Below are 53,131 nucleotides of genomic sequence, written 5' to 3'. Positions count from 1 at the left end.
CGAACTTGCGGCTCAAGTACCTCACCGCGCGCTCGTGCGCCTCGGCGCGGCTGTCCGCCACCGAGACGTTGGTCAGGATGATCGGCGGCCGCGGCGGTTGTCCCACGCCCTGCGCGATCTCCCGGTAGCGCCGGATGTCCTCGGCCGCCTTCGGCCACTCGTTCTGCATGATGACGAGGACGCCGAAGCCCAGCTTGGCCATGATCTCGGCCGACTCCGGGCTGACCGAGGAGGCGTAGATCCGGCGCTCCGGATGAGAGATCGGCCGGGGGCGAATGGACGTCCGCGGGATGGTGAAGAACTCGCCCTGCCACTCGAAGACGTCCTGGCTCAGCGCGCGGACCACGATCTGCGCGGTCTCCACGAAACGGGCGCGGGCTTCCTCCATGGGGATGCGGAACCCGGCGTACTCGACGCTCGCGGCGCCCCGGCCGAAGCCGAGCAGCACGCGGCCGCCCGACAGGATGTCGAGGAGCGCGATCTCCTCGGCGACCCGCACCGGGTCGTGCCACGGTAGCACGATCACCGCGGTGCCGAGGATGACGCGCCGGGTGCGGCCCGCGAAATAGCTGAGGAGCTGGGTCGGCGACGGCGACATGGCGTAGCCGGTGAAGTGGTGCTCCAGCGCGAAGAGCGAATCGAACCCCAGGGGCTCGGCGAGATCGCCCAGCGCGAGATGATCGGCGAGCACCGCGGCGTCCGGCCGCCCTTCCTGGGTCAGCATGTTCAGGGCGACTCCGACCTTCATCGTTTGTGCCTCCGGGGAGCGTCCGCTCAGGCCACGTCGCGCTGGCGCGTGGCCACCGCGTCGCGCTGGTCTGACGAATTGTAGTTGGCGTCGTACCACCAGTCGAGATAGGCCGCGTAGGTGACGGGCGGATAGCGCGCCGGGTTGCCCGGCCCCTGGCACGTGGGCAGGCACGCGATCTCGGTGTCCAGATGCGGTCCCATGAAGTAGGGAATCGCGTAGCGTGGACGGCTTACCGGCGGCAGCGCGCGGTGCGGGGTGGACTTGAACCGGCCGTTCGTCCACCGCTGCATCATGTCGCCCGAGTTCACCGCGAAGGAGCCGGGCACGTACGGCACGTCCACCCACGCGCCGTCCGGCATGCGCACCTGCAGCCCGGGCACCTCGCTCTGGGCCAGGAACGTCATGAAGTTGGAATCGGTGTGGGGCGCGATGCCGAACTGGTTCGGCTCGGCCGACACCGGCGGATAGTGGGTCAGCCGGAAGCTGAACTGAGTCTCCGCGAAGGCGGCGTCGAAGGTCTCGGCGGGCAGATCGAGGGCCAGCCCGCAGAGGGGCAGGAGCGCCCGGCCGAGCGCGTCCACCGCCTCGGTGTAGGCCAGCACCGTCTCCCGAAAGCCGGGCAGCGCCGCGGGCCACTGATTGGGTCCCGCGAAGCGGCGTCCCGCCCGTACCAGCGGATCGTCCGGGGTCCGCTCCCGCTTCACGAAGAACGCCTCGTTCAGGTCCGGCTGGTCGTTGGCGTTGACGTCCGAGGTCCACACCGCGTAGCGCCCGAGCATCATGTAGCCGTTGTTGTGCTCGTTCATGCGCAGCGCGAGCTTGGCCTCCATCGGCTGTGCGTGGAAGCGGCGGGCCTCCGCGAAGGTGGCGTCGATCAGGGCCGGGGGAACGCGGTGGTTCACGATCACGAAGAAGCCGACCTCGTGCAGGGCGCGTCCCAGCTCGGTCGCGGTGGCGGCCCGGGCCCCCGGGCGGCCCGCCAGGTACGGCTCGAGGTCGATGATCGGGATCATGTCGGCTGCGATCAGGTCGTCGATCGGGCGCCGCCGTTCCGCAGCAGCGCGCCTGGCAGCGGGCCGTCCGGGGCCACCGCGTCGCGGCCGGCGCGTCGCACGATGGTGCCGTTGACGATCACCGCCTCGATCCCGCTGGCGTCGGCGACCAGCCGGTCCGCCCCGGCGGGAAGGTCGTGCACGCGGCGCAGCTTGCTGGCACCCACCGTCGCCGGGTCGAAGACCACGACGTCGGCGGCCAGCCCGGTGGCGAGCCGGCCCCGGTCGGTGATGCCGAACACCTCGGCCGGGCGCGAGGTGAGCATGCGAATCGCCTCGGGCAGCGCGATGGCCTGCTTCTCCCGCACCCAGCGGCTCAGCAGGTAGGTCGAGAAGCACGCGTCGCAGAGCTGGCTGGCGTGGGCGCCCGCGTCGGAGAGCCCCAGCACCGTGTCGGGCTCGGTGAGCAGCTCGATCACCTCGGCCTCGTCGTGGTTGAAGACGGCCATGCGGAACCGCGCGTCGAGGTTGGTGGCGAGGGCCATGTCCAGGACCAGGTCGGTCGGGTCCACGCCGCGCTCCGCCGCCACCTCCGACACCAGGCGCTCCTCGAGCGAGGGATCGGGCGGGTACCACGAGATCCACGTCCGCGCCCAGCTCAGCCCGGCGAACACCGCGCCCTTCTTCGGGCGGTCGAAGCTCTCCTTGAACGCGCGCCGGAAATCGGGATCGCCGTAGAGGCGGACCTTGCCGGCATGGTCGGCGACCGAGATCGGCTTGAACACCGACATGCTCTCGAAGATGAACGGCTCCTTGAGCTGGAACTCGAAGTTCAGGGTGCGGCACGTGACCTGCGGCACCACCTGGAGGCCCTGCTTGACCAGTGCCCGGGATTTCTCGAGCAGCTCGCGGTGGGAGCCGGGCCCCATCATGCCGGCCAGCAGCGCGGTCCAGGTGACGGGCCGGCCGGTGGCCCGGGCGAGCGTCTCGAACTCCTTGAAGAAGAGCTCGCGGCCCACGGTGGCCTGGAGAATGCCGCGGCCCGCCTCGCCGAGGGCGCCGGCCAGCGCCTCGACCTCGGCGAAGGCGGCCGCGCGGCTCGGCACCGGCTTGCCGGCGTAGCCGATGTGGGTCGACGCTTTCGAGGTCGCGAAGCCGATGGCGCCCGCGTCGATGGCCTCGCGCACGATGGCCCGCATCCGCGCGATCTCGTCCGGAGTCGCGGGGCGCTCGGTCGCGTCCTCCCCCATGACGTAGAGCCGCAGCGGGGTGTGGCCGAGGAGGACCGCGACGTTGAGCGCGGTGCCGCGCCGCTCGACCGCGTCGAGGTACTCGGGGAACGTCTCGAACGGCCACGCCTGGCCGAGCCCCGCCTCCAGGGCGTCGAGGCTCATGCCCTCGACCTTCTCGAGCGTGCGCATGATGAGCCCGCGGTGGTCGGGCCGCGTCGGCGCGACGCCGAAGCCGCAGTTGCCCATCACCACCGTGGTCACGCCGTGCCAGGGCGAGATCGTGAGCATGCGATCCCACATCACCTGCGCGTCGTAGTGGGTGTGGACGTCCACGAAGCCGGGCGCGACCACCAGCCCGCCCGCGTCCACCGTCTGCGCGGCGCGGCCCTTCACCTCGCCGAGAGCGGCGATCTGCCCTCCCCGGATCCCGACGTCGCCGCGCACGCCCGGACGGCCCGTGCCGTCGACGATGGTGCCGCCCCGGACGACGAGATCGAAGGCCATCGCTCAGGCCGCCGGGAGGCCGTACAGCTCGGCCACGTTGTCGTGGAGCACCCAGCGGAGCTCCTCCGGGGTGAGATGGGCCGCGTGCTTGGCCAGTAGCTCCTGCGAGCGCGGCCAGGTCGAATCGCTGTGCGGGAAGTCGTTGGCCCAGAGCAGCCGGCGCACGTTGCACAGGTCCTTGACCTGGAAGGCCACCCAGTCGTCCTGGAAGGTGGTGTAGACGTGCTCGCGGAAGTACTCGCTGGGCATCTTGGTGAGCGTCCCCGACGGCGGCAGCCAATAGCGATGCCGGTCGTAGGCGTGGTCCATGCGGTACATGAAGTGGGGCACCCAGCCCGCGTCGGCCTCCACGCACACGAGCCGCAGCCGCGGGTGACGCTCGAACACGCCGCCGAAGACGAACGCCCCGACCAGGTCCTGGCAGCCGCGGATGATGGACATGAACGCGTTGAGCTTCGGCCCGCGCGTCTTGAAGTTGTCCTGCTGGCTCGTGAGGATGTGGAAGGACAGTGGCAGCCCGAGGTCGATGGCCGCCTCGTAGAACGGCGCGTATACCGGGTCGTGATAGTCGGCCACCGCCGGGTTTCCCGGCAGCATGACCCCACGAAGGCCGAGCTCCCGGATACGGCGGAGGTCGCGAATGCCGTCTTCCACGGATCGCATCGCGGTCTGCCCGATGCCCAGGAGGCGGTCGGGGTGCGCTCCGCAGTACTCGGCGATCCACAGGTTGTAGGCGTCGAAGCAGGCCTGCTTGTAGTCGAAGTCGGGGTGGTTGCAGAGCATCATCCCGACGGTGGGGTAGATCACCTCGGCGCTGACGCCGTCGCGGGCCTGGTCGGCGAGCCGCGCCTGCGGATCCCAGCCGCCGCGGTGCAGGTCCTCGAAGCGGGCCCCGAACATCGTGAGCTCCTCGGCCGGCTTCCCGGCGGCCGCCACCAGGCCCATCGGGATGGGCTTGTCGAGTCCGTCGATGACGAACAGATCTCCGCGCTTGTCGTCGTGCACGAGGCGGGGGGCTCGGTCCTTGAAGCGTCGGTCGATCCGGGCCAGATACGTGTCGGGCGGCTCGGTGACGTGCGAATCGGCGGAGATGATGGGGATGGCGGCCGCGAGGCTCATGGGTTCCTCCCTGGGGCCCCGAGTGTGACGCCCGCGGGCAGGGAGGGCAAGCCGAAAACTAGCGCTCGCGATCTCCGCGCGGCTGACCGCCCTTGTCCTGACTGCGCTCGCCGCTTCGATCGTGACCGCGCTCGTTGCCGCCTCCACGCCGCGGTGATTCGCCGCGCGGACGCTCCGCTTGCGGCACCGGCGCGCCCTGCGCGCTCGGGGCGGGCGGCGCCGGGGGCGGCGCCTGGCGGCGCAGCGACGGCGTCGGTGACGGCACCGCGTCGCTGTGCGCGCCCGTGGAGCGCGGGCCGCGGGTGGCCGCGCCGCGATCGGGCGGCTGGCCACTGTCGGGTGCGGCCCGGCCGGGAGCGGTTGCCCCGCGCGGGGGCGGCGCGGTCGCCGCGGTCGGGGCCGGCGGAGTCGCCGCGCGCGCCGGCGCCGGCACGATGCGCGGCTTCGGTGGTGACGTCGCGGCCGGCGTCGCGGGCAGGCCCTGAGCGCGCAGCGTCGGCGCGGGGTCCTGGGGCGCGCGGGTGGCGACGACCGGGCGCGAGCGTGCCGCTTCGGGTGGCCGGGCGGCCGTGGCGGCTCCGCGCGCCGGCGCGAGGCTGGCCGCGACCGGCCGTACCTCGGGGGCGCCCGCCACCGGCGCGAGCCGGCGCGCTTCCGCATCCGCCACGCGGGTCGGGCGCGCGCTGCCCTGGCCGAAGCGCTCCGCGGGCACGCCCACCACCGCGTTGGTCACGGTGACATTGCGATACGTGGTGATGTGGGTGACGTTGACCGTGGTCGTGCGGTTGACCACGACGTTGTTGACCACGCGCGGGCCGCCCCAGCCGCCCCACCACGCCACGCCCACCACGCGCGGCGGTCCCCACCAGCGAATGACCGGCTCGCCCCATCCGAGCGGCGCCCAGTAGAGCGGCCGGCCCACGACGACCGGGCCGCCCAGGAACACGACGAGCGCCGGCGAGTAGGCGGGCCGCACGATGACCGGCCCGGGCGCCCACGCCCATTCGGGGCCGAGGTGGACCCAGCGTCCGTAGTGATACGGCGCCCAGCCCCACGGCGCGTCGTCGAGCCACGTCCAGCCGAAGCGCGGATCCCAGATCCAGCGGCCGGTGGTGTAGGGCGACCATCCCGCCGGCACACCCGCGGGCACCCAGACGCTGCCGTACGTCTCCACCGTGCGCCACGTGCCGCTCCGGTCGAGAGCCTCGGCGCCGTAGACGCCCGGGGAGAGGTGCCGGGCGCTGGCCGGCTGGACGAGATAGTCGCTGCGCTGGTAGTTCCAGCGATCCCACGTGCTGAGCGGTGCCGCGACCGTCATCTCCACGCGCGGCGCGGCCGCCTCGTCGGTGCCGCCGCTGGCAATCGTCGCCTGCTGGTTGCCGGCCACCGGCTGGGCGGTGCCGCCCGACGGCGTCATCGTCGCGATCCCGCCGCGGTGCGTGCGGAACGTCGTCGCGTCGGTGCCGACCTCGGCGTGGTAGTAGCCGGCGCGGTCCATGGTGAACGCGGCGCCCGGAGTGTCCAGCTCCACCGCGTGGCCGGACGGGAGCTCGCGCAGGTCCACCGATACGTAACCCGAGGTCGCGCGCAGCTGCACGAAGTCGGGCTCCTGGTTGTCGAGACCCAGCTGCGCGCCGTACGCGGCGCGCGCGAAGGCGCGAGGCCCGATCTGGACCTCCACGTTGCCGGCCGGTCCCGCATAGAGGACGTCGCCGGGGGCCAGCGGCATGTTGAGGGTGGCCGGCACCCAGTCGTGGGCGCCGGGCCGCCAGAACGAGACCTCGCCGTGCAGATAGCTGATCCGGGGCGGCGTCGCCTCGGGCGTCTCGGCTTGCGCATGGGCGTCGGCGGGGGCCGGCGCCGCCTCCGGAGCGGGCGGCGCGGGCGGCGGCGGAGCGGCCGGGGCGGGCGGCGCGGCCGTGCCCGCCAGGCCCGGCGCCGCACCGCCCAGCAGAAGCATCAACGCCAGCAATCCCGCGCAGATCCGTCGCATCGTCGGCATCGTAAAATCATCGTAGCAGATGGTATAGATTCCCTCCCGGCGATATCCTGGGAGGGCGGTAAACAAACGTGACGGCCCGCGCGTCAGAGTGAGGCGGAGATGAAAAAGCTCGCGTTGGCCCTGGTGCTGGTCCTCGCGGTCCTCGCGGTCACGGCCACGCCCGGGTACACGGGTGGTCGCTGGCACGGCGGCGTCTTCGTGGGTGTTGGCCCCTACTGGGGCTGGGGATATCCGTGGTACTACCCGCCGCCGTACTACTACTACCCGCCGCCGACCGTGGTGGTGCAGCCGCCGCCGGTCTACGTCGAGCGTCCGCCGGCTCCCGCCGACAATCCGCCGCCGGCGCCGCCCGCACCTCCCGCGGCCACCGCCTACTGGTACTACTGCCCGAGCGCGAAGGCCTACTATCCGAGCGTGCCGTCCTGCGCCGAGGAGTGGGTGAAGGTCCCGGAGCGGCGGTAATGACGCGTGCCCTGCCGTCTCGCGGTGTCGTCGCGGCCGCGCTCGTCATCGCGCTGGCGGTGAGCGGCTGCGCGACCATCCCGAGCGGGCCGAGCGTCATGGTGCTCCCCGGCAGCAGCAAGAACTTCGAGCAGTTCCAGATGGACGACGGCCTCTGCCGTCAGTGGGCGGGGCAGCAGACCGGAACGACCAACGATCAGGCGGCGGCGGGCAGCACCGTGCAGGGCGCTGCGATCGGCACGCTGATCGGCGCTGCCGCGGGCGCCGCCCTCGGAGCGGCCGCCGGCAACCCGGCCCTCGGTGCCGCCGCCGGCGCGGGCGCGGGGCTCCTGGGGGGCAGCGCGGTGGGCGCCAGCCGTGGCGACGCCTATGCGGGGTCGCTCCAGGGCCGCTACGATCAGGCGTACGTGCAGTGCATGTACGCCAAGGGCAACCAGGTGCCGGTGGCCCGCGGCTCGCAAGCGCAACAGCCGACGTATTCGCCTCCGCCACCACCGCCGCCTCCGCCGCCGGCTGCCACGACGGTTCCCCCCGGGACGCCTCCGCCTCCGCCAGGTCCGCCGCCGCCTCCGCCGCCGTCTCGATAATCGGCGGCCCGGACCATCGCGTCGCGTCGCGGCTGATCACATCGCGGCCGGCCGCTGAGCACGCCGGTCGGCTTCCGCTGGTGCTGGCCTGCCGTCGCGTAATCGGCTAGCATCCTCTCGCCATGTCCCGGGACGAGCTGAAGCGGCAGGTCTTCGCGGCCATCGATCGTCGGGCCGGGGAGATCGTCGGCATCGGTGAGCGGATCCGGAAGCAGCCGGAGATGGGGTTCAAGGAAGTGAAGACGGCCGGGCTCGTGCAGGAGACGCTCGGCCGGCTGGGGCTCACGCCCAGAACGGGCCTCGCGATGACCGGGGTCCGAGCCGACGCATCCGGTCGCGGCGGTGCCGGGCCCACCTTCGCGATCATCGGCGAGCTGGACGGGTTGCGCGTCACCGGGCATCCCGAGGCCGATCCCCGGACCGGCGCCGCGCATGCCTGCGGCCACAACGCGCAGATTGCGGGCATGCTGGGCGCCGCGATGGGCCTGCTCGAGTCGGGCGCGCTCGATCATCTCACCGGCACGCTCGCGTTCTTCGCGGTGCCCGCCGAGGAGGGCGGCGACATCGAGTGGCGGCAGGGGCAGATCGCGGCGGGCCGGCTCGAGTTCCCGTGCGGCAAGCAGGAGCTGATGCGGCTCGGCCACTTCGACGACGTGGACCTGGCCATGATGATCCACACCAACTGGCGCGCCGACGACGGCAAGGCGGGCGTGCCCGCCTCCAACAACGGCCGCGTCGGCAAGACCGCCCGCTTCATCGGGCGCGCCGCGCACGCGGGCGGCGCGCCGCACCTGGGCGTCAACGCGCTCTACGCCGCGCAGATCGCCCTGACCGCCATCAACGCGGTCCGCGAGACCTTCCGCGACGAGGACTCGATCCGCGTGCACCCGATCCTCACCCACGGCGGCTCGCAGGTGAACGTGATCCCCGGCGAGGCGCGGCTCGAGATGTACGTGCGCGGCAAGACCGTCGAGGGCGTCGCCGACGCGAGCCGGCGGGTCGACCGCGCGCTGCGCGCGGGCGCGCTCGCGATGGGCGCGCAGGTGGAGATCGACACGCTGCCCGGGCCGATGCCGCTCCACTGCGACCGCACCATGGCCCGATTCTTCGAGGCCACCGCCCGCGGGCTGGTGGGCGACGCCCACTATCATGACATCCCGCATCGCTCCGGCTCCACCGACATGGGCGACCTGAGCCAGGTGATGCCGGTGCTGCATCCTTATATGGGCGGGGCGCGGGGCCCGGGCCACTCCGCCGACTTCGCCATCGTCGACCCCGACCTGGGCTACGTGCAGCCGGCCAAGGCCCTGGCCGCGATGGCGGTCGACCTGCTGGCCGACGGCGCCGCGGGGGCGCGCGAGGTGCTGGCGGGCCCGAGGCCGGCCATGACCCGCGAGGGCTACCTCGCCTTTCAGCGCGGCATCACCCGCCGCGAGCGCTACGACGGAGGAGATCCGACATGAGCCAGATCTTCAAGATCCTGAGCCACGTGAGCGTCACCGTCACCGACGTCGCCAAGGCCCGCGACTTCTATACCGGGGTGCTCGGCTTCCCCGAGATCCCGCGCCCGGCCTTCGACTTCCCGGGGATCTGGTACAGCCTGGGCGGCGACCTCCAGCTGCACATCATCCTGAACGACCAGCTCGTGCGCGACGCGGCCGAGCGCGAGAAGATCGTGGCTCGCTACCCGCACTTCGCCCTCTGGACCGACGATGCCGACGCCACCGCGAAGCGCATCGAGGAGCGTGGCCTCACGTGCCGCGACGTGATCTCGGGACCCACCGGCCTGCGCCAGCTCTTCGTGAAGGATCCGGACGGCAACATGATCGAGTTCCTCGGCCCCAGCACCCGCGCGGCCGAGCGCCGCATGGAGACGAGCCCGTCGCGATGAAGTTCGGCGTCAACTTGATCAGCTTCGGGCCGGGCGCCAGCCCGGAGTCGCTGTCGCGCTGGGCCGCCTTCGCCGAGAACATCGGCTATCACTTCATGATGCTGGGCGATCACGTGGCGATCACGCCCGACGTGCAGGGGCGCTACCCGGCACCCTTCTACGATCCGTTCACCACGCTCGGCTGGCTGGCCGGCATGACCCGCCGGGTGGAGCTGGGCTTCACGGTGATCGTGCTGCCCTACCGGCATCCGCTCGAGACCGCGCGGATGGCCGCGAACCTGGACCGGCTGAGCGGCGGCCGCCTCATCTTCGGCATCGGGGTCGGCTGGGCCCGCCAGGAGTTCGAGGTCCTCGGCCTGCCCTTCGAGCGGCGCGGCGCGATGACCGACGACTACGTGGGCGCGCTCAAGGCGGCGTGGACGCAGGACGTGGCCAGCTACCAGGGCCGTTTCGTGTCGTTCAAGGACGTCTACACCGCGCCGCGCCCGCTCCGGAAGCCGCACCCGCCGATCTGGGTGGGCGGCAGCAGCGACGCGGCGCTCCGTCGCACCGTCCGGCACGGCGATGCCTGGCATCCCATCCGCAGCCGCATCGCCTACCTGCGCGACGAGGGCATGCCGAAGCTCCGCGCGATCGCCGACCAGGAGGGCAAGCCCGTGCCCGCCCTCTGCCCGCGCATCCGCCTGCGCATCACCGACCAGGCGATGCCCGAGGAGAGGCGGCTGGCCGGCGAAGGCACGCTCGACCAGGTGCGCCGCGACCTGGACGCCCTGCAGAAGCTGGGCGCCTCGTACGTCTGCCTCGACACCTTCGCCGACGACATCGAGGGCTCGCGCAACCACGAAGCGGCGTGGCGCATGCTCGCGGGACTGGCCGAGCGCGCGCTCGATCTCGATCGGCAGTCTCTTCGCTGAGCGCGCCGATGGACGCGGTCGATTTCTGGCTGCTCCGCTACGAGACCCTCCACGGCTTCCTGGTCGACGACCTGACCGATACGCTGACCGAGGCCCACCTCCGCGGCCGTCCGGTGCCCGGCGTCAACCCCGTAGCGTGGCTGCTGTGGCACGCGATGCGGATCGAGGACGTCTGCGTCAACCGCTTCCTGGCCGACCGGCCCCAGGTGCTCGACGCGGGCTGGCTCGACCGCCTGGCGGTCGCGCGGCGTGACGTCGGCACCGGCATGACCGACGCGCAGGTGGACGACTTCTCCGCGCGGATCGACCTCGACGGCCTCCGCGGCTACTGCCGTGCGGTGACGCGGACCACCCTGGACCGCGTCCCCATGCTGCGCGCGACCGATCTCGAGACGATCGTGCCGGCCGATCGGGTCGAGCGCGTGTGCACGTCCGAAGGAGCGGTGGATCCGTCCGCCGCGTGGCTCACCGAGTTCTGGGCCGGCGGCCGCAGCCGGGGCTGGGTGCTGCTGCAGACGTCGCTGCTGCACGTCTACGGGCACTATTTCGAGGGGCTCACCGTGAAGGGCCTCTGGGGCGCGCGCAGCCGCTGAGGCGCCGGCTCAGAGCTTCGCCATCACCTCGTCGGCGAAGAGGCGCAGCACCTGCTCGCGCGGCACGAACGCCTGCCCCGGCACCTGGGGCAGCAGGATGATCCGCCCGATCCCGGGCACTGCCATCACCCGCCGCACCTGCTCGCGCACCTCGTCGGGGCTGCCCGCGAGGGCCATCAGATCCACGAAGCGGTCGCTGACCAGCAGCCGGTGCTGCGAGCCCGCGCTGGCGTGCTGGTAGGAGTCGTAGGCCGCGCGCACCCGGTCGATCACCGCTTGATCCTCCGCGCTCCACGTGACGGGAAACGCGTGGCGCAGCGCGGAGGCGACGCGCCCGCGCACGTGATCGCGGGCGAGCGCGCGGTCGCGGTCGATCGAGGTCGGCGCCCAGATCGCCACGTCGAGATCGGTCGGTGTGCGCCCGGCGGCGCGTGCGCCGGATGCCACGCACCCGAGCGCCGCCTCGAGCAGCCAGGGCGCCACTCCCGAGTACATGATCGCGCCGTCGCCCAGCCGCCCCGCCGTGTCCAGCATGCGCGGGCCGGAGCCGGCCAGGTAGAGGGGGACGTGGACCGGACCGGCGAGCCAGGCCAGTCGCGCCTCCGCGCCCGTGTCGAGGCGCATGGACCCGCCCCCGAGCAGCGCCTTCAGCGAGCGGGCCATGGACTCGAGCGTGGCGATGCGCGCCACCTTCGCCACGGACAGGCCCATCGTCTCGGCCGCGCTGCCGCCGGTGCCGATCCCGAGCACGAGCCGCCGCGGCGCCAGCTCGTGCAGCGTGGCGATGGCGCTGGCCGTCACCGAGATGTGGCGGGTGTGGGGCACCGTGATGCCGGGTCCCAGCCGGATGCGCGAGGTCGCCGCGGCGCACGCGGTCAGGATGACCCACAGCTCCCGGCAGACCAGGTGGGTGTCGGCGATCCAGGCCGTGTCGAAGCCGAGCGACTCGGCCAGACGGACCTGCTCGACGATGACGGGCAGGGGCTGGCTCGCGAGGATGCCGATGTCGAACTTCATGGCGCGGCCGAGAATCCGCCGGAAGCGCGCCGGCGTCAAGGAGTATCCTGAGGGCCACCATGGCCACCGACTTCGACGTGGCGGTGATCGGCGGCGGGCCCGGCGGCTCCAGCGCCGCGACCGCGCTGGCCCGGCGGGGACGCCGCGTGCTCCTGCTGGAGCGCGACCGCTTTCCGCGCTTCCACATCGGCGAGTCGCAGCTGCCGTGGATCAACGGCGTGCTCGACGAGCTGGGGGCGCACGAGGCGGTGGCCAAGGCCGGCTTCGTGGAGAAGTGGGGCGCCAGCTTCTGGGAGATCGACGGCAGCCCCGCCGCCTACGTGGACTTCACCGCCGCGTGGGAGACGCCCATGCCGCAGACCTACCAGGTCCCCCGCGCCCGGTTCGACGAGGTGCTGCTCCGTCACGCCGAGCGGTGCGGCGTGGTCGTGCGCGAGGGCCATCGGGCGCTCGACGCGGCCTTCGAGCCCGACGGCGTGACCCTTCGTTACGCCTCGTCCGACGGCGTCGAGCAGACCGCGCGGGTCGCCATCGTGGTGGACGCCTCCGGGCGCGCCGGCTTCCTGTCCCGCAAGGTCGGCGGGTACGACACCGATCCGCTGCTGCAGCACGTCGCCGTCCACGCCCAGTACGAGGGCATCCCGCGCCCCGACGGCCGCGCCGCCGGCGACATCCGCGTGCTGACCCGCACCGACGTCGGCTGGATCTGGCTGATCCCGATCTCGGAGACCGTCACCAGCGTGGGAGCGGTGGTGCCGCAGGCGCTCCACCGTCGGGAGTCGAAGGCCACGCCGGACGAGAGCCTGGACCACTACCTGGCCAGCACACCCGCCGCGCCCGGGCTGCTGAAGGATGCGCGGCGGGTCTCGCCCTCCCGGTACGACGCGGACTACTCGTATCTCGCGCGCACGATCGCGGGCGACCGCTGGGTGGCGGTGGGCGACGCCAGCTGCTTCCTCGACCCGATCTTCTCGACCGGCGTGCTGATGGCCATGCAGGGGGGCCTCGAGGCCGGCGAGGCCATCGACGCGGGGCTGCGCGCCGGCGATCTCTCTGCGCGCCGCTTCGCCGACTACGAGCGCATCGTTCGGCGGCGGTATCACTACTTCCGGCGCTTCGTGGTGGGCTTCTACGATCCGTACTTCCGCCGGCTGCTCTTCCGGCGCTCGCGCCGGTTCGGCCTCTACGAGGCGGTGCTCTCGGCCCTGGCCGGCAACTGGCGTCCCTCGCTGGGGACGCGCCTGCGCATCCAGATCTTCTTCGCGATCGTCGAGCTGAAGCGGCGGCTGCGCGTCGCCCCGCCCCAGGACGCGGGGGTCTGGCGCCAGTAGACGCTCGCTCGCGGCGGCCGGCTTCGGCGCCAGGTCCGGCCCGCGAAGCGCTGGCCCTCAGGTGCGCGGGCTGGGCGACGGCTCCTCGAGCTGGAAGTAGCGCCGCGAGGCGTCGGCCTGGTTCTCGTAGATCGAGCCCTGGTGCCGCGCCGGCGGCAGCGGCATCCGCACCGGGGCCGCCGTCACCCGCGCCTCGACGGTGGGCTCGCCCGTGATCAGACGCCCGTCGAAGTCGGCCAGGTCGGACACTCCCATCAGCGGCCACGCATCCGCGGCGCCATACTCGTAGAGCAGCAGCGTGCGGGGCAGGCTCGAGACGTTCTGGGCCGAGCCGTGCACGAGCCGCACGTGGTGGAAGCTCATGGCGCCCGCCCGTCCGGTCAGCGGCACCGCCCGGGCGATCAGGTCACGGATCGCCGCGGGATCGATGGCCCCGCAGAAGTAGCCGTCGGCGTGGTGATCGAACGTGGGGCCGCGGTGGCTGCCCGGCACCACCAGGAGCGGGCCGTTGTCGCTCGTGCAATCGTCGAGCATCACGCCCACCGCGAGCAGGTCGTCGTTGGTGTGCGGATAGAACGCCCAGTCCTGGTGCCACTCCACCGGCGATCCGTAGCGCGGCGACTTGAGATTGATCTTGGAGCCGTGCAGCCGCACCGCGGACCCGAGCAGATCACCGAGGATCGCCACCAGGGTCGGATGCCGCATCAGCCGCTCGAAGAGCGGGAAGAAGCGATGCGGCGTCTTCACGCGGCGCACGCGCGGGTCGTCCGCGCGGTGCCCGGGCTCGAGGTCGTACATGTCGGTGTGCGTGGTCACCGCCCGCGCGCCCTCGAGAATGCGCGCCATCTCGGCGCGAACCGTCGCGAGGGTGGGCGCGTCGAGCACGTCGGGGACGACGAGGTAACCCTGGTCACGATAGCGGGCGATGTGCGCGGGCGAGAGCATGCGAAGAGGGTAGCACGGGCACGGAATGCTTGACAGAGCCCCGACGGTGACCGACAGTCGAAGCCGCGTCCGGATCAACGACGGTCAAGGGGGACACACCATGCTCGATCAGCGCATCAGCCGCCGCTCACTTCTCGCCGGGGCCGTCGGCAGCACCGCCCTGCTGACGTTGCCGCGGCCGGCCGCGCCCGCCGTGAAGAAGGGCACGAGCCTCCGCCTCTGGATCCTCAAGACGTACGTGGAGCCCACCAACAAGGCCATCGAGGCGAGCACCCAGCGCTGGGCGCAGAAGAACGGGGCGAGCGTCACCGTCGAGTACTTCACGTTCGAGGATATGCAGACGAAGTACGTGGCGGCCATCGAGAGCAACAGCACGCCGGACATCGGCCAGCTCGAGACCAGCGCGCCCGCGCGCTTCGCGGGCATGGGCCAGCTCGTCGACCTCACCACCTTCGCGCGGCAGATCGAGGGGCAGGTGGGCAAGGCGCCCGCCAACGTGTCGGCGGTCACCATGGTCGGCGACAAGGTGTACTCGCTGCCGTGGTACGTGATGGGCGGCTTCTGGTACGTGTGGCGCGACGTGTTCGAGAAGGCGAAGGTGAAGCTGCCCGGCACCTTCGAGGAGGTCAAGCAGGCCGCCGCCGCGCTGAACCGGCCCAAGGACAACTTCTACGGCATGGGTCAGAGCTGGAACCGCACCTCCGACGGCTACGGGGTGATGCAGAGCCTGATGTATTCCCACGGCGTGGGCTGGGCCGGCAAGGACGGCAAGTACAAGTCGATCAAGACCCCGGGCATGCAGACGGTGATGAAGTGGGCGACCGACATCTACAAGGACGGCATCCAGCCCGCCGACACGCTGACCTGGACCGGCTCCGGCAACAACGAGAACTTCATCGCCAAGAACATCGCGCAGACCTCCAACGGGCCCAGCATCACCTTCGCGCTCGAGAACGCGCTCGCCAAGGCCACCGACGCGAAGGACCGCAAGGTCAAGGAGGAGGCGCTGGCCAACCACGTGGCGCTCCCGCACCCGGCGGGGCCGGACGGCCGGCGCATGTGGGCCATCGCGATGAGCTTCGGCATCTTCAAGAGCAGCAAGGACCCGGAGGCGGCCATGAGCCTGATCGCCCATTTGCTCTCCCCGGAGGAGACGGTGGCGGTCATGAAGGACTCCTACGGCCAGTTCGGCCCGGTGCTGGACAAGGCGCGCGCGGCCTCCAAGGACTACTTCAACAAGAACGACAACTACCGCACGTTCGGCCGCGCCGCCGAGTGGTTCGCGCCGACCGGCTGGCCCGGCCCCACCACCGCGCCCGCCGCCGAGGTGCAGGCCAGCAACGTGCTGACCGACGCGCCGGCCAAGGTGATCGTGGACAAGTGGTCGGTGGACCAGGCCATCGAGTGGGAGGACAAGAAGATCAAGGAAATCTACGACACCCTGAAGGGGTGAGGTGGCCCTTCCCTCCGCCGTCCGCATTCCCGTGATGCGGCCGCGCGCCTCCCTCTGGAGGCGCGCCCGCGTCCGGGAAGCGGCGACGGCGCTCCTGTTCCTCCTGCCGCTGCTGGTGCTGGTGGTGGCTCTCATCTTCTATCCGGTGTACCGGGCGGTGTGGCTCTCACTCACCGACAAGCTGGTCGGCTACCCGGAGCGCTTCGTCGGCCTCCGCAACTATGTCTACCTCGCCCAGGACGACGCCTTCCACGCGGTCATCCGCAACAGCTTCGTGTTCACGGTGGGCTCGGTGGGGCTGAAGGTGATCACCGGGGTGCTGATGGCGCTGGTGCTCAACAACGTGATCCGCGGCCGCAACTTCTTTCGCGGGCTCTTCCTGCTGCCGTGGATCACCTCGACCGTGATCATTGCGCTTACCTGGCGCTGGATGTTCGACGCCTTCCCGGGCCGCGGCTTCTTCAACAGCGTGCTCTTGGACCTGGGGCTCATGAGCCGGCCGGTGGCGTTCATGGCCACCCCGGAAGGGGCCATGATGGCGGTGATCGTCGCCAACTGGTGGCGCGGCTTCCCGTTCTTCGGGGTGTCGTTCCTCGCGGGCATGCAGTCGATCCCGCGCGAGCTGTACGAGGCGGCCTCGGTGGACGGCGCCTCGACGTGGCGGCGCTTCTGGCACGTCACGCTGCCCGGGCTGAAGCACGTGATGATCGTCACCACGCTGCTGAGCTTCATCCTCACCATCAACGACTTCAACATCATCTACGTGATGACCCGGGGCGGACCGGGCACCGCGACCCAGATCTTCGCGACCTACTCGTACCAGGTCGCGTTCAACCAGCTACGCTGGGGCCGCGGGGTCACCATCTGCCTCTTCGTCGTCCCGATCCTCGTGATCGGCATCGTCCTGATCAGCCGCTATCTCCTCCGCGACCGGAAGTAGCGGCGAACGACACATGGCCACGAACGCGCTGAACGAGGCGGTGGGGGGGCATGGGGGAGGAGCGCCGCCGCTCCCCCCCATTCAGAACAAGAAGCGCCGGCTGAAAGCCCTCACCGCGGCGGGCATGCTCCTGTTCCTGCTCGTCATCCTGGTGCCGTTCTGGTGGATCGCCAGCATGTCGTTCAAGACCTACGAGCAGATCCAGTTCGCCACCAGCATCTACGTGCCGAGCCCCTTCACCTGGGAGAACTACACCGGTCTCTGGACCGACACCCGGTTCCCCCTCTGGCTGCGCAACAGCATCGTCACCGCGCTAGTGGTGACCGCGACCACCACCGTGATCGCCAGCCTCGCCGGCTACGCGGTGGCGCGGCTCCGCTTCCCGGGCCGCGAGTCGGTGGCGAGCCTCATCCTCATCCTGTACCTCATTCCGCCCGCCCTGCTGTTCATCCCGCTCTACCGGGTGCTGACCGAGCTGGGCGCCACCAACCATCTCTCGTCGCTGTTCCTCTCGTATCCGACCTTCACGGTGCCGTTCTGCACCTGGCTGCTGATCGGCTTCTTCAAGGCGCTGCCCGACGAGCTGGAAGAAGCGGCCCTGATCGACGGCGCCGGCCGCATCACCGCGTTCCTGCGCGTGCTGCTACCCCTGGCCGCGCCGGGACTGGTGGCCTCGGCCATCTTCGCGTTCACCCTGTCCTGGAACGAGTTCCTCTACGCGCTCGTCTTCATCCAGGACGAGAAGGCCATCACGGTGCCGGTCGGACTCAACCTGCTCATCTACGGCGACGTCTTCCACTGGGGTCAGCTCATGGCCGCCTCCGTGATCACCACCATTCCGGTGGTCGCCCTCTATGTCTTCATCCACCGCTGGATGGTGGAGGGGCTGGTCGCGGGCTCGGTGAAGGGCTGATCCTCAGCGGGTCTTGCCGCCCCGCTTGAGTTGGCCGCGCGCCCGCGGCTAGAATCGGCCACCAGGAGGCGCGCATGGCGATCGGCACCAGCTCGCTGACGATCACTCCCGCTCACCCCGCGTTCGCGGCCGAGGTCTCCGGCGTCGACCTCACCCGACCGCTCGACGACGCCACCTTCGATCGCATCGCGCTGGCCTTCGACGACTACTCGGTGCTGGTCTTCCACGGCCAAAGCTTGAGCGACGAGCAGCAGATGGCGTTCAGCGAGCGGTGGGGCCCGCTCGAGACCACCGTGCGGACGCTCGGCGGGGAGGACCGCCTGGGCGCCCACATCGTGGATCTCTCGAACACCGACGCCCAGGGCAAGCTGATGGGATGGGACGATCGCCGGATGCTGTACCAATCCGGCAATCAGCTCTGGCACAGCGACAGCTCGTTCAAGCCGGTGCCCGCGCATTCCTCCGCGCTGTCGGCCCGGGTCATCCCGCCCGAAGGCGGCGAGACCGAGTTCGCCAGCATGCGGGTGGCCTACGAGAGCCTACCGGAAGACCTGCGGCGTCAGGTCGACGGAAAGATCGTCGTCCACAGCTTCGGCTTCTCGCGGAGCCTGATCGACCCCGGCATCGGCACCGAGATCGGCCGCGACTATCCGCCGGTGCGCCACGCGCTGGTACGCGCCAACCCGCGCAATGGCCGCCAGGCGCTCTACATCGGCTCGCACGCCTGGTATATCGAGGGGCTCGGCCTGGACGAGAGCCGCATGCTCATCCTGAAGCTGCTGGAGCACACGGTGCGGCCCGACCGCGTCTACCGGCACCGCTGGCAGGTGGGCGACCTCGTGATGTGGGACAACCGCTGCGTGCTGCATCGCGGCCGGCTCTGGGACAGCGCCCGCCACCAGCGCGTCATGCATCGCACCACGGTGGCCGGCGACGCCCCCACCGCGGATCCCGCGTATCTCTAGATGGGGTCAGGTCTTGCATTCCGACATTTGTCGGAATGCAAGACCTGACCCCGGTCGGCTAGCCAGTGGTCGCGGGCCGGTGGGTGCCGTCCTCCTCTGGCGCCATGCCCCGCGTCCCCGAGCCGGGCTGGGGGCCGCGATGCTGCCAGCGCTGGGCCAGCACCGCGCGCAGCTTCTCGCGCTGCTCCGGCGTCAGCACCTGGCGGCTCTGCTCCATCGTGCGGATCTGCGCGATCTTGGCATCGGCACGCAGCTTCTCGATGTCGCGCACCTTGGCCTCGATCTTCCCCATGTCGCGGGCGCGGTTGGGATCGGCCGGGTCCGGCATCATCAGGGTGCCCAGATCCACCCGGGCCAGCTTGAGATCGGCCTCCCGCTTGATGGCGTCACGCCGAGCGTCGACGCCCAGCTTCCGCAGGCTGTCGACCTGCGTCGTGCTCAGTCCGAGCTCCTTCTGATGGCGCAGGGCCAGCCGGGCCAGCGAGAACCGGTGGGCTTTTCCGCGCCGGTGCCAGCCATGATGGCCGTGCATGCCGCGGCCGCCGTCCGGCCGCTGTCCCCACTGCGGATGCCCGCCCGGCGCCGGGGCGGGAGTGGCTTGAGCCAGCTGCGTGTCGGCGGGCGGCTCGGCGGCCGCCGGCAATGTCAGTCCGAGAGCCAGCGCCAACCCTCCGAATGTGCTGCGGGTCAGCAAGGTGCCTGCCTTCATGTGTCGATCCTCCTTGACGTGTTGAGCGCGGGGCCCGAGGCCCCGATCGGTTCCGTGCGTCTACCGTATAGACGAACCGATGGGGCCGATCGTTGACAGCCGGGCGGGGGGTCAGGAGGCGACGGCGGCGGCGACCTGGCGGGAGACCAGCCGGGCGTACAGGCCCCGCCGGCGCAGCAGCTCGTCGTGCCGACCCTGCTCGACCACGCGGCCCTCGTCCAGCACCACGATCTGGTCGGCGGCGCGCACCGTCGAGAGCCGGTGGGCGATGACGATGGTGGTGCGCGCGCGGGCCAGGCTCAGCAGCGCCTCCTGCACCACGTGCTCGTTGACCGCGTCGAGATGCGACGTGGCCTCGTCGAGGATGAGCACCGGCGCGTCGCGCAGGAACGCGCGCGCGATGGCCACGCGCTGGCGCTGGCCGCCCGAGAGCTGCACGCCGCGCTCGCCCACGCGGGTGTCGAGGCCTTCGGGCAGCGTGCGCACCAGCGAGGTGAGCGAGGCTCGCTCGATGGCCGCGGCGACCTCGGTCGGGGTGGCCTCGGGCCGCGCGATCCGGATGTTGCCGCCGAGCGTGTCGTTGAACAGATGCGTGTCCTGCGCGACCAGCGCGATGTGACCGCGCAGATCGTCCAGCGACCACGCGCGCAGATCGTGGCCGGCCAGCGTGATCGATCCCGACGTCGGGTCCCAGAAGCGCAGCAGCAGGCTCGCGATCGTGGTCTTGCCCGCGCCCGACGGGCCGACCAGCGCCACGGTGGCCCCGGCCGGCACCGTGAAGGACACCTGCGTCAGCGCCGGCCGTGCGCGCCCGGGATACGTGAACGTCACGTCGTGGAGCGCGATGGTCGCCGCCTCCTCGCGCCGCGGGCCGGGCAGCCGCACGCCGGGGCCGTCGGCGATCAGCACCGGCTCGGCGTGGACCGCGTGCACGCGCCGCGTGGCCGCGAGCGTGTCGGCCAGCTGCCGGCCGACCTGGGCGATCTCCCACACCGGCACGAAGGCGGACATGGCGAGCAGCGTGAGCAGGGGCAGCATCGCGGCCTCGAGCCGGCCGGCCGCGACCAGGGACGCGCCCACGACCGTGACCGCGAGACCGCCCAGGCCGGTGGCCACGTCCTGCATCGCGGACTGCCGCGCGAGGTCGGCGAGGAACGGCATGCGCGCCTCCGCGTAGGCGCGGGCCCGCGCGGCGAGCGCCTCGCCGCGCCGGGCCTCCTGCTGAAACGCCACGATCTCGGCGAGGCCCTGGATCGAATCCACCGCGTGGGCGTTCAGCTCGCCCGAGGCCTCTCGAGCGCGCCCGCTCAGCCGGTCGATGCGCCCGCGGCCCAGCACCGGGCTCAGCGCGGCGTAGGCCAGGAAGGGCAGCACCGCGAGCGCCATGGGCCAGCCGAAGACGCCCAGCGTGGCCAGCACCACCGCGGGCACCAGCACCGCGACCAGGCCGGGGGTGATGGTGTGGGCGAAGAAGTACTCGATCAGCTCGATGTCGTGGGTGGCCACGCCGAGCAGATCGCCGGTCCGGCGCGACGAGAGATAGGCCGGCCCGAGATCGACCAGCTTCCGGAAGAAGCGCATCCGCATGTCGGCGAGCAGGCGATAGGCCATGTCGTGGGCGAGCCACGACTCGATCCAGTGCAGCACGCCGGCCAGCGGGGCCACCACCAGGAGCGCGATCAGCAGCAGCCGCGCGGACTCGCCGCGGCTCACCGCGCGCACCACCAGGGCGCCGAGCAGGCCGACCCCGATCAGGGCGGCCACGCGGGCCACCCCGAGCACGAACGTGACCACGAGGCGCGCGTGATAGCCCCGGGCCAGCGCGAAGAGGATGCGGCCCACCTCCCGCCAGCCCGGGCCGGCCGCGCGCAGCACCGCGGGCGTGTCCTCCGTCGGCGCGGCTGCGGCATGAGGGGTCGGGCTCGTCTCGCGGTCGGCGGTGACGGCGTCGTCGTGCAGCGTCCCGTCCGCCTCGCCGCCGGCCTGGCCGGCCATGAGCTGCCGGTAGACGCCGTCGCGGGCCATCAGCGTCGCGTGGGTGCCGCTCTCGGCCACGCGCCCCTCGTCGAGCACCAGGATGCGGTCGGCGCCGATGATGCTCGAGAGCCGGTGGGCGAAGATCAGGGTGGTGCGCCCGCGCATCAGCCGATCGAGCGCGTCCTGGATCGCGGCCTCGCTCTCCGCGTCCACCGAGGAGAGCGCCTCGTCCAGGATCAGGATGGGCGCGTCGCGCAGGAGCGCGCGGGCGATCGCGATGCGCTGGCGCTGGCCGCCCGAGAGCCGCACCCCACGCTCGCCCACCACGGTCTGGTAGCCCTGCGGCAGCGCCGCGATCGCCTCGTGGATGTGGGCGTGGCGCGCGGCGTCCTCCAGCTCCGCCTGGCTGGCGTCGGGCCGGCCCATGCGCAGGTTCTCCTCGACGGTGCCGTGGAAGAGATAGGTGTCCTGGCTGACCACCGCGATCATCCGTCGCAGATCGCGCAGGGACAGATCGCGCAGATCGTGCCCGCCGATGGTCACGCGCCCGGTGGTCGGATCCGCGAAGCGGAGCAGCAGCCGCGAGATGGTCGACTTGCCCGCGCCGCTCGCCCCCACCACGCCCACCCGCTCGCCGGGCGCCACCCGCAGCGACAGGGCGTCCAGCGCGGCGCGGCGGCCGCCCGGATAGCGGAAGGTGACGTTCTCGAACGCGAGCGACGGTTGGAGCGGGCGATCGGGACCGGTGGGCTCGCGGGATGGAAGGTCGGTGACCTGGGGCTGCACGGCCAGGAGCTCCAGGATGCCCTGGGCGGCGGAGAGGCCGAGCATGCCCTGGTGGAGGACCACGCGCAGCTCGCGCAGCGGGCGGAAGATCTCGACGCCGAGCATCAGCACCACTACCAGCGCGGTCAGCTCCATGGCGCCACCCTGCACGCGGTACACGCCCACCGCGAGGGCGACCGCGGCGCCCAGCGCGATGCACACGTCGCTGATCCCGCGCGCGAGCGTGTTGGTGCCGAGCAGCCACATGGTGGCCTGGAAGAGGGAGTGGCCGCGCTCTTCCAGGAGGCGGGCCCGCGAGCGGCTCTGGCCGAAGGCGGCGAGGGTGCGCAGCCCCTGGATCGCGTCGAGGAACTCGGCGCCGTACGTCTTGTAGGCCCGGGAGCGCTCGAGGCTGTTGCGGCTGTCCCAGCCGTGCCAGAGCGCGGGCAGGACGAAGGTCGCGATCGCGGCGAGCAGGAACACCACCGCGAGCGGCGAATCGATGGCGAGCACGACCGCGAAGATCAGCAGCGGAGTCAGCGCGGAGACGAAGAGCTGGGGCAGGTATTGCCCGAAGTAGACCTCGAGCTGTTGCACGCCCTCGACCACCGACAGGATGACGTCGCCGGTGCGGGCCTGGGTGAAGTGGGCGGGGCCGAGCGCGGTGATCTGCTCGTAGATGCGTCCGCGAAGCCGCGCCTGCACGCCCGCCGCGGTGTGGTGGGCCACCATGGCGCGGCCGTACTCGAGCAGGCCGCGCAGCGCGATCAGCGCGGCCACGCCCGCGACCGGCCAGACGAGATGGCCGAGCCCGTCGCCGGCGAGCACCCGGCCCAGCACCCAGCCGAGCAGGGCGAGACGCGCGGTGCCGAGCAGGACGGCGAGGAGGCCGGCCAGCGTGGCGCCCACGATGCGGAGGCGCACGCCCTCCGTGAAGGCCCACAGCCGGCGGTTCAGGTACACGGCGCAGGATACCGCATCCGGCCCGCCTCAGACGCTCGCGCGCAGGCGCCCGGACACCGCGCGCACCTTGCGGGGCGCGGCGAGCCAGATCGTCACCGCCGAGACCACGCAGCAGGCGATCGCGATCCAGAAGGGCAGGGTGTAGCTGCCGGTGCGGTCGTAGAGCACGCCGGTGAGCCACGGGCCGACCGCGCCGCCCGCGATCGAGGACAGCATGAGCGTGCCGAAGATCGAGCCGTAGTGCCGGCCCTGGAAGATCTCGGCGGGAATCGCGCCCACCACCGAGGTGAGGCCGTAGCCGAGCATGCCCTGGGCGATCACCATCACGTAGAGCAGCGGCATGGTGGGTGAGGCGGCCAGGAGCAGCAGCGTCGCGTAGCAGATCGCGAAGCCGAGGGCGCCGACCGTCCAGACCCACTCGCGGCCGATGCGGTCCGACAACCAGCCGAGGGCGATCTGGCCGGGGATGCCGGCCAGGCTCACGAAGCCGAGCGCCCACGCCGCGTCGCCGGGCGTGAAGCCGATCTCGATCAAGTACTTGGTCTGGTGCACCTGCACCGCGTACCACGCGAAGAGTCCGAGGAAGTAGCCGCTTGCGATCCACCAGAAGCGCGCGGTGCGGCTGGCGCGGGCCAGCGTCCAGTCCACCGCGGCCCACGCCGCGTCCACCACGTTGGAGGGCCGCGCCGCGGCGGCGCCGGCGGCGGCGCGGTCGCCGTCGGGCTCGAGGCCCAGGTCCTGGGGCCGCCGGCGCAGCAGGAGATTCAGCGGGACGAGCAGCAGCAGGACGAGCAGGCCCAGCGCCCAGCACGCCGCGCGCCAGCCCGAGCGGCCGATGAGGGCCTGGCTCCACGGCAGGATGATCATCGATCCCACGCCCACGCCGGAGAAGGCCAGGCTCATCGCGAGGCCGCGGCGCCGCACGAACCAGTCGGGCAGGAACAGCGACTGGCCGGTGTAGCCCAGGCAGACGCTGCCGCCGCCCACCATCACCCCGAGCGTGGCGTAGAGGTGCCACGGGCGCGTCACCTGCGTCGCGAGCAGCAGGCCGGTGCCGATCAGGAGCACGCCGAGCTCGATCACCACGCGCGGCCCGCGGCGATCCATCAGGCGGCCCAGCGAGGGGCTGAGCGCGGCCGAGACCAGGAAGCCGAACGAGAACGCGCCGGCGGTGACGCCGCGCTCCCAGCCGAACTCGGCCAGGATGGGCGGGAAGAGCAGCGAGAACGCGGTGCGGGCGTTGACGCCTACCCCCATGGTGACGAAGACGACGGCCACGATGATCCAGCCGTAGAAGATGGGCAGACGCACGAACGGGGATTGTACGCCGTTTGACTCCGCGATGGGGATTTGCCAGGATGTGCCGGCCGGCGGTCGACCGCGCTCATCGGCAGAGGCTCATCGGGAGGAACCGACCATGACGACCACTCCCTCGGTCCTGGACATCACCCAGCACGACAACGTCGCCGCGCACGCGGGGGACAAGCTCCGCAAGCGCGTGGCCTTCGTCACCGGCGGCACGCGCGGCATCGGCGCCGCGATCTGTCGCAGCCTGGCCAGCCAGGGCGCCACCCTGGCCGCCGGCTACGCGGGCAACGACGACGCGGCCGGCAGGTTTCGCGACAGCTTCGCCTCGACCTACGGCACCGCGGTCAGCATCCACAAGGGCAACGTGGGCGACGCCGGCGACTGCCGGCGCACCATCGACGAGGTGATCTCGGCCCACGGGCGCCTCGACATCCTGGTCAACAACGCGGGCATCACCATCGACAAGACGGTGCTCAAGCTCTCCGACGAGGATTGGTTCAAGGTCCTCAACGTCAACCTCTCCGGGGCGTTCTTCCTGTCGCAGGCCGCCCTGCGTCACATGGCGGAGCGGGGGAGCGGGCGCATCGTGAACGTGTCGAGCGTGATCGGCGAGATGGGCAACATCGGCCAGGCCAACTACGCGGCGTCGAAGTCGGGCCTGTTCGGCCTCACCAAGACCCTGGCCCGCGAGGCCGCGTTCCTGCTCGGCAAGGCGGGACGGCTCACCGAGACCCACGGGGTCGGGCTGACCGTGAACACGGTGACGCCCGGCTTCATCGGCACCGAGATGCTCGAGCACATCCCGGCCAAGGTGCTGGAGCGCATCGTCGGCCAGATCCCGCTCGGGCGGCTGGGCAAGCCCGAGGAGGTCGCGCGCGTCGTGCACTTCCTGGCCGCCGACGCGTCGAGCTACATCACCGGCCAGGTCTGGGGCGTCAACGGCGGCCTGGACATGTAGCGAACTCTCTCCCACAGGAGATCTCACCATGTGCGTGGACGACGATTCCTTTCCTCCGATTCCGCCGATCTCCGGCGGCGCCGCCGGCTCGCGCGATCTCACGCTGACGTCGGGCGATGGCACCAAGTTCATGGCCCACGCGGCGCGGGCGGCCAAGCCCACCGGGGCGGGCATGGTCGTGATCCCGGACGTGCGAGGATTGCATCCGTACTACAAGGAGCTGGCCGATCGCTTCGCGGAGATCGGGGTGGACGCGGTGGCCCTCGACTTCTTCGCGCGGACCGCACCGTCCGAGGATCGCAGCGAGAAGTTCGATTTCATGTCGCAGGTGCCGCTGACCAAGCCGGATCAGCTGCAGGCCGACATCGCGGCCGCGGCGGCTTACCTGCGCACGCCGGACGGCGGGCAGGTGAAGTCACTCTACTCGGTGGGCTTCTGCTTCGGCGGGGGGCTCTCCTACCTGCAGGCGGCGAGCGGGCTCGGCTACGCCGGCGTCATCGGCTTCTACGGCTGGCCGCTCGGGCTGAAGCGGTGGCCGGACCGGCCCAAGCCGATCGACGCGGTGTCACGCTACAAGGCGCCGGTGCTCTCGATCTTCGGCGGGGCCGACGAGGGCATTCCGCCCGCGGACGTGGAGGCCTTCGACCAGGCGTGCCGCAAGGCGGGGGTCAAGCACGAGCAGAAGGTGTACGAGGGCGCGCCGCACAGCTTCTTCGACCGGAAATACGCCGAGTTCGCGGAGGCCTCGGCCGACGCGTGGAAGCGCGTCCAGGCCTTCGTCACCGGAACGTAGGGATCACCTCGCGGATGAGGATGGCGAGCGTCCGCTTCATCTGATCGAGGGAGAGGAGGCCCGAGGGGTTCAGCTCGGCCACGATGCCGTCGAGCCCCAGGTCCTCCGCGATCTCGCCCAGGCGCTCCCGCAGTGACGCCGCGGTGCCGAACGCGACGCGCGTCTTCAAGAGCTCGTCGTACGGCATCGCGGCGATCCGCTCCGCCATGGCCTGGCGCCGGTCGCCCGGGCCGGTGTCCCCGCGCCCGAGGCCGGAGCGGATCAGCTCGATGTGCCGCTGGAAGAAGTAGGTCATCGCCTCGCGCGGCTCCTCGCGCGCGGCCGTCTCGGTCGGCGCCGCGTACACCGGGATCCGCAGGTAGACGTTCGGCTCGCCGGCCTGTCCCGATTCCCGCCACGCGTCGCGGTACGCCTTGAGGTGCCCGCGCAGCAACGGGATGTCGAGATCGCGCAGGCCGATGAACAGCGGCAGGCCGAGGCGCGCGACCTGGGGGAAGGTCTCGGGCGAGTTGGCGGCCATGCGCATCGGCGGATGCGGGATCTGGTACGGGGTCGGCGAGACCGTCACGTTGCGGACGCGGTAGAACGCGCCGTCGTAGCTGAACGGCTTGCCGGCCCAGGCCAGGCGGAGGATCTCGAGCGACTCGAGGAAGCGCGCCTGGCTCTCGCCGTAGGGCACGCCGAGCAGATCGTAGGTGCGGGCCGAGCCGCTGCGGCCCACTCCGAAGTCGAGCCGGCCCTCGCTCAGCTGATCGACGGTGGCCGCTTCCTCGGCGATGCGCAGCGGATTGCCGAGCGGCAGCACCTGCACCGCGATGCCCACGCGCACGCGGCGCGTGCGGGCGGCCATGAAGCTGGCCAGGGCCAGCGGCGCGGACTGGATCGAGCGGTTGCCGTTGAAGTGGATCTCGCCGAGCCAGACGCCGTCGAGCCCGCCGGCCTCCGCCGCGTCGGCCAGCTCGATCGTCTCGCGCAGGGTGGCGCTCTCGCTGACGCCGCGGCGCCGCTCTTCCAGGAAGATCCCGAAGTGCATGGGCCCGTCCTCCGCCCGCGCATCTTGCGCCGGGGGGGCGCCGTCGTCAAGTCAGCCGGACGAGAGGCCGACGAGCCACACTTCAAGCCTCGCGCGGCCGGCGCAGGCGGACGATCCGGAGGTGGGCGTGAGCCGGCTGGGCGAGCAGCATCGGGAACTCGCGACGGTAGGCCCAGTAGGTCTTGAAGAGCCAGTTGATGAGGCCCGCGCGAGGAGCCCGGGCGGGATGGCGAGGCCGAGCGCGCGGGCGGTCTTGCGGGCCGCGCAGACCACGTGGTCGCCTCCGCCGCGAAGAGCCGCGCCCGGTCGGCGTCGATGCCGCGGCTGGCGCCCGTGACCACGACCACCTTGCCGTCGAGTCGGTCCACGAAGCCCTCCGGGCTGCTATTCTCTACGAGGGCCGCGCCCGGTCAATCGGTCGAATCCGCGTCGACTTGAGCCGGAGCTCGGCATCGAGCCGGGTCGCTTGTCAGGGTGGGGTCGTCATGATAACCTCCCGCCACCCTCCCGGAATGTTGGCGAGAGGGATCCGATGCTTTCCTGCAATTCTCACGAGAGGAGGAAGATTGATGCCCACCCACAACGGTTCGACAATGGACAAGATCGGCCATGCGAAGGCGGCGCTGGAGGCCGGCGTTCTGACGAGCTATGGACCGGCGAAATCTTCGACCGCGGCCGACCCCAAGCTGCCCATGAGTTGGGGACCCATGATGCGAAAGTGAGATAGTCCCCGGCGAGGGGAGGACGGCGGCGGCGACGGAGCCGCGTTGGACACGAGTGCTTACGAGGTCGAGGTGTTACCCCGGTCCTCCAGGCGAAGGCAAAGATCCGGAAGTCGTCCGAGCCGTCCCTTCCCCTCTGATCGGGTTGTATCTCTCAATAGGGTGAATCACCCAACTCTCCCCAGGCGACCGGTGAACACTGCCTTCATGGCGAACACGCTCAGTCCGGTTGAACTCGTTGTCCTGCAGGGGACGTCATTCTGCAATCTCAACTGCACTTACTGTGATCTGACTCCGGACAGCCGGCGAACCCGGGCGGTGATGGCACCGGGCCTCATCGACAGATTTTTCGCGCAGCTGTTCGAGAGCGGCCGTGTGGGCCCGGAGCTCACGGTCGTGTGGCATTCGGGCGAGCCGCTGACCCTCCCGCCCTCTTACTACGACGATGCGATCGAGCGCATTCTGAGACTCCGGGATATCCAACGCTCGGGCAACGTGGTCGTGCAGTTCGCCATCCAGACGAACGCGGTGCTGATCGACGATGCGTGGTGTGGCTTCTTCGCGCGTCATCGAGATCACCTCGATCTGGGTGTCAGCTGCGATGGACCGAGTGACTTGCACGACTCGTACCGTCTGAATTGGACGGGGCGAGCCACCCATGCTCGTACGGTTCGCGGGATGGATCTCCTCCATGCGGCCGGCATCAAATACAAGATGATCGCCGTCGTCACCCGAAAGACCCTGCGGCGACCCGAGGCGTTCTACCGGTTCTTCTTCGAGCGACGGGCGCACCTTTCCGGATTTCATTTCAACATCGTCGCCGATGCCCGCTCGTCGGATCCGGACCTGGCCTATTCGGCCGATGACCGGCCCGCCTACTACTCGTTCTATCGGCGTCTCTTGGAGCTGACTCACGCGGCGCGCGATGCCGGCCACGAGTTCGAGATCGTCAATTTCAGCCACGCCACCCATCGAATACTCGCCTCGAACCGTCCGGGCGCTCCGATCTTCTTTGCCGAGACCACTGCGCCCCTGAAGTCGCTCAGTCTCGATGCATCCGGGAACGTGACCACCTTCTACGCTGGGCTCTCGATCGACACCTTGCGCGACGAATACGGTGACGGGAAAGGGTTGTCCCTCGGCAACATTTTCGCCACGTCTCTGGAGGACATGGCCCACTCGCCCAAGCTGCACCGGATCATGCGTGATTTCGCGGTGAGCCGGCGCTCGTGTGAGGACGCGTGCGAATACTTCACGGTGTGCTCCGGTGGCTACGACATCCTGAAGAAGCAGTCGTACGGCACGTTCGCCGCCGCCGAGACGGTCGAATGCCTGATCCATGTCAAGACCTTGACCGACGCGATCCTCGACGACATCGGCGACTATTCGGCGCGACACTCTATTCGGCGCGCTGAACACCGCGAGGCGCCGTAGGTACGAGGGAGGCCTCGGGTCACCCCGCTCGACCCGGCGACTCTCGACGATGGCGATGATCGACGTCAGCGCCGACGCGATCGAGACCCTTCGCCTCAGCGTGCTGAGGTTCGGGTTCGGACAGCTTCCCGCACCGATCGGCCAGGCTACTCTCGCCGGTCTGCAACAGGAGGCCGAGGAGGGCAAGGGCGCGGCTCGGCGCGCGGAACAGTCAGTGGGAATCGAGTACAAGGCCGATATCATCGCGCTGGGGCCGCGCGCTCGCGGGTTCCTCGGCAGCGGTGAGCTGGCGGACCTACTCTCCACGGTCTTCCGAGAGCGCTTCGTCCTGGCGGAGCAGCGCAGCTGCTTCACATCCTACGACGAGGGCCACCATCTGGGGCCCCACCTCGACGAACCGGCCGCTGAATGCGCGGTGACCGTCATCGTCTGCCTGGCCGCGAAGGGGCGAGCTCTCGGCTCATCCGCGACCGGCCTGGAACTTCGCGTGTATGGACCGAGCTGGCCGCTGGACCGCGCGCCTCGGGTGATCTTTCCCAGCCGGCCCGGCAGCATCGTCGTCGGGCGCGGGTCCGTCTTCTGGCACGAGCGGCCCATGCTGCGGCCCGGTGAGCACGTCGTCGCGCTGACCGCGTGCTATCGGCCCGTCGTGAGACGGCGCGGCCGGCGATGGCAGGTTCGGCTCGGACAAGATGTCGGCGAGCCAGCCCGGGGCCGGGCCGCTCGTAACTCGCGGATGAGACGACCCACGTGAACGTCACGCTGGATCGGGGGCGAGCCGCGGTTCCGATTCCCGTGAACCCCGCATTCCTTCGCGCCCACGGGCGGACCGCGACCGAGACCGCCCTGAAGGAGATCGTCGGCAGCGTGAGGTTCGAGTTACTGGAAGGAGCCAGAGCGTTTCGACTCCTCGGCCCCGACATGAGCTATCACCAGGCCGACCCCTACCTGGGGGCCGCGCTGGCCAGGTTCCAGCCGGGCTTGACCATGACGGACGTTCCCACCTATACATCGACGAGCCGGCATTTCGATCTGTGCTTCGAAGACTCCTGGACCGGCTACTTCCTCGCGAGGCGATTCCGCGAATGCCCCGAACCCCGCGATCTCCTCTTGATACACCTCGATGATCACACGGATATGATGCCGACCTTGCTGTACCGGCGCGGTGACGAGCTGGTCGATCCGACGACCGGGAGCAGCTTCGACCCGACTTCGGGTAGCGATTGGCGCTCCGCGATTGCCGCCGGGTGCATCAACATCGGCAATTTCCTGACCCCCTTTGGTTATTCCGGCCGTCAGCTACACGTCCGCCACCTCAGCAGCTCAGCCGAGCGCGAGGACCGGTGCTACCTCCGCCGGGAGCTCCGTTGCTACGACCTGATTCCCGACAAGTGCTTCGCGGCCGTGGCCACCTCCGCGGCGGGTGAGCACGAGCCGGTGGGCACGTATGTGGTCGGCTCGAGCGCCGAAGGCGTGCTGGACACCGCTCCGCACACCTGGACCGTCGTCCACGTCGATCTCGACTACTTCATCAACGACTTCAACGGCGTCTCCCGCGGACCGGACTATGTCCCGGATCCGTTCCTTCGCACGGACGCACAGCGCAAGCTGCACGCGTTCTTTCGCGCGCTGGCCGTGCGAGATCTCATCGTCGATCGGTGGCTGATCGGAACCTCTCCGGGGTTCTGCTCCGCGTATCACTGGGAGTGGCTCCTGGCCGAGCTTGCCGGGCGGATCGACGAGTTCGCCGCGAGACAATCGCGGTCCGGGTGAGCGTGCGACGTTTGCAGTCCGTGGGAGTCCGGTCAGGTTGAAACGTTTCGAAGCACACCCTCCTCGATGGCGAGAACGCGAGTGTGAAACCGGGCCAGGTCGTGTCGGTGCGCGATCGAGACGACGGTGGTGTCACGGAGCCTCTCGCACAGGAGCGAGTACAGGTGCGCCTCGGCAGCGGGGTCGAGGCTCGACGTGGCCTCGTCCAGGAACAGCCATTGCGGCCGGAGCAGGAACGCACGCGCGAGGACCAGGCGCTGCTGTTCGCCCGCCGACAAGCGGCGCTCCCAGGCGTCGGTCGTCGCCAGCTCCGGGGCGAGATGACCAAGGCCGGCGTCCGCGAGCGCGGAGCGGACGTCGAGGTCCGAGTACTCCGCCTCGTTCATCGGATAACAGACCGCCCGCTTGAGGGTTCCCAGTGGCATGTACGGCCGGTGGGGCAAGAACAGGTGGCGGCCGGCCGGTCGCCGGATGGCTCCCGAGCCGAATGGCCAGATGTCGGCGATGGCCCGCAACAGGGTCGACTTGCCGGTGCCGCTGGCGCCCTTGATCAGCAAACGCTCGCCGGGAGAGACCCGAAGCTCGACGTCCCGGATGAGGCTCTGGCCGTTGGGACAGCTCAACTGCACGTTTACGATGTCCAGGTCGTCCCGCTCCCCCAAGGTGACCGTCGCCCCTCCGTTTGCCTCGCGCGCGCGCCGGGCCGAGTGGTGGAACCCGGCGAGCCGTTCGACGGTGGCGAACCATCCGGTGAGCGCCGGGTAGCTCTCTACGATCCAGGACAGCGCGTTCTGCACTTGCACGAAGGCGTTGCTCGTCTGAAAGACGCCCCCCAGGGAGGCGCGGCCGGCGAAATACGCGGGGGCGACCGCTGCGAGCGGAAACACCAGCACGACTTGCGCGTAACCCGACGTCAAGAACGTGAGCCGCTTCGTCACCGTCATGATGGCTCGCCAATTGGTGACCAGCGTGGCGAAGCGGCTGCCCAACTCCCGCTTCTGCTCCGCTTCCCCACCGTGGAAGGCGATCCCCTCGACGTTTTCGAGCACCCGCATGAGGCTGAAGCGAAAATCCGCTTCCGCCCGTTGTTGAAGGTAGTTGAGCGGCGTCAACCGGCGACCGGCGAGATGGACCATCCAGGTCCCGAAGGCGGAGTACAGCAGCGCGATCCACACCAGATAACCGGGTACGACCACGCCGGCGAGCACGATCGGCGGCGACAGTCTCCAGAGGAGCCACACGAACGCGAAGAGTGAGGTCGACGACCGCAACAGGCCCAGCCCGAGGGTGAGGGTGTTGTCGACGAACAGCCGGATGTCTTCCGCGATCCGCTGATCCGGATTGTCGGTGCCGGAATCGGTGAGCGCCATCTGGAGGTACACCCGGTCGGACAGCCACTGTCCGACATATTGCTCGGTCATCCACCGGCGCCAGCGAATCTGCAGGGCCTGACGCAGATAGAGCTCGTACCCGGTGAACAGAACGAACAGCGCGAGCGCGGGGGCAAACCCGATGGTCACGCCGTCGCGGGGGGTGTAACTCCACCATAGCAGGGAGGCGATGAACGCGTCCCAGTCCTTCGCCTCCAGGGCGTTGTAGAAGATCTTCTGCCAGTAGATGAAGACGATCGAGGTGCCGACGATTCCCAGATTGAGGACGATGATGACCGCGAGCAGGGCCCGCGCGCGCCAGCGCTCCGCGCTCCTCCAGTACGGGAGGGCGAGCGAGCCGGCGTCGCGCAGAACGAGGTCGAGACGCCGCCCGCCCGCCGCGGTTCCGTCCTCCTCACCGCGAGAGGGCAACGCTGGCCTCCGACGCGCGCTGAAGATCGGACGCGTCGAACGCGCGGGTCTGACAACAGAATTCGAGCTGGATGCCGTTCGGATCGAAGAAGAAGATCGATTTGGCATGGCCGAGGTCGACGATCGGCGTCACCTCGACCCGGTGGCTCTCCAGGTGCCGGCGGCGTGACTCGAGATCGTCGAGCGATCGAACCCGGAGGGCGAAGTGGTACATTCCGAGCGGCACGCCGAGCGCGCGGTTGATTCCGGTGTCGTAGTCGGCGGGGATGCCCGGCACGTCCTTGGCCTCCATGAAGACGATGAACTGCCCCTCCCCGATCTCGAAGTAGACTTCGCGAACGGTGCCGCCCGAGGTGACGCGGGTCACGCTCTCGACGACATGCGGGAAACCCAGCACCTCTTCGTAGAAGTGGACGGTCGCGTCCATGTCGTGGGTCGATACGCCTACGTGAGAGAACCCATGTCCGGTCGGCATGAGTGGGCTCCTTTCCGTGACAACCGTCGGTCACGCGGTCTACACTGGACGGGCTTTGGGCGGTTCGAGGGATCGAGTATAGCGTATGCCTCCCTCCGGACGAGGCCGGCCACCGGTCGGCAGGCGCGACCGGCTAGAGGCGCCCCGGCCCCGAGCGGCCATCGACGAGACGGCACCGGGTCGCTGACGTGATCCTCGACGCCGACCGGGAGACGGTACCGCTGGACCGGGCTGCTAGAGTCGCGATCGTGGGCGCGGGTCCCGCCGGCATGACGCTGGCGCGAGAGCTGGCCGAAGTGGCGGACGTGTTGCTGATCGAGGCGGGGGGTCTCGAGAGCGAGCCGGCTCAGCAAGCGCTCCTGGCGGGCGAATGCGTCGGCCTGGAGTATCCGCTCACCGAGACGCGGGCGCGGCAGTTCGGGGGCTCTTCAGGCCTGTGGGCCGGTTACTGCGCGATGTTCGACCCCCACGACTTCGCGTTCCGGAGCTGGGTGCCCGGGAGCGGGTGGCCATTCGGCGTCGAGTCGATGCGCTCCCACTACGTCCGGGCGGCCGCACGGCTCAACCTCGGCGCGCCGTCCTTCGACGCCGGTGAGATCACGCGGCGGGCGGGGCTCGGGTGGCCGTTCGACGATCGGTCGCTGGTGGCCACGGTCTGGCGGTTCGGCGCGCCCACCATCAGATTCGGTGAGCATCTGCGTGAGGAGTTTCACGCCTCGTCCGACCTCACCACGTTGATCCATGCCAACGTCGTCGATCTCACGCTCGACGGCAGTCATGGCATGGTGACCGGGCTCACCCTGCGGACCCTCGGCGGACGAGAGGGTCGCGTGTCCGCCGATGTGGTCGTCCTCGCGTGTGGCGGTATCGAGACGGCGCGCCTTCTCCTGAACGCCGACCGCCAGATCGATGCCGGGGTGGGAAATCGCACCGGCCTCGTGGGCCGCTGCTTCATGGAACATCCGCATCGAGCCATCGAGCGGTTCGTCCTCCATGACGTCGACGCCTTCGATCGATGGACGCGACCCGAACCGTCCGAGGCCGGCGGGGAGTTCATCCCATGCATCGGTTTGCCGCCGCACGTCCAGGAGCAGGCGAGGATCCTCAACGCCCGCGCCCACGTCTATCGGACACCGGCGATGCCGCCCGACGAGGCGCCGAGGATCGGCCTGTTCCTCGAGCAGGCGCCCAATCCACTGAGCCGCGTCCTCCTCTCGGACCGGACCGACTCCCTGGGAATGCGCCGGGTTCGCCTCGATTGGCAGCTCACCGAGCTGGATCGGAGGACGTACGAGTGCACCGCCGCCATGGTGGCCCGTGAATTCGAGCGCCTGGGGGCCGGTCGCCTGAGTGGTCCCATCGAGGCGCGCGACCACGAGGGCATTCTCCACTCGAACCACCATCTCGGGACGACGCGCATGTCGGCGACACGCGAGGACGGTGTCGTCGACGCCGACTGCCGAGTGCACGACCTCGACAATCTCTACATCGTTGGTGGGAGCGTCTTTCCCACCGTGAGCTGGGCCAATCCTACTCTCACGGTGTTGGCGCTGACCTTTCGTCTCGGCGATCACCTGCGTCGGCGACTCGGCCCGGCGCCGAACGGGCCTCGAGTGATCGGCCCATGAAACTCGCCTTGATCGGCCACGCCTCCTGGCTCGTCGACACCCCGGACACCCGAATACTCTTCGATCCCCTGCTCTTCGACCCGAACCAGGGTGACTGTTACGAGGTTCATCCGTCCCGGCGGGTGCACGTCCCCGAGCTCGCTGATGTGGACGTCGTGGTTGTCTCGCATCGCCATATCGACCATTTCGACGTGCGCTCGCTGTGTTCGCTGCCCAAGACGGCCGCCGTCCTGTGTCCGCGCGACCCGTTGATCGTCAAGACGCTCGAGGCCATCGGCTTCGGCAAGGTCCGGGTGGTCGAGGACTGGGATCGGGTTCGTTGCGGCGACACCACGATCGTCGCCACCCCGTCGCGCAATCCGGTGCCGGAGCACGGCTTCGTGGTTTCGGACGGCCGACACACGATCTGGAATCAGGTCGACACTCAGGTCGCCCCGGAAACCACGACCGAGATCAACCGTACCTATGGGCGGCTGGACGTCCTGATCGCCCCCTGGCAGCCCTTGCTCGAGCTGAAGTTTCAGCTCAACGAGAGCACATCTTTTCCGCACCAAGCCTACGCGGACCTGATTCGGCAGGCCAGCGGCTGCGCGACGAAGGTATTGATTCCCGGCGCGAGCGGCTTCCGATACGGCAGTCGCTCCCGGTGGCTGAACCGAATCGCGTTTCCCGTGGCCCGCGACCGGTTTGCCGAAGATGTCAGGCGAGCGTTGCCGCGAAAGGACACGGCGATCCACCAGGTCAATCCGGGGGACGAGATCGTCTGCCACGGAGACGCTCCGGAGATTGGCCGCCAGACAGCGACCGTCGCGTCCAGCGTCGCCGGAGAGGAGGACCTGGTCGCATTTTGCCCGGTCGATCCGTTCCAGGATCTGTTCCGAGATCGCGCCCCGCTCACGACGGCCGAATGTGGCGTGTCGTCGATTGTCGACGACCTCGACCGGTTCATTCAACGCGAACTGGCGAACACGTCGTCTCCGCTCTGCGCATACGGACGGTGGGAGGTGCGGTACCAGCTGATCGTCTGCTTCGAGGCGGGCAATCTGTTCGTCAATTGGGACTTCACGCACGGCGCCCGTCGCGTCGACGGCCGGAATCTCAGCGCCAACGCCACGTCGATCATCAGCGGCCGGATCCTCCGGGCGCTGGCGCGCGGCGCGTGTAGCTGGGAGGAAGCCTACCACTCGGGGGGCTGGCGATTCTTTCAGTCGGTGGCTGTCGTCTCACCCACCGATTACGTCGTCCCTCCGGCCGAGACGGTGGTGGACATCGTGCAGCTCCGCTACCCGTACGCCGAGTCGCTGGACAGGCTGATCGCCACCGAGCTCGAGCGCTGGGCGGGGACCGGCCGCCGCACAGGTGGGTGAACCTCGACGTGTGTCGGACCGGAGCCGGGCCCACCACCGCCGGGTGCGCCCGGTCGTGGAGGGAGAGCGGTGGGTCGCTAGATCTCCGAGTAGCCGCTCCCGCGCGAGTCGACACCGCGGCCGCGGCCGTGCTCGATCCAGCCGAACTCGCGGAGGATCTGCTGGCTGTAGGTGACGCGGCCGGTCACGCGGTCGAGCGGCTCGGTGGCCAGGAGCAGGGCGGCCTGGGCCATCAGCAGCGGCGGCTCGCCTCGCGGGTCGTCTAGCCCGCTCACGAGCCGGTGATACACGGTGCCCGGAGTGGGGACGACCTGCGAGGGCGCGACCGACGTGACCGAGACGCCGTACTGGTAGACCTCCGACGCCAGCCCCTGGGTGAAGCGCTCGAGCGCAGCCTTCTCGGCGCCGTAGCAGGTGCCGCCGCGCGCGCCCACCGTCGCGTCCGGATAGGGTCCGCGCCCGGGGCCGATGGCCGAGCCTGAGGAGATGTTCACGATGGCGCCGCGCCGGCGCGGGATCATGTCTCCGAGCACCAGCTGGCTCAAGATGAACGGGGCCTGGAAGTTCACCGCCCACGAGCGCAACCACTTCGAGACCGGATAGTCCTTGACCGGAACGTAGTACGTCAGGGCCGCGTTGTTCACGAGCACGTCGACCGGCCCGTAGCGCTCGCGCGCTTCCTGGACCAGCCGCTCACACTCCGTGGCCTCGGCGATGTTGCTGGCGACCGCATGCGCCTCGCCGCCCGCCTCGCGGATGGCGGCCACGGTCGTCGCGAGAGAGCCGGCGAGCGGGTGCTGTCCTTCCTCCAGGGTGCGTGCCGCGCAGACCACGCGGCCGCCTTCCGCGGCGAAGAGGCGGGCCACGTCGGCGCCGATGCCGCGGCTCGCGCCGGTGACCACGACGACCTTCCCATCGAGTCGGCCCATGAGCCCTGGGCCGCTATTCTCCACGCCCGCCGCGCCCGGTCAACCGGCTGGGGTCAGGTCTTACATTACGACATTTCCTCCGCGGGCCCTGGCGGGACCCCGGACGAAAATGTCGTAATGCAAGACCTGACCCCGCCTAGGCGGTGATGCGGAGACGCTCGCCGGGGAAGATGCGGTCGGGCTTCTCCAGGCCGTTCCACGTGACGATTTGACTCGCGGAGACGCCGTATTGCTGCGCGATGCGCCAGAGCGTATCGCCGGACTGGACCACGTGCACGCCGGCCCGCGGCGCCGGAGCGTGCTTGCGGGGGGCCAGGTCCATCCGGACCGCGGCCTGCACCGCGCCGGCCGAGCCGAGGGGCACCTTCAGCTCGTACGTCGAGTCCGGCGGCGTCTGCTTCTGGCGAAGCTCGGGATTGAGCGACTCCAGGTCCTGCACGGTCACGCCCGAGAGCGCGGCGAGACGGACGAGCCGGCTGCCGCGCGGGACCGTGACCTGCTCGTAGCGCAGCGGCTCCGCCGGCACCACCGTGAAGCCGTAGCGCTCGGGCTCGCGGCCGATCAGCGTGGCCGCGTGGATGGCCGGCACGAAGTTCTTGGTCTCCTCGAGGAGCAGCGGGCTGCGGTGCAGCCGCCAGAAGTCGCGCGAGCCGGTGCCCTGGATGGCCTGTTGCACCCGCACCTCGCCCGCGTTGTAGGCGGCCTGAGCCAGGTCCCAGGAGCCGAACTGGTTGTGGAGATCGCGGAGGTAGTTGGCCGCGGCCACCGTGGACTTCTCGGGATCGAGCCGCTCGTCGAGCCACCGGTCCACCCGGAGCCCGTAGAGGCGAGCGGTCGGCGCCATGAACTGCCAGAGACCCTTGGCGCCGGCGTGCGAGACCGCGACCGGGTTGAACCCACTCTCGATCATCGCGGTGAAGACGAGCTCGTCGGGCAGACCCTTCTGCCGGAACACGTCGAGGATCATCGGCAGATACCGTCCGGCGCGGACGAGACAGGACTCGACGACGGCGCGGCGGTCACCGGTCCGGAAGCGATCGAGGAAGAAGCGCACGTGCCGGTTGTCGTGCACGCGGTAGGCGGCCGACGGCATGGCCGCGACCACGATCGGTGGCGCCGGATCGGCGGGCGGCGTGAAGCTGGCCACCCGCGGCGCGAGCGCCTCGGCGGGCTCGCCGAAGACGTCGATCCATCCGCCGGCGGGGACAGGGGGAGCGTCCGTGGGCGCGGGCCAGACCGCCGGGGCGGGCGCGATGAAGTCGTGGGCCGCCGCGCTCAGCGCCATGTTGATCGGCACCGGATCGACCTCGGCGGCGGCGCCCGCAGTCAATGCCAGGCACGCGAAAACGAACGCAACAGAACCGGTTCGAAGGGTCCGTGGTGTCGTAGCCATGGGCGGCCAGGGAGCAAGCACTATTCCACTGGTAACTACCGGACTGATATGGTGTTTTCAGCGTGACATGGAGGCTGGAAATCCCTGCCTGGGTACCCGGCGGCCCACCATGGGAGTTTTGCGCGACCGTGCACGGGTTGCACCCGATCCGGAGCTCTTACACGGCCTCGCCTGCGACCGGGCGCCCCTTGACGCGCGGTCGGACCGGCCCCATGCTGGGGCGCATCCATGGCTTCGGTGAGCGCGTCCGGCACTCCTTTCGACGGGTACGCGCGCCGGACGACACCTCCTCCCGATTTCGATCTCACCGCGGTCGGGCCCGGCACGCCGTGCGGCGAATATCTGCGGCGCTTCTGGCAGCCGGTGGCGTTCACCCGCGATCTGGACGGGCCGCCGCGCCGCGTGCGCATCCTCGGCGAGGATCTGGTGGTGTTCGCCGATCGTGGCGGCCGCGTGGGCGTGCTCCACCTGCATTGCGCGCATCGCGGCACCTCGCTCGAGTTCGGCATCCCGCTCGAGCGCGGACTGCGCTGCTGCTATCACGGCTGGGTCTACGACGTCGACGGACGCTGTCTCGAGACGCCCGGGGAGCCGGCGGGCAGCCGGCTCTGCGAGCGGGTCTGGCAGGGCGCGTATCCCACGCGCGAGTACTGCGGCCTCGTCTTCGCGTACCTCGGGCCGCCCGACCGGCGGCCCGCGTTTCCCCACTACGATTCCTTCGAGGTGCCGGGCCTCACCCTGATGCCCGCGGCCGAGTTCTCGCTGCCGTGCAACTGGCTCCAGGTGAAGGACAACAGCATGGACCCGGTGCACACCGCCTTCCTGCACGCGCTGTCGAGCGGCTACCAGTTCACCGAGGCCTTCGGGGTGGTGCCCGAGCTGGACTGGCTCACCACCGACGCGGGCATGGTGTACATCGCGACCCGCCGCGTGAGCGATCTGGTCTGGGTGCGCGTCTGCGACTTCATGCCCCCGAACGTGCACCAGTTCACGCGCGAGATCGAGGAGGCGACCGCGCCCAAGGCGGCGAGCCGGCCGGTGATCATCCGGTGGGCGGTGCCCAACGACGACACGCACACCACCAACTTCGAGCTGGCCCAGGTCGATCCCGCGTGGGGGCTCACCGCGGCGCAGGTGGCGCGGCCCGGATTCGGCCAGTCCGAGGACCGGCCCTACGAGGCGCGCCAGCGCTTCCCGGCCGACTACGACGCGCAGGCGAGCCAGCGCCCGATCGCGGTGCACGCGGTCGAGCACCTGGCCTCCACCGACCGCGGCGTCGTCATGCTGCGGCGGATCGTGCGCGACGGCATCCGCGCGGTGCAGGCCGGTCTCGATCCCTGGGGCACGCACTGGCCCGAGGGCAAGGTGATTCCCACCCACACGCAGGACCTGGTCCTCCGCCTGCCTCCCGCCGCCGACCCGACCGACGACCGGCGACGGCTGCGCGAAGCGGGCCGCCGCGCGGTCACCGGCTAGGAGTCTCCGCCGGCCATGTGGATCGTCCGCGTCGCCCTGGATCGGCCGTACACCTTCATCGTGCTGGCGCTGCTGATCCTGATCGTGAGCCCGGTGGTCATCGCGCGCACCCCCACCGACATCTTCCCCTCGATCAACATCCCGGTCATCGCGGTCGCCTGGAACTACCGCGGGCTCAACACCGAGGAGCTGGAAGGGCGCATCACCTCGAACTTCGAGCGCACGCTCACCACCACCGTCGACAACATCCAGCGCATCGAGTCCACCACCACGAGCGGGCAGGCCATCGTCAAGATCTTCCTGCAGCCCTCCGCACGCCTGGATACCGCCAACGCCCAGATCACCGCGATCTCGCAGACCGTGCTGCGTCAGTACCCGCCGGGCACCACGCCGCCGCTCATCATCAACTACAGCGCCTCCAGCGTGCCGATCCTCCAGCTCGCGCTGTCCGGCGACGGGCTGGCCGAGCAGCAGCTCTTCGACCTCGGAGTGAACTTCCTCCGCCCGCAGCTCGTCACCATCCCGGGCGTGGCGATCCCGTGGCCCTACGGGGGCAAGCAGCGGCAGATCATGGTCGACCTCAACACGCGCCTGCTCCAGGCCAAGGGCCTCTCGCCGGGCGCGGTGCTCGACACCCTGAATCTACAAAATCTCATCCTGCCGTCGGGCACCGCCAAGATCGGCCGCCTCGAGTACGACGTCACCCTGAACGCGGCCCCCCGGACGGTGCCCGAGCTGGGCGACGTGCCGATCAAGGTGATGGGGAATTCGACCATCTATCTGAGAGATGTCGCCAACGTGCGGGACGGCTTCAGCGTGCAGACCAACATCGTGCGGCGCGACGGCCGCCGCGGCACCCTGCTCACCGTGCTGAAGAGCGGCGACGCCTCGACCCTCGACGTGGTGGACAACATCCGGGCCGCGATTCCGCGGGTCGCCACCACGCTGCCCCCCGAGCTCCGGATCGACCTCCTCGCCGATCAGTCGATCTTCGTGCGCGGAGCCATCTCGGGGGTCATCCACGAGGCGGTCATCGCCGCGTGTCTCACCGCCCTGATGATCCTGCTGTTCCTCGGGAGCTGGCGCAGCACGCTGATCATCGCGGTGTCGATCCCGCTCTCCATCCTCACCTCGGTCATCACGCTGGGCTTCCTGGGCGAGACCATCAACATCATGACCCTGGGTGGGCTGGCCCTCGCGGTGGGCATCCTGGTGGACGACGCGACCGTCACCATCGAGAACATCGAACGCTACCTCGAGGAGGGCCGCGAGCTGCGCGCGGCGATCTTCGAGGGCGCGGCCCAGATCTCGGTGCCCGCGCTGGTCTCCACCCTCTGTATCTGCATCGTGTTCCTGCCCATGTTCTTCCTGGGCGGGGTGGCCCGGTACCTGTTCGTGCCGCTGGCCGAGGCGGTGGTCTTCGCCATGCTGGCCTCCTACGTGCTCTCGCGCACCCTGGTGCCCACGCTGGCGATGTACCTGCTGCGCCGCCACGATCACCACGCGGCGCCGTCCCGCAACCCGTTCGTGCTGCTGCAGCGCGGGTTCGAGCGCGGCTTCGCCCGGATCCGCGAGGCCTATCGCGGGCTGCTGGTGCGGCTGCTCTCCCGGCAGGGCGCCTTCGTGAGCGCGTTCCTCGCGGTGTGCCTGCTCGCGTGGCTGCTCCTACCCTGGCTCGGCGAGAACTTCTTCCCGACCAGCGACAACGGGCAGTTCATCCTCCACCTGCGGGCCAAGACCGGCACCCGCATCGAGGAGACCGCGCGGCTCGCGGATCTGGTGGAGGCGGCGATCCGGCGCGAGATCCCGCCCGGCGAGCTCGAGAGCATCATCGACAACATCGGCATGCCGTACTCCACCATCAACACCATCTACAGCCGCTCCGGCTTCATCGGGGCCGCCGACGCGGACATCCTGGTCACGCTGGGCAAGAACCGGCGGCCGACCGAGGATCACATGCGCACGCTGCGCCGCCGGCTCCCCGAGGAGTTCCCGGGGGTGACCTTCTACTTCGTGCCCGCGGACATCGTCACCCAGATCCTCAACTTCGGTCTCCCCGCCCCGATCGACGTGCAGATCGAAGGCAGCGACCTGCAGGGCAACCGGCAGGTCGCCAACCGGATGCTCACCGAGCTGCGCCAGGTGCCCGGCCTCACCGACCTGCGCATCCAGCAGAACTTCGACGCCCCGAAGCTCGAGGTGAGCGTCGACCGCACGAAGGCCGCCGGCGCCGGCTTCACCCCGCGGGACGTGGCCAACAGCGTGCTGCTCACCCTGAGCGGCAGCGGCCAGACCAACCCGGCCACCTTCCTGAACTGGCAGAACGGAGTCAGCTACAGCCTGGTCACCCAGGCCCCGCAGTACTCGGTGCAGTCGCTCCAGGACATCCAGAACATCCCGCTCGGCGGGGCGACCGCGGATTCCCGCCCCCAGATCCTCGGCGACGTGGCTTCCATCGAGCGGGGGAACGGGATGGCGGTGATCTCGCACTACAACACGCGGCGCGTGGTGGACATCTACGGCTCGGTGCAGGACCGCGACCTGGGCGCGGTCGGCCGCGATATCGCGCGCATCGTCGACGCCAATCGCGCCCACCTGCCGCGGGGCAGCTTCATGACCCTGCGCGGGCAGGTCGAGACCATGCGGGCCTCCTACCTCGGGCTGCTGGGCGGCCTCGCCTTCGCGATCGTGCTGGTCTACCTGCTGATCGTCGTGAACTTCCAGTCGTGGCTCGACCCGTTCATCATCATCAGCGCGCTGCCCGCCGCCCTCGCCGGCATCATCGTGTTCCTGTTCCTCACCCAGACCACCCTCAGCGTGCCCGCCCTCATGGGCGCGATCATGTGCATGGGCGTCGGCACCGCGAACAGCATCCTGGTGGTGTCCTTCGCCCGCGAGCGTCTCGCCGCCCACGGCGACGCGCGAGAGGCCGCCATCGAGGCCGGCTTCACCCGCTTCCGCCCCGTCCTCATGACCGCGCTGGCCATGATCATCGGCATGATCCCGATGGCCCTGGCGATGGGCGAGGGCGGCGAGCAGAACGCCCCGCTGGGCCGCGCGGTCATCGGTGGGCTCGTCTGCGCCACCATCGCCACGCTGATCTTCGTCCCCGCGGTGTTCAGCCTGCTGCACGGCGGCCGACGGCGCGCCGCGGCGGAGCGCCCGGCGTGAACCGGTCGTCGCGCGGACTGTGGGCGCTGCTCGGCATCGCGCTCGTTCTCGGGGTCGCCATCTACGCGGGGCTGCAGGGCCGGCACGGCGCCGACGCGGCGCTCAAGCGCGCCACCGAGGAAGCGGCGATCCCCACCGTCGCGGTGGTGACGCCGTCGACCGCCTCGACGGCCTCCGACGAGCTGGTGCTGCCCGGGACGGCGCGGGCCTTCACCGACGCGCCGATCTACGCGCGGGCCAGCGGCTATCTCAAGAAGTGGTACGCCGACATCGGCTCGCGGGTCACCCAGGGGCAGGTGCTGGCCGAGATCGAGACGCCGGAGCTGGATCAGCAGCTCCGCCAGGCCCGGGCGATGCTCGAGAACGCGCGGGCCACCATGGAGCTGGCCCGGACCACCGCGGACCGCTGGCAGCTCCTGGTCAAGCGCGAATCGGTCTCCCGCCAGGAGGCGGACGAGAAGATCAGCGACTACATCGCCAAGCAGGCCATGGTCGACTCGAACGCGGCGAACGTGAAGCGCCTCGAGGACCTCCAGGGCTTCCAGAAGGTCGTCGCGCCCTTCACCGGCGTCGTCACCGCCCGCAACACCGACATCGGCGCGCTCATCGACGCGGGCGCGGGCGGCCAGGCGCGCGAGCTGTTCCGGCTGGCCGCGATCGACCGGCTGCGCATCTTCGTGTCGGTGCCCCAGGCCTACGCGCAGAACGCGCGTCCGGGGGCCCAGACCGCGATCACCCTCGAGGAGAAGCCGGGCAAGGTCTACCGGGGCACGCTCGCCCGCACCTCCAACGCGCTCGATCCCACCGCGCGCACCATGCTGAGCGAGGTCGAGATGGAGAACCCCAACCAGGAGGTGCTGCCGGGCGCCTACGTGGTGGTGCGGCTGCACGTCGGCGTGGCGACCCGGGGCCTGACCATTCCGGCCAACGCGCTGCTCTTCCGCTCGGAGGGCTTGCAGGTCGCGGTGGTGCGCGACGGCCGCGCCGAGCTGGTCCCGGTGAAGATCGGCCGCGACTACGGCCGCAGCGTCGAGGTGGTGACGGGCCTGCAGCCCACCGACGTGGTGATCGTCGACCCCGCCGACTCGCTGGTCAGCGGGACCGCCGTCCGCGTGCGGCCGTCCGAGCGCCCGAAGGCCGGCGCCCCGCCGCCGAAGTCGGGCGGGTAGCCGGCCGCTCGTCCGCCGCGGCCGGCCGGGCCGCGTGCCAGCGGGCCACCTCCTCGCAGGTGGCGAACCACACCCCGCGCGCCCGGCGGATGTGGGCCACCAGGTCCTCCAGCAGGGCGATGCGCGAGGCCCGTCCGCTCACGAACGGATGGCAGGTCAGCACGAAGCAGCCGTTCTCGGGATGCATCGCCGCGAATTCGCGGCTCCACATCTGCAGCACGCGCCCCGGGTCGGCGATCGCATTGGTCGCGCCGTAGACGTGGCGGAACAGCGGCGCGTCGTCGAGCAGCCACTGCACCGGCACCTCGATCAGCGGCCCCTGCGCGGTCTCCACCTCGTAGGGCACGTCGTTGCCCATCAGCGACGAGTCGTAGAGGAAGCCGTGGCGCTTCAGCAGATCGGGCGTCCACACGTTGACGTCCCACGACGGCGAGCGGTACCCGAGCGGGCGCACGCCCAGGCGCGAGCGCAGGATCTCGAGCTGCTCGCGCATCACGCGCTCCTCCTGCGGAGCGTCGAGGAAGGCGAGCGCCTCGTGCACGTTGCCGTGCGCGCCGATCTCGTGGCCGGCGTCGCGGATGCGGATCGACTCGGCGAGATGGTTCTCGACCGTCCAGCCCGGGATGAAGAAGCTCGCCCGGATCCGCAGGCGATCGAGCAGGCGCAGGATGCGGTCCACTCCCACGCGCGGGCCGAAGCGGCGCTCCTCGAGGTCGCCCAGGCTGCGCCGCGCCTTCTCCGGCTCGCGGAACAGGAAGCCGGACTCGGCGTCGAAGTCGAAGGACAGGACCACTGCCGATTGCTTGCCGTGGGGCCACCGATAGCGCATGGAAGGCTCTGCGATCAGCCGGAGACCCGGCCGCCGCTCGGGCGGAGGAGCTGCCCGGTGAGGTAGCCCGCCTCGGCGGAGGCCGGCACGACCGCCCAGTAGGCGACGGAGGCCGGCATCTCAGGCGGGGGCCGCCGGCCGGCTCTTCTCCAGCCAGAAGCGGGCGAGATCGATCGGCCGCGGCCACCACACCTGCCGCTTGCCCAGGATGAGCTGGATCAGCCGCTCCACCATGCGCAGCCGCGAGGGACGCCCGATGATCTGGGGATGGGCGAGCCAGTTGAAGAAGCCGCCCTCGGCGTAGAGGCCTTCGAACTCCTCCGACCAGATCTCCCACACGTCCTGCTGGCTCCAGATGCCGTTGCCGACCGGCGGCACCGAGCTCCACATGAAGAACGGCGCGTCGTTGTTGCACCACGCGGTGGGAAACTCCACGAGCGGCCCGTGGGTGGTCTGGTGGCAGTAGGGCAGGTCGGTGTCGAGGGCGTTGCTGTGGTAGACGAAGCCGTGCTGCTTGAGGAGCTCCATGGTGTGTCGGCTCGGGTCCGCCGACGGCGAGCGTGAGCCGAGCGGCTTCACGCCCAGGATCTTCTCGAAGATGGCGAGGCTCTTGACCAGCAGTTCCTCCTCTTCCTCGCGGCTCTTCATGAAGAAGGGTTTCTCGTGGAGGTAGCCGTGGTGGCCGACCTCGTGGCCGCGGCGGACGATGTCCTCGCACAGCGCGGGATAGCGCTCGACGATCCAGCCCGGGATGAAGATGCAGGTCCGGATGCCGTAGCGGTCGAGCAGGTCGAGAATCCGCGGCATGCCGGTCTTCGGCCCGTAGGCGCCCATCGACATGTGGAGCGGCCGATCCGCGAGGGCGGCGTCGCGATGGATCCACGGGCTCTCGCCGTCGAGATCGAACGTCATCATGATGGCGCAGCGGGCGCCATCGGGCCAGGTCACTGCGTCCGCCATCGTGTCCTCCGCGCGAGGCCGGGTGAGGTGCGACGTCGAGGCAGCAGCATAGACCAGCCTTCCCGACGTTCGCAATCCGGGGCACTATCCAGGGGAACCGTCGACTGGACTCTTCGGTTGAGAGTTGAAGGAGGCTCGCCATGCTCGACACGCTGCGTCGCTCCGCGCTCCTCGTCATCGTGGGTGTGATGCTCCTGGCCGCCGCGTCGCCGGTGCCCGTCGGGGCGGCGGGGGGCGGAGGCGGCGGCGGGGCCGACGGCTCCGGCGGCGTCGCGGGCAAGCCCGAGGATCCCAGGTACACCGAGGCGGTGACCGCCATCAAGGCGAAGGAGTACGGCAAGGCGGTCCCCCTGCTGCAGGACGTGGTCTCGCGCGACGCCGCGAACGCCGATGCCTACAACTGGCTCGGCTACGCCACTCGCAAGAACGGCAACCCCACCGGGGCGATCCCGTACTACGAGAAGGCGCTCGCCATCGACCCCAAGCACCGGGGCGCCCACGAGTACATCGGCGAGGCCTACCTCATGCTCGACAACCTGCCCAAGGCGAAGGATCACCTGCGCACGCTCGACAAGCTGTGCTTCTTCCCGTGCTCGGAGTACAGCGATCTCAAGAAGGCGGTCGAGGCCTACGAGAAGACCGGCGGCAAGACCAAGCCGACCGCATCGTCGTCGCATTAGCGCGTGGGGCGGGGCGGGAGGGGCGGGGGAGGGTCCCCGGCCACGACGCTCTTCGGCCTCCCGCCTCCGCGCGAGCAGTTCCCATTCGGTACTGCTTGGCGTAGCGATCCATATCGGGAACGGGTCGGTTGACCCTCCCCCGCCCCTCCCGCCCCCCAACCCACGCGCCCTCGCGGAGCCCCAGTCGCCATGCTCTTGCTTTTGAAGATTCAGAATCTCGCGTGGCGGTTTGTCTGTGGTCCGCCGGCGGTGATGCCGCGGGTATGAGACCCGAGGAGAGTCCCGTGGGCGGAGAGGCCCGGCGGGAGGGAGGGGCGGGTGAGGGTCAACCGACCCGTTCCCGATGTGGGCCGCTACACCAAACCCTACGGAATGGGAACTGCAAGCGCCCCCGAGCGGAAGGCCGCAGAGCCTCGTGGTCGGGGACCCTCCCCCGCCCCTCCCTCCCGCCGGGTATCGCCGCCCGCGGGAGAACGCTACGCGAGGTTGTAGAGGCGCGCGGCGTTGTCGCAGACGATCTTGTGGCGAACCGCCGCGGGGAGATGGCCGAGCTCGCGGGCGATGTACTCCCGCGAGTCGGGCCACACGCCGTCGGGATGCGGGAAGTCGGAGCCCCACATGACCTTGTCCACGCCCAGCTCGTCCAGCAGCTTCACGCCCACCGGATCGGTCTGGTAGGTCGCCCACACCTGGCGCTTCCAGTACTCGCTCGGCGGCATGGTGAGCGACAGATCCTTGAACTGGTCCTCCCACTCGCCGTCCATCCGCCAGAGGATGTAGGGGATCCACCCGATGCCGGCTTCACCCAGGACCACGCGCAGGCGCGGGAAGCGCTCGAGCACGCCGCCGTAGATCATCGCCATCAGGATGTTGGCCATGTTGATCTGGAAGCCGGTGATGTGGGTGGCGAAGGCCACCCGCGAGGTGCGCCGGTCCTCCGCCGACATGTCCGCGGGCGCCCGCGAGGGGTCCGAGCCGACGAACACGAGCTTCTGGAGATTGTCGGGGAGCCGGCTGCCGATGGTGTGGAAGTGCAGCGGCAGGCCGCTGGCCTGGATCACTTCCCAGAGCGGGTTCCAGTAGGGATCCCACAGCGCGGTGAGATCCGCCGAGTTGGCGATGTCGAGCCCCCGCACCGCGCCGCGCTTGGCCACCCGCTCGACCTCGGCGATGGCCGCGTCGATCGGCGCGTTGGGGATCGAGGCGAGCCCGGCGAAGCGCTCGGGATGCGTCGAGCAGAAGTCGGCGAGCCACTCGTTGTAGATCCGGATGACCTCGACCACCGCCTCCGGATCGTTCATGCGCCCGGTGGCCCCGAGGATGCCGTAGAGCACCTCGGCCTGCACGCCGTCGCGGTCCTGATCCTTCAGGCGCAGGTCGGGCTCGGTGAGCCGGCGGATGCCGCGCTTGCCATCCTCGTAGAGCCCGGTCTCGGCCATGCGGTCCGCGCGATGGATGCGGCCAGGCACGTACTCGCGGCCGGCCGATCCCATGCCGCAGGCGAGCCCGAGATTGGCGCTCTTCTGCGTGATCCAGGTCGGGCCCTTCGGGCCATCCACCACGTGGGGCATGCGGTCGCGCAGGGCGGGCGACGCGTTGGCGGTGAAGAGGTCCGGGGGCAGCCAGCAGAGGTCGAGGTGGCAATCGGCGGAGATCATCTCGTAGCGCATGGCGGGTCTCCTCACGGCTTGAGCCGGACGTCTTCGTAGGGAGCCGAGTACGGGAACGCGGGGATCAGGGTGAGCGCCGGTTCTTCCACTCGCGGGCCGACCCCGCGGATGAATCCGTTCTCCCAGATGGGCGCGAAGATCTTCTTCTCGCCCAGATGCGCTGGATCTGCCATCAGGCGCAGGCCGGGCGTGCGACGCACCTCCTCCGCGACCGGCCCATTCAGGAAGTAGGCGACCCGGACCTCGCGCACGTGCTCCTTCAGCGCGGTGGCGTTCGCCCCGTGATAGCGCTCGAAGGAGAACTTCACGTCCTCCGCAGTCACCCGCTCGCCGTTGTGGAGGCGCGCGCTGGCGCGCAGCACGAACTCGTAGACCAGGCCGTTGGGCGAGACGGTCCAGGACTCGGCCAGACTGGGCGCGCTCGGGCCGGAGGGCATCGGCTTCAACAGCGCGTCGTGGACCGCGTAGAGGGTGAGGAACGGCGTGATCGATCCCTCGGTCTCGGCGGGATCGAGCCAGCGCGCCGCCAGCGTGAAGTGCATCGCCCACGTCATCTGCCCGGCCCGCGTCGGGGCAGCCGACTGCGCGCTCCCGGCCGGAGCCAGGCACAGCGACCACGCGATCACGACGAGCGCACCGACGAGCGGTCGCAGGAGCCGTCCTCCCTGGGCAAGCGCCAGGTGCGATGATATAAACCTAATCGGATTGAGTAAAGCGGAGAAGATCCCGGTCGGGTGGGCAGCGAGGAACGCGACTCGGCCGACGCGCGTAGATTGCCGCGCGATGGGATCGCGACCGGTGGGCGGTCAGGAGGGAGTCGCGGAATGAACCGGCGAGCATTCCTGCAAACCCTGACCGGTGGCCTCCTCGCCGCCTCGCTGATCGCCGAGGCGCAGCCGAAGACCAAGACGTGGCGAGTCGGTTTCCTGTCCGGTGGCGGACGGTCGCCGGATGGGGCGGCCCCGTTGCCCCTGCGCCGGGCCCTCCAGGACCTCGGCTACATCGAGCCGCGGGACGTCGTCTACGAGAGCCGATGGGCCGACGGCAAGCAGGATCGGCTCCCCGGACTCGCATCCGAGCTCGTCCGACTCCACGTCGACGTGATCGTGACCGTAGGAGGGCCGTCGACCGCCGCCGCCAATCAGGCGTCGCCATCGATTCCGGTCGTGATGGCCCTGGTCGGAGATGCCGACGGCCTCGGCCTGATCGATAGCCTCGCGCGGCCCGGTGGCCACGTGACCGGCGTGACCGATCAGTCGGTCGACCTCAGCGCGAAGCGTCTGGAGATCATCACGGAAGCGGTGCCGCGCGCCGCGCGGATTGCCGTGCTCTGGAATGCGAGCGATCGGGGCATGACGCTGCGCTACCAGGAGGTGGAGAAGGCCGCCCAACGGCTCCACGTCGCGGTGCAACCGCTCGGGGTGCGCGAGCCGGATGATTTTGCGGCGGCCTTCTCGTCCATGACTGCCAGTCGGCCGGATGCGCTGGTCATGGTCACGGATGCGCTGACCCTGCTCAATCGCCAGCGCGTGATCGACTTTGCGCTGACGCACCGGATTCCCGCCATGTACGAGGCTGGTCCTCTCGTCCAGGACGGGGGACTGATGTCGTACGGCGCCAACCCGGACGACAACTTTCGGCTCGCCGCGGGCTACGTGGATCGAATCTTCAAGGGCTCCTCGCCGAGCACGCTGCCCGTCCAGCGGCCGGGCCGGTACTACCTCACCATCAACTTGAAGACGGCGAAGGCCCTCGGGCTGACCATTCCTCCGACCCTGCTACTTCGAGCGGATCAGGTCATCGAGTGACGGTACCGTGTTCGTAGGTCCACGCCGCCACCCGCGGTCACGCCACGCGCCGCCGGTGCTATAATCCCCGCGCTCACGCGACAAGCCGCACCGGCGAGGCGAATCATGAAGACATTCCGGCTCTACACCGGCCCCGACGGGCAGTCCCACATCGAGCCGATCGATCTCGAGCGAACCCCGTCGTGGACCAAGGGGCTCGCGACCACCCAGATTGCGTTTCGGGAGAGCCCGGTCGGCAACTTCATCGACTGGCATCCCGCGCCGCGCCGGCAGTTCGTGATCATCCTCTCGGGCCAGCTCGAGATCGGGCTGGGCGATGGCTCCAAGCACCTCTTCGGCCCCGGCGACGCGCGCCTGGTCGAGGACACCACCGGCAAGGGACATACCACCCGCGTCCACGGCAGCGTACCGTGTCTGACCGCCACTATCCCTCTCGCGGAGCAATAACGCCATGGCCACCAAGATCCTGTTCGCGCCAAAGCAGTCCGACGCGGTGCTCGACATCGCGCGCTCGCTCACGCCCAAGGGCTTCGAGCTGCTGATCGCCGAGTTCGGCACGCCCGAGTTCTACGCGGCGGCCGGGCAGGCGGAGTACTACCTGGGTCTCGCGCGCCAGATGGGCGGCGAGTTCTTCCGCTCGGCGCCGAACCTCAAGCTGGTGCAGCTGCTCTCCGCCGGCTACGACCGCGTGGACATCGAAGCCGCGCGCAAGGCGGGAGTGCCGGTCTGCAACAACGGCGGGGCCAACGCGATCGCGGTGGCCGAGCACACCATGATGCTGATGCTGGCCGTGCTCAAGCGCGTGGTGCGCTTCCACAACGACGTGGTCGCCGGCAAGTGGCGGGTCGGCGGCTTCGACGACCAGCGCGTGTACGAACTGTCGCGGCGCACTCTCGGCATCATCGGCCTCGGCAACATCGGCAAGAAGGTGGCGCGGCGCGCGCTCGCCTTCGACATGACGGTGCTCTACTACGACATCGCGCGGCTGAGCGAGGCGGAGGAGGACGCGCTCGGGGTGCGCTTCGTGCTGCTGCCCGAGCTGCTGCGCACCGCGGACGTGGTGAGCCTGCACGTCCCGCTCGACGACTCGACCCGCCATCTCATGGGGGTGGGGGAGCTCGCCCAGATGAAGCCGGGCGCGATCCTGATCAACACCTGTCGCGGGCCGGTGGTGGACGAGGGCGCGCTCTACGAGGCGCTCAGGGCGGGCCGGCCGGCCGCGGCCGGGCTCGACGTGCTGGTCGAGGAGCCCCCCGCCAAGGACCACCCGCTCTTCGCGCTGCCCAACGTCACGCTGACCCCGCATTCGGCCGGCCCCACCTGGGAGAACTGGACCGCGCGCTTCCGCAACGGGTTCGACAACATCCAGCGGGTGGCGGCCGGCCGGGCGCCCAAGTGGGTGATCCCCGAGCTTTCGTCGTGAAGATCCTGTTCGTCCCGAACTTGATCGTTTCGGGCCTGAGCGCCGGCGACCGCGCCCGCATCCTGGCGGCGGCCGGCCCGGACACGAGCATCGTGGAGGCGAAGGACCGGGCGGCCCAGCGCCGCGAGCTGCCCGACACCGACATCATCTTCGGGCGCGTCCATCCCGAGCTGTTCTCGCTGGCCACGAAGCTCGTCTACTACCACTCGATCGGGGCCGGCGTCGACAGCATCCTCACCACCGAGCTGATCAACCACCCGGCCCCGCTGGCCAGCGAGAAGGGCGAGGTCGGCATCCACCTGGCCGAGCACGCCTTCGCCCTGCTGCTAGCGATCACCCGCGGGCTGCACACCGCGATCCGGACGCCGGACTACGAGCTGCGCGAGCCGATCCGGGTGCACCAGCGCGAGCTGTACGAGCAGACCATGGGCATCGTCGGCTTCGGCGGCACCGGCCGCGCGGTGGCCCGGCGCGCGGTCGGCTTCGGCATGCGCGTGCTCGGGGTGGATATCGAGCCGGTCGATCCCGAGGCGGGCGTCGAGGCGATTTGGCCGGCGGACCGGCTGGCCGATCTGCTCGCGGCCTCCGACGTGGTGGTGATCGGCCTGCCCCTGACCAAGGCCACGCACCATCTCTTCACCCGTGAGCGCTTCCTGCAGATGAAGCGCACCGCGATCCTCATCAACGTCACCCGGGGCGAGATCGTACGCGGCGAGGACGTGCTGGCCGCGCTGGACGAAGGCCTCATCTGGGCGGTCGGTCTCGACGTCACCGACCCCGAGCCTCTCCCGAAGGGCCACGCGCTCTGGACGCACCCGCGCGCGGTCATCACCCCGCACACCGCGGGCGGCTCCCCGCGGCGCGCCGCCCGCGTCATCGACACCTTCTGCGAGAACCTCCGCCGCCTCCGATCCAACCGCCCCCTCCTCGCCCTCATCGACAAGCAAAAAGGCTACTAACCCGCCGCCGGGCGGTTGCATCGCCGACCGGCCGGCGAACGCTGGGACGCCGCGGCGACCGCGGGCCAGCGAACGCCCGAAGAGATCGGCGACGGGGCCCCAGCCAAGGCAGAAAGCGTCGGAGCGACCATACGCAGTCACTGGTTGAAGGATCGTCGATGGCAGCCCCGACTACACGCGAGACGCGGTGCCGGGAGAGGCGGCGGGGGTGGCGGGGGGTGGGGCGGGTGACCCGTTCCTCCGGCGGAAGCCAGGAACCTCAGGTCAAGGATTGGGAACTGCTACCGCAACAAGACCGCGCAAGGCGTCGTGGTCAGAGCCCCACCCCCCCCCCCCCCCCCCCCCC

General features: G+C 70.2%; 46 protein-coding genes. 27 read left to right on the top strand and 19 right to left on the bottom strand.

Features of this window, described 5'->3' with window-relative positions; translation table 11 throughout:
- From VKN16_28785 to VKN16_28765, 5 genes are all read right to left on the bottom strand, one after another.
- Window positions 1-748 (bottom strand): LLM class flavin-dependent oxidoreductase (locus tag VKN16_28785; GenBank protein ID HME98222.1); only part of this gene is annotated, 748 nt, incomplete at its 3' end.
- A gap of 26 nt (window positions 749-774) precedes the next feature.
- Window positions 775-1,764 carry a 2-oxoglutarate and iron-dependent oxygenase domain-containing protein gene (locus tag VKN16_28780; protein HME98221.1) on the bottom strand — a complete coding sequence of 330 codons (990 nt, stop codon included), beginning with the start codon at window positions 1,762-1,764 and terminating at the stop codon, window positions 775-777.
- 11 nt (window positions 1,765-1,775) lie between these two features.
- Window positions 1,776-3,479, bottom strand: coding sequence for a D-aminoacylase (locus tag VKN16_28775; protein HME98220.1), 1,704 nt, complete (start codon window positions 3,477-3,479; stop codon window positions 1,776-1,778).
- 3 nt (window positions 3,480-3,482) lie between these two features.
- Complete coding sequence (locus VKN16_28770; GenBank protein HME98219.1) at window positions 3,483-4,598, bottom strand: amidohydrolase family protein; 1,116 nt, start codon at window positions 4,596-4,598, stop codon at window positions 3,483-3,485.
- Window positions 4,599-4,656: 58 nt separating this feature from the next.
- Window positions 4,657-6,591 carry a DUF6600 domain-containing protein gene (locus VKN16_28765; protein HME98218.1) on the bottom strand — a complete coding sequence of 645 codons (1,935 nt, stop codon included), beginning with the start codon at window positions 6,589-6,591 and terminating at the stop codon, window positions 4,657-4,659.
- Window positions 6,592-6,699: 108 nt separating this feature from the next.
- Between VKN16_28765 and VKN16_28760 the strand changes: the two genes are divergently transcribed.
- The 6 genes from VKN16_28760 (at window position 6,700) to VKN16_28735 (ending at window position 11,047) form a co-directional block, all read left to right on the top strand.
- Entirely contained in the window at window positions 6,700-7,062 is a 363-nt protein-coding gene (locus VKN16_28760; protein HME98217.1) for a hypothetical protein, read from the top strand.
- Window positions 7,062-7,649, top strand: a complete 588-nt coding sequence (locus VKN16_28755; protein HME98216.1) for a glycine zipper family protein — start codon at window positions 7,062-7,064, stop codon at window positions 7,647-7,649. The genes VKN16_28760 and VKN16_28755 overlap by 1 nt, the downstream gene beginning before the upstream one ends.
- Before the next feature lie 122 nt (window positions 7,650-7,771).
- Complete coding sequence (locus tag VKN16_28750) at window positions 7,772-9,112, top strand: amidohydrolase (GenBank protein HME98215.1); 1,341 nt, start codon at window positions 7,772-7,774, stop codon at window positions 9,110-9,112.
- Complete coding sequence (locus VKN16_28745; protein HME98214.1) at window positions 9,109-9,540, top strand: VOC family protein; 432 nt, start codon at window positions 9,109-9,111, stop codon at window positions 9,538-9,540. Before VKN16_28750 ends, VKN16_28745 begins: the two co-directional genes overlap by 4 nt.
- Window positions 9,537-10,454, top strand: a complete 918-nt coding sequence (locus VKN16_28740; protein ID HME98213.1) for a TIGR03619 family F420-dependent LLM class oxidoreductase — start codon at window positions 9,537-9,539, stop codon at window positions 10,452-10,454. Before VKN16_28745 ends, VKN16_28740 begins: the two co-directional genes overlap by 4 nt.
- Before the next feature lie 8 nt (window positions 10,455-10,462).
- Window positions 10,463-11,047: a DinB family protein gene (locus tag VKN16_28735; GenBank protein ID HME98212.1), complete on the top strand. Its 585-nt coding sequence runs from the start codon at window positions 10,463-10,465 to the stop codon at window positions 11,045-11,047.
- Window positions 11,048-11,056: 9 nt separating this feature from the next.
- Here VKN16_28735 and VKN16_28730 read toward each other — a convergent pair whose 3' ends face one another.
- Entirely contained in the window at window positions 11,057-12,103 is a 1,047-nt protein-coding gene (locus VKN16_28730) for an LLM class flavin-dependent oxidoreductase (protein ID HME98211.1), read from the bottom strand.
- Between the two features lie 20 nt (window positions 12,104-12,123).
- Here VKN16_28730 and VKN16_28725 point away from each other — a divergent pair, with 20 nt between their 5' ends.
- The gene (locus VKN16_28725; GenBank protein HME98210.1) at window positions 12,124-13,395 is read left to right on the top strand and encodes an NAD(P)/FAD-dependent oxidoreductase; all 1,272 of its coding nucleotides are present in this window, start codon (window positions 12,124-12,126) and stop codon (window positions 13,393-13,395) included.
- 57 nt (window positions 13,396-13,452) lie between these two features.
- Here the strand turns inward: VKN16_28725 and VKN16_28720 are convergent, their stop codons facing one another.
- Entirely contained in the window at window positions 13,453-14,340 is an 888-nt protein-coding gene (locus VKN16_28720) for a phytanoyl-CoA dioxygenase family protein (GenBank protein HME98209.1), read from the bottom strand.
- A 100-nt stretch (window positions 14,341-14,440) separates the two neighbouring features.
- Between VKN16_28720 and VKN16_28715 the strand changes: the two genes are divergently transcribed.
- From VKN16_28715 to VKN16_28700, 4 genes are all read left to right on the top strand, one after another.
- Complete coding sequence (locus VKN16_28715) at window positions 14,441-15,793, top strand: extracellular solute-binding protein (protein ID HME98208.1); 1,353 nt, start codon at window positions 14,441-14,443, stop codon at window positions 15,791-15,793.
- A gap of 1 nt (window position 15,794) precedes the next feature.
- Complete coding sequence (locus tag VKN16_28710) at window positions 15,795-16,733, top strand: sugar ABC transporter permease (GenBank protein ID HME98207.1); 939 nt, start codon at window positions 15,795-15,797, stop codon at window positions 16,731-16,733.
- Window positions 16,734-16,746: 13 nt separating this feature from the next.
- Entirely contained in the window at window positions 16,747-17,646 is a 900-nt protein-coding gene (locus tag VKN16_28705; GenBank protein HME98206.1) for a carbohydrate ABC transporter permease, read from the top strand.
- Window positions 17,647-17,720: 74 nt separating this feature from the next.
- Window positions 17,721-18,611 (top strand): TauD/TfdA family dioxygenase, encoded by an 891-nt coding sequence (locus VKN16_28700; GenBank protein HME98205.1) that lies wholly within the window; start codon window positions 17,721-17,723, stop codon window positions 18,609-18,611.
- A 58-nt stretch (window positions 18,612-18,669) separates the two neighbouring features.
- Here the strand turns inward: VKN16_28700 and VKN16_28695 are convergent, their stop codons facing one another.
- The 3 genes from VKN16_28695 to VKN16_28685 form a co-directional block, all read right to left on the bottom strand.
- Complete coding sequence (locus VKN16_28695) at window positions 18,670-19,320, bottom strand: hypothetical protein (protein ID HME98204.1); 651 nt, start codon at window positions 19,318-19,320, stop codon at window positions 18,670-18,672.
- Window positions 19,321-19,431: 111 nt separating this feature from the next.
- Window positions 19,432-23,025, bottom strand: coding sequence for an ABC transporter ATP-binding protein (locus tag VKN16_28690; GenBank protein ID HME98203.1), 3,594 nt, complete (start codon window positions 23,023-23,025; stop codon window positions 19,432-19,434).
- Between the two features lie 27 nt (window positions 23,026-23,052).
- Window positions 23,053-24,336: an MFS transporter gene (locus VKN16_28685; GenBank protein ID HME98202.1), complete on the bottom strand. Its 1,284-nt coding sequence runs from the start codon at window positions 24,334-24,336 to the stop codon at window positions 23,053-23,055.
- Between the two features lie 106 nt (window positions 24,337-24,442).
- On the opposite strand from VKN16_28685, the gene VKN16_28680 reads away from it, so the two are divergent.
- A complete protein-coding gene (locus tag VKN16_28680) occupies window positions 24,443-25,291 on the top strand; it encodes a 3-oxoacyl-ACP reductase family protein (GenBank protein HME98201.1) in 849 nt (282 codons plus the stop codon).
- 28 nt (window positions 25,292-25,319) lie between these two features.
- Complete coding sequence (locus VKN16_28675) at window positions 25,320-26,084, top strand: dienelactone hydrolase family protein (GenBank protein ID HME98200.1); 765 nt, start codon at window positions 25,320-25,322, stop codon at window positions 26,082-26,084.
- On the opposite strand, the gene VKN16_28670 is transcribed toward VKN16_28675, so the two are convergent.
- Window positions 26,071-27,117, bottom strand: a complete 1,047-nt coding sequence (locus tag VKN16_28670; protein ID HME98199.1) for an LLM class flavin-dependent oxidoreductase — start codon at window positions 27,115-27,117, stop codon at window positions 26,071-26,073. The two genes, VKN16_28675 and VKN16_28670, sit on opposite strands and share 14 nt — an antisense overlap.
- A 569-nt stretch (window positions 27,118-27,686) precedes the next feature.
- Here VKN16_28670 and VKN16_28665 point away from each other — a divergent pair.
- From VKN16_28665 to VKN16_28650, 4 genes are all read left to right on the top strand, one after another.
- Window positions 27,687-27,839: a hypothetical protein gene (locus tag VKN16_28665; protein ID HME98198.1), complete on the top strand. Its 153-nt coding sequence runs from the start codon at window positions 27,687-27,689 to the stop codon at window positions 27,837-27,839.
- Between the two features lie 207 nt (window positions 27,840-28,046).
- On the top strand, window positions 28,047-29,273 hold the full coding sequence (locus VKN16_28660) for a radical SAM protein (protein HME98197.1): 1,227 nt from the start codon (window positions 28,047-28,049) through the stop codon (window positions 29,271-29,273).
- Between the two features lie 49 nt (window positions 29,274-29,322).
- Window positions 29,323-30,027, top strand: a complete 705-nt coding sequence (locus VKN16_28655; protein HME98196.1) for a hypothetical protein — start codon at window positions 29,323-29,325, stop codon at window positions 30,025-30,027.
- Entirely contained in the window at window positions 30,024-31,046 is a 1,023-nt protein-coding gene (locus VKN16_28650; protein HME98195.1) for a hypothetical protein, read from the top strand. Before VKN16_28655 ends, VKN16_28650 begins: the two co-directional genes overlap by 4 nt.
- Window positions 31,047-31,078: 32 nt before the next feature.
- Here the strand turns inward: VKN16_28650 and VKN16_28645 are convergent, their stop codons facing one another.
- Together VKN16_28645 and VKN16_28640 are read right to left on the bottom strand one after the other, a co-directional pair.
- Window positions 31,079-32,848 carry an ABC transporter ATP-binding protein/permease gene (locus VKN16_28645; protein ID HME98194.1) on the bottom strand — a complete coding sequence of 590 codons (1,770 nt, stop codon included), beginning with the start codon at window positions 32,846-32,848 and terminating at the stop codon, window positions 31,079-31,081.
- Window positions 32,832-33,323, bottom strand: a complete 492-nt coding sequence (locus VKN16_28640; protein ID HME98193.1) for a VOC family protein — start codon at window positions 33,321-33,323, stop codon at window positions 32,832-32,834. Before VKN16_28640 ends, VKN16_28645 begins: the two co-directional genes overlap by 17 nt.
- A gap of 188 nt (window positions 33,324-33,511) precedes the next feature.
- Here VKN16_28640 and VKN16_28635 point away from each other — a divergent pair, with 188 nt between their 5' ends.
- Window positions 33,512-34,951, top strand: coding sequence for a GMC family oxidoreductase (locus VKN16_28635; GenBank protein ID HME98192.1), 1,440 nt, complete (start codon window positions 33,512-33,514; stop codon window positions 34,949-34,951).
- Window positions 34,948-36,318, top strand: a complete 1,371-nt coding sequence (locus VKN16_28630; protein ID HME98191.1) for an MBL fold metallo-hydrolase — start codon at window positions 34,948-34,950, stop codon at window positions 36,316-36,318. Before VKN16_28635 ends, VKN16_28630 begins: the two co-directional genes overlap by 4 nt.
- 77 nt (window positions 36,319-36,395) lie before the next feature.
- Here the strand turns inward: VKN16_28630 and VKN16_28625 are convergent, their stop codons facing one another.
- Together VKN16_28625 and VKN16_28620 are read right to left on the bottom strand one after the other, a co-directional pair.
- Complete coding sequence (locus tag VKN16_28625; protein HME98190.1) at window positions 36,396-37,247, bottom strand: SDR family NAD(P)-dependent oxidoreductase; 852 nt, start codon at window positions 37,245-37,247, stop codon at window positions 36,396-36,398.
- 136 nt (window positions 37,248-37,383) lie between these two features.
- Window positions 37,384-38,544, bottom strand: coding sequence for a transglycosylase SLT domain-containing protein (locus VKN16_28620; GenBank protein HME98189.1), 1,161 nt, complete (start codon window positions 38,542-38,544; stop codon window positions 37,384-37,386).
- A 324-nt stretch (window positions 38,545-38,868) separates the two neighbouring features.
- On the opposite strand from VKN16_28620, the gene VKN16_28615 reads away from it, so the two are divergent.
- The 3 genes from VKN16_28615 to VKN16_28605 are packed head-to-tail and all read left to right on the top strand — an operon-like array spanning window position 38,869 to window position 44,456.
- Complete coding sequence (locus VKN16_28615) at window positions 38,869-40,116, top strand: aromatic ring-hydroxylating dioxygenase subunit alpha (protein ID HME98188.1); 1,248 nt, start codon at window positions 38,869-38,871, stop codon at window positions 40,114-40,116.
- Window positions 40,117-40,131: 15 nt separating this feature from the next.
- A complete protein-coding gene (locus tag VKN16_28610) occupies window positions 40,132-43,287 on the top strand; it encodes an efflux RND transporter permease subunit (GenBank protein HME98187.1) in 3,156 nt (1,051 codons plus the stop codon).
- Window positions 43,284-44,456, top strand: a complete 1,173-nt coding sequence (locus VKN16_28605; protein HME98186.1) for an efflux RND transporter periplasmic adaptor subunit — start codon at window positions 43,284-43,286, stop codon at window positions 44,454-44,456. The genes VKN16_28610 and VKN16_28605 overlap by 4 nt, the downstream gene beginning before the upstream one ends.
- Here VKN16_28605 and VKN16_28600 read toward each other — a convergent pair.
- Together VKN16_28600 and VKN16_28595 are read right to left on the bottom strand one after the other, a co-directional pair.
- Complete coding sequence (locus tag VKN16_28600; GenBank protein HME98185.1) at window positions 44,380-45,285, bottom strand: polysaccharide deacetylase; 906 nt, start codon at window positions 45,283-45,285, stop codon at window positions 44,380-44,382. The two genes, VKN16_28605 and VKN16_28600, sit on opposite strands and share 77 nt — an antisense overlap.
- 120 nt (window positions 45,286-45,405) lie before the next feature.
- Window positions 45,406-46,245 (bottom strand): polysaccharide deacetylase, encoded by an 840-nt coding sequence (locus VKN16_28595; GenBank protein ID HME98184.1) that lies wholly within the window; start codon window positions 46,243-46,245, stop codon window positions 45,406-45,408.
- Between the two features lie 140 nt (window positions 46,246-46,385).
- On the opposite strand from VKN16_28595, the gene VKN16_28590 reads away from it, so the two are divergent.
- Complete coding sequence (locus tag VKN16_28590; GenBank protein HME98183.1) at window positions 46,386-46,925, top strand: tetratricopeptide repeat protein; 540 nt, start codon at window positions 46,386-46,388, stop codon at window positions 46,923-46,925.
- A gap of 476 nt (window positions 46,926-47,401) precedes the next feature.
- On the opposite strand, the gene VKN16_28585 is transcribed toward VKN16_28590, so the two are convergent.
- Both VKN16_28585 and VKN16_28580 read right to left on the bottom strand, forming a co-directional pair.
- Window positions 47,402-48,595, bottom strand: a complete 1,194-nt coding sequence (locus tag VKN16_28585) for an amidohydrolase family protein (protein HME98182.1) — start codon at window positions 48,593-48,595, stop codon at window positions 47,402-47,404.
- Window positions 48,596-48,606: 11 nt separating this feature from the next.
- Window positions 48,607-49,221: an ABC transporter substrate-binding protein gene (locus tag VKN16_28580; GenBank protein HME98181.1), complete on the bottom strand. Its 615-nt coding sequence runs from the start codon at window positions 49,219-49,221 to the stop codon at window positions 48,607-48,609.
- Between the two features lie 198 nt (window positions 49,222-49,419).
- Here VKN16_28580 and VKN16_28575 point away from each other — a divergent pair, with 198 nt between their 5' ends.
- From VKN16_28575 to VKN16_28560, 4 genes are all read left to right on the top strand, one after another.
- A complete protein-coding gene (locus tag VKN16_28575) occupies window positions 49,420-50,403 on the top strand; it encodes an ABC transporter substrate-binding protein (protein ID HME98180.1) in 984 nt (327 codons plus the stop codon).
- 105 nt (window positions 50,404-50,508) lie between these two features.
- Window positions 50,509-50,850: a hypothetical protein gene (locus tag VKN16_28570; GenBank protein ID HME98179.1), complete on the top strand. Its 342-nt coding sequence runs from the start codon at window positions 50,509-50,511 to the stop codon at window positions 50,848-50,850.
- Between the two features lie 4 nt (window positions 50,851-50,854).
- The gene (locus VKN16_28565) at window positions 50,855-51,826 is read left to right on the top strand and encodes a 2-hydroxyacid dehydrogenase (GenBank protein ID HME98178.1); all 972 of its coding nucleotides are present in this window, start codon (window positions 50,855-50,857) and stop codon (window positions 51,824-51,826) included.
- Window positions 51,823-52,785, top strand: coding sequence for a D-2-hydroxyacid dehydrogenase (locus VKN16_28560; protein ID HME98177.1), 963 nt, complete (start codon window positions 51,823-51,825; stop codon window positions 52,783-52,785). The genes VKN16_28565 and VKN16_28560 overlap by 4 nt, the downstream gene beginning before the upstream one ends.
- The last annotated feature ends 346 nt before the right edge of the window (window positions 52,786-53,131 follow it).

The organism is Candidatus Methylomirabilota bacterium (assembly GCA_035315345.1).
Lineage (GTDB): Bacteria > Methylomirabilota > Methylomirabilia > Rokubacteriales > CSP1-6 > CAMLFJ01.
The sequence above is the reverse complement of the archived record's forward strand: the minus strand, read 5'-3'. Positions and strand labels throughout refer to the sequence as shown.

Excerpts from the sequence above, each read along its gene's own strand:
- VKN16_28780 (HME98221.1), bottom strand. The coding sequence starts at position 1,764 with ATGATCCCGATCATCGACCTCGAGCCGTACCTGGCGGGCCGCCCGGGG.
- VKN16_28775 (HME98220.1), bottom strand. The coding sequence starts at position 3,479 with ATGGCCTTCGATCTCGTCGTCCGGGGCGGCACCATCGTCGACGGCACG.
- VKN16_28770 (HME98219.1), bottom strand. The coding sequence starts at position 4,598 with ATGAGCCTCGCGGCCGCCATCCCCATCATCTCCGCCGATTCGCACGTC.
- VKN16_28765 (HME98218.1), bottom strand. The coding sequence starts at position 6,591 with ATGCGACGGATCTGCGCGGGATTGCTGGCGTTGATGCTTCTGCTGGGC.
- VKN16_28760 (HME98217.1), top strand. The coding sequence starts at position 6,700 with ATGAAAAAGCTCGCGTTGGCCCTGGTGCTGGTCCTCGCGGTCCTCGCG.
- VKN16_28755 (HME98216.1), top strand. The coding sequence starts at position 7,062 with ATGACGCGTGCCCTGCCGTCTCGCGGTGTCGTCGCGGCCGCGCTCGTC.
- VKN16_28750 (HME98215.1), top strand. The coding sequence starts at position 7,772 with ATGTCCCGGGACGAGCTGAAGCGGCAGGTCTTCGCGGCCATCGATCGT.
- VKN16_28745 (HME98214.1), top strand. The coding sequence starts at position 9,109 with ATGAGCCAGATCTTCAAGATCCTGAGCCACGTGAGCGTCACCGTCACC.
- VKN16_28740 (HME98213.1), top strand. The coding sequence starts at position 9,537 with ATGAAGTTCGGCGTCAACTTGATCAGCTTCGGGCCGGGCGCCAGCCCG.
- VKN16_28735 (HME98212.1), top strand. The coding sequence starts at position 10,463 with ATGGACGCGGTCGATTTCTGGCTGCTCCGCTACGAGACCCTCCACGGC.
- VKN16_28725 (HME98210.1), top strand. The coding sequence starts at position 12,124 with ATGGCCACCGACTTCGACGTGGCGGTGATCGGCGGCGGGCCCGGCGGC.
- VKN16_28720 (HME98209.1), bottom strand. The coding sequence starts at position 14,340 with ATGCTCTCGCCCGCGCACATCGCCCGCTATCGTGACCAGGGTTACCTC.
- VKN16_28715 (HME98208.1), top strand. The coding sequence starts at position 14,441 with ATGCTCGATCAGCGCATCAGCCGCCGCTCACTTCTCGCCGGGGCCGTC.
- VKN16_28705 (HME98206.1), top strand. The coding sequence starts at position 16,747 with ATGGCCACGAACGCGCTGAACGAGGCGGTGGGGGGGCATGGGGGAGGA.
- VKN16_28700 (HME98205.1), top strand. The coding sequence starts at position 17,721 with ATGGCGATCGGCACCAGCTCGCTGACGATCACTCCCGCTCACCCCGCG.
- VKN16_28695 (HME98204.1), bottom strand. The coding sequence starts at position 19,320 with ATGAAGGCAGGCACCTTGCTGACCCGCAGCACATTCGGAGGGTTGGCG.
- VKN16_28680 (HME98201.1), top strand. The coding sequence starts at position 24,443 with ATGACGACCACTCCCTCGGTCCTGGACATCACCCAGCACGACAACGTC.
- VKN16_28675 (HME98200.1), top strand. The coding sequence starts at position 25,320 with ATGTGCGTGGACGACGATTCCTTTCCTCCGATTCCGCCGATCTCCGGC.
- VKN16_28670 (HME98199.1), bottom strand. The coding sequence starts at position 27,117 with ATGCACTTCGGGATCTTCCTGGAAGAGCGGCGCCGCGGCGTCAGCGAG.
- VKN16_28665 (HME98198.1), top strand. The coding sequence starts at position 27,687 with ATGCCCACCCACAACGGTTCGACAATGGACAAGATCGGCCATGCGAAG.
- VKN16_28660 (HME98197.1), top strand. The coding sequence starts at position 28,047 with ATGGCGAACACGCTCAGTCCGGTTGAACTCGTTGTCCTGCAGGGGACG.
- VKN16_28655 (HME98196.1), top strand. The coding sequence starts at position 29,323 with ATGGCGATGATCGACGTCAGCGCCGACGCGATCGAGACCCTTCGCCTC.
- VKN16_28640 (HME98193.1), bottom strand. The coding sequence starts at position 33,323 with ATGCCGACCGGACATGGGTTCTCTCACGTAGGCGTATCGACCCACGAC.
- VKN16_28630 (HME98191.1), top strand. The coding sequence starts at position 34,948 with ATGAAACTCGCCTTGATCGGCCACGCCTCCTGGCTCGTCGACACCCCG.
- VKN16_28625 (HME98190.1), bottom strand. The coding sequence starts at position 37,247 with ATGGGCCGACTCGATGGGAAGGTCGTCGTGGTCACCGGCGCGAGCCGC.
- VKN16_28615 (HME98188.1), top strand. The coding sequence starts at position 38,869 with ATGGCTTCGGTGAGCGCGTCCGGCACTCCTTTCGACGGGTACGCGCGC.
- VKN16_28610 (HME98187.1), top strand. The coding sequence starts at position 40,132 with ATGTGGATCGTCCGCGTCGCCCTGGATCGGCCGTACACCTTCATCGTG.
- VKN16_28600 (HME98185.1), bottom strand. The coding sequence starts at position 45,285 with ATGCGCTATCGGTGGCCCCACGGCAAGCAATCGGCAGTGGTCCTGTCC.
- VKN16_28595 (HME98184.1), bottom strand. The coding sequence starts at position 46,245 with ATGGCGGACGCAGTGACCTGGCCCGATGGCGCCCGCTGCGCCATCATG.
- VKN16_28590 (HME98183.1), top strand. The coding sequence starts at position 46,386 with ATGCTCGACACGCTGCGTCGCTCCGCGCTCCTCGTCATCGTGGGTGTG.
- VKN16_28585 (HME98182.1), bottom strand. The coding sequence starts at position 48,595 with ATGCGCTACGAGATGATCTCCGCCGATTGCCACCTCGACCTCTGCTGG.
- VKN16_28575 (HME98180.1), top strand. The coding sequence starts at position 49,420 with ATGAACCGGCGAGCATTCCTGCAAACCCTGACCGGTGGCCTCCTCGCC.
- VKN16_28570 (HME98179.1), top strand. The coding sequence starts at position 50,509 with ATGAAGACATTCCGGCTCTACACCGGCCCCGACGGGCAGTCCCACATC.
- VKN16_28565 (HME98178.1), top strand. The coding sequence starts at position 50,855 with ATGGCCACCAAGATCCTGTTCGCGCCAAAGCAGTCCGACGCGGTGCTC.